Origin of the sequence: Superficieibacter sp. (assembly GCF_032071645.1) — a bacterium.
Lineage (GTDB): Bacteria > Pseudomonadota > Gammaproteobacteria > Enterobacterales > Enterobacteriaceae > Superficieibacter.
Map to the genome: position 1 here is coordinate 1 of NZ_DAMAPU010000007.1, position 57671 is coordinate 57671.

The following is a 57671-nucleotide window of genomic DNA, read 5'->3' on the forward strand; positions in this document are numbered from 1 at the left end:
GTAAGGACACTAACACCTGAAGCTAGCGCGTCTACCAATTCCGCCACCTTCGCATACCATCGACACGTAAAAAGTATCGTTACCACGGAGGCGCATTCTAGATGTTTTCAACTATTCGTCAATAGTTAATTATCGGGGATGAATTGATTGCTGCAAAAAACGCCGATTTATGCGCGGTAAGTCAGGCCCGACGGCGGGCCTGAAGGGGATTACGCTTTTTTCGCCTGACGCGTCATGATCGCGCGGTAAACCTTAAAGCGCCCGGTCTGCGCCAGCACTTCGTGGAAGCCAAAGGTTTCATCCAGCACTTTCGGGTACGGCAGGAAAGCGTTCGCCACAATGCGCAGTTCGCCGCCGCTATTCAGGTGGCGCACCGCACCCCGGATCAGGGTCTGCGCCGCTTCGAAGCTGGTCTGCATACCGTCATGGAACGGCGGGTTGGAGATGATCATATCAAAACGCCCGCTCACTTCAGAAAAGACGTTGCTGGCGAATACCTCGCCTTCCAGCTGGTTGGCGGCAAGCGTGGCACGGCTGGCTTCCACCGCTGGCGCACTGACGTCACACAGGGTCAGACGGACTTTTGGCGAGTGGCTGGCCAATACGGTTGCCAGCACGCCCGCGCCGCAGCCGACGTCCAGCACTTTGCCTTTCGTATGCGGCGTCAGCGTTGAGAGCAGTAACTGGCTGCCGACATCCAGCCCGTCGCGGCTGAACACGCCCGGCAGGGTTTTGATAGTCAGACCGTCCAGCGCGTACTCATTCCAGAACGATTGTGCGTCAAACGTCGGCTGTTTTTCCAGCCGCCCATGATACAGACCGCAACGGCGCGCGCTGTCGATTTTGTTCAGCGGCGCGTAGTCGGCGAGGAGTTGCTCGGCACTGCGCACGCCGCTGCGGTTTTCACCAACGACAAAAATATCGGTACCGATCGGCAGCAGTGACAGCAGGTTCATCAGCTGGAACTGGGCTTCTGGTTTGTTCTTCGGCCAGTAGTAGACCAGCGTATCGCTGTCGGCGACGTCGGCCTGCTCCGCCACCAGGCTAAAACGGACGTTTTCGCCCATCTGACGCTCAAGCGCCTGCCAGTGATGAAGCTGCTGCGTGTGGGCGCGGCTGGCAGCGGTGGTAAAGCGGGCGGGCAGGTCATCCTGCAAATCACCGGCAAACAGAATACGGCTTTGTTCGAAATCATCACTGTGGCGCAGCAAGACTTCACTTGCCGGAGTAAAAGCAGACATGGAAAGTTCCTCTATTATTGCAGGCGGCGATTATAGTTGTTTGTTGGCGCAGTTACGACGAATTTGCTATATTTGCGCCCCTGACAGACAGGAGCGTTCCACGATGACAACTCGACGAGAGTGGCAATTACAGCAGCTCGGCATCACCCGGTGGTCGCTACGTCGCCCCGGAGCGCTACAGGGTGAAATTGCCATTACGCTTCCGCCGCACGTGCGTCTGGTGATGATCGGCAATGATTTGCCCGCCCTGACCGATCCCTTTATTGGCGACATCCTGCGAGCCTTAACGCTCACGCCCGATCAGGTATTACAACTGACGCCGGACCGTGTAGCCATGCTGCCGCAGGACAGCCGCTGCAATAGCTGGCGGCTGGCAACTGATGAACCGGTGACGCTCGACGGTGCGCAGGTCGCGACGTCTTCGCTTGCCGATTTACGCTCAAACCCAACGGCCCGCGCCGCTTTATGGCAACAAATTTGCGCTCATGAACACGATTTCTTCCCTCAGCACGACCGATCTTCCTGACGCCTGGCGTATTGAAAAACGCGCCCATGCGTTTCCGTGGAGCGAAAAAACCTTTGCCAGCAATCAGGGTGAGCGCTATCTCAATTATCAGCTTCGGGTGGCAGAAGAGATGGCGGCTTTTGCCATCACTCAGGTGGTACTCGATGAAGCCACGCTGTTTAATATTGCCGTCGATCCCCGTTTTCAGCGCCGTGGGCTGGGCCGGGCACTGCTGGAGCATCTGATTGACGAACTGGAAAAGCGCGGCGTGCTGACGCTATGGCTGGAAGTGCGCGCGTCCAACGCCGCTGCCATTGCGTTGTATGAACGTTTAGGCTTTAACGAGGCGACTATTCGCCGCAACTATTACCCCACCGCCGACGGGCGCGAAGACGCAATAATTATGGCACTGCCAATTAGCATGTAATGAAAGGTGAAATGATGAAGTGGGACTGGATATTTTTTGATGCTGACGAAACGCTGTTTACCTTTGACTCGTTCGGCGGCTTACAGCGGATGTTTCTCGACTATAGCGTCACGTTTACCGCTGAGGATTTTCAGGACTACCAGGCCATCAACAAACCGCTGTGGGTGGATTACCAGAACGGCGCGATCACCTCAATTCAGCTTCAGCACCAGCGCTTCCAGGACTGGTCGGATCGCCTTAGTGTCCCGGCGGGCGATTTAAATGCGGCGTTTTTAAACGCGATGGCCGAAATCTGCGCTCCGCTGCCGGGCGCACTGTCGCTGCTGAACGCACTCAAAGGCCAGGCGAAGCTGGGCATCATTACCAATGGCTTCACCGCGCTACAGGAAATTCGCCTTGAACGAACCGGCCTTCGCGATTATTTTGAATTGCTGATTGTCTCGGAAGAAGTCGGCGTTGCCAAACCTGACGCGCGTATTTTTGACTATGCGCTGGCGCAGGCGGGCAACCCGGATCGTTCGCGGGTACTGATGGTTGGCGACACCGCCGAATCGGATATTCGCGGCGGCATTAACGCCGGGCTTTCAACCTGCTGGCTGAATGCGCATCATCATGAACTGCCCGCCGATCTCAGACCGACCTGGACCGTCACCTCATTAAGCGAACTGGAGTCCCTCCTGTGTAAACATTGATTGTCTGAACGTTGCTCTTGAGTACAATAGCCGCAATTTTCGTATTTACACTGCGTGGTCTGCTGCCGCGCACTTACACAGAAGATGTTTACTATGACGTTGTCTCCTTATTTGCAAGAGGTGGCGAAGCGCCGTACTTTTGCCATTATCTCTCACCCGGACGCCGGTAAAACGACCATCACTGAAAAAGTGTTGCTGTTCGGACAGGCGATCCAGACCGCCGGTACGGTTAAAGGCCGTGGCTCCAGCCAGCATGCAAAATCCGACTGGATGGAAATGGAAAAGCAGCGTGGGATCTCAATCACCACCTCGGTGATGCAGTTTCCCTATCACGACAGCCTCGTCAACCTGCTGGATACCCCAGGGCACGAAGACTTCTCCGAAGATACCTACCGCACGCTGACGGCGGTGGACTGCTGCCTGATGGTCATCGATGCCGCAAAAGGGGTAGAAGATCGTACCCGTAAGCTGATGGAAGTGACCCGTCTGCGCGATACGCCGATCATCACCTTTATGAACAAACTTGACCGTGACATCCGCGATCCAATGGAACTGCTGGATGAAGTGGAAAGCGAACTGAAAATTGGCTGCGCGCCGATCACCTGGCCGATTGGCTGCGGCAAGCTGTTTAAGGGTGTTTATCATCTTTATAAAGATGAAACCTACCTTTACCAGACCGGTAAAGGTCACACCATTCAGGAAGTGCGCATTGTTAAAGGGCTGAATAACCCGGATCTCGACGCTGCGGTCGGTGAGGATCTGGCCCAGCAACTGCGTGACGAACTGGAACTGGTGCAGGGCGCGTCAAATGAATTTGACCACGAACTGTTCCTCGCAGGCGAAATTACCCCGGTGTTCTTTGGTACGGCGCTCGGTAACTTTGGCGTCGATCATATGCTGGATGGCCTGGTCGAATGGGCACCGACACCGATGCCGCGCAAAACCGATACCCGCGAAGTAGAAGCGCAGGAAGAGAAGTTCACCGGCTTCGTCTTTAAAATTCAGGCCAACATGGACCCGAAACACCGTGACCGCGTGGCGTTTCTGCGCGTGGTTTCCGGTAAATATGAAAAAGGCATGAAGCTGCGCCAGGTACGTATCGGCAAAGATGTGGTGATCTCCGACGCGCTGACCTTTATGGCGGGCGACCGTTCGCACGTTGAAGAAGCGTATCCGGGCGATATCATCGGCCTGCATAACCACGGCACCATTCAGATCGGCGACACCTTTACCCAGGGTGAAATGATGAAGTTCACCGGCATCCCGAACTTCGCGCCGGAACTGTTCCAGCGTATCCGCTTACGCGATCCGCTGAAGCAAAAACAGCTTCTCAAAGGGCTGGTCCAGCTTTCCGAAGAGGGCGCGGTGCAGGTCTTCCGACCTGTTGCCAACAACGATCTGATTGTCGGCGCGGTTGGTGTGCTTCAGTTTGATGTGGTCGTGGCGCGTCTGAAAAGCGAATACAACGTGGAAGCGAAGTATGAATCCGTCAACGTGGCCACCGCCCGCTGGGTGGAAAGCAGCGACGTGAAAAAATTCGAAGAGTTCAAACGCAAAAACGAACTGCACCTGGCGCTCGACGGCGGCGATAACCTGACGTATATCGCTCCGACGATGGTGAACCTGAACATCACTCAGGAGCGTTATCCTGACGTGCAGTTCCGTAAAACCCGCGAACACTAATCGCCATCCCCTGTGGACGCGGCAGCCGCCGCGTCCTGCTACTTTCCCTGCCTAATTAATCCCTTGCGGAAATTTCTTAATTCAACGCTTTTTCGCTTCGATTGTTCTTTTTTTAAGCATCCTGACAAGCGGAATTATCATTGTGATCTATATTTAACAAAGTGATGACAAGTTGACTGGCTGAAAGCTCTGTTCAATGCGTAATTAGCAGGTTAATTAGCCAGTTAATTTGTTAGTCACCATATTAATAACTGAAGAATGGCGTTCGTTGACCACTTCTTCTCCTGCAGCCCGGCTAAGGGAGAGAACAAACACCGATCGCTCATTAGGTGAAATTTCACCGCTACAGCAAAGCGGCGTTGTGGTCGCAAAAGCCCGGATACCGGGCAAACCTACAGGATGAGTTCGATGAATATGAAAAGACTGAAGATTTCTAAATCTCTGCTGGCTGTGATGCTAGGTACTGCGCTGGTAAGCGGCTCTGCTCTGGCAGAAAGCACCACTGCGGAAAAAGCGAAAGCCACCTCTGACAGTGCAGGGCAAAAAATCGATAGCTCTATGAATAAAGTCGGCAATTTCATGGACGACAGCGCGATTACAGCTAAAGTTAAAGCGGCGCTGGTCGATCACGAATCGATTAAGAGCACCGATATCTCTGTGAAAACTGAGAAAAGCGTCGTAACGCTGAGCGGCTTTGTTGAAAGTCAGGCACAGGCTGAAGAAGCGGTGAAAGTGACTAAACAGGTTGAAGGCGTTGCGTCGGTCAGCGATAAGCTGCATGTGCGTGACGGCAAGTCCGAAGGCGTGAAAGGCTATGCGGGCGACACTGCCACCACCAGCGAAATCAAAGCCAAGCTGCTGGCGGACGATATCGTCCCGGCACGTAAGGTAAAAGTTGAAACGACCGATGGTGTCGTCCAGCTTTCCGGTACCGTTGATTCTCAGGCACAGATTACTCGTGCTGAAAGCGTCGCCAAAGCGGTTGATGGTGTTAAAAGCGTTAAGAATGACCTTAAAGCGAAATAATTCGCAGAATACGATCCCCGGATTACCGTCCGGGGGCGTGTAAACTAAAAAGTAACGACATTGCAGTGAGCAGCCTGAGCGCTCACGTTTATACCTTCGTCATTCAACTTGTGTGAACGATGACGGTATAGCGGTCGACAATGACTATGGTAAAGGAGAAACGTATGTTTCGTTGGGGCATTATATTTCTGGTTATCGCGTTAATTGCCGCCGCTCTGGGTTTTGGTGGTCTGGCAGGTACAGCAGCGGGTGCAGCAAAAATCGTCTTTATCGTCGGTATTATTCTGTTCCTGGTCAGCCTGTTTATGGGTCGTCGCCGTCCATAGCGACGTAGTCAGGCAAGGTAAAAATGTAAAGGCCAGTCTTCGGACTGGCTTTTGCAGTTTCAGTCCGCAATAAATTGCGCTACCTTGATCGTATAACTACGAATAAAGTTTTAAACAGGAAAGGAAGGCAGGGGTGGGACAACGAATTCCCGTAACGCTCGGCAATATTGCGCCGTTATCGGTTGAACCCTTTCGTCCTGAACGGCTGGCACTGGTGTGCGAAGGGGGAGGCCAGAGAGGTATTTTCACCGCCGGGGTACTGGACGAATTCATGCGGGCGCAATTCAACCCGTTCGATCTCTTTCTCGGCACCTCCGCCGGGGCGCAAAACCTTTCCGCCTATCTCTGTAATCAGCCTGGCTACGCGCGCAAAGTCATTATGCGCTACACCACCACCCGCGATTTCTTTAACCCGCTGCGCTTTGTGCGCGGAGGGAATCTGATCGACCTTGACTGGCTGGTGGAAGCCACCGCCAGCAAAATGCCGTTAGCGATGGGTTATGCCGCCGAGCAATTTGAACGCGGCAAGACGTTTTACATGTGCGCCTGTCGGCAGGACGATTACACGCCGGGCTACTTTGCGCCGGATGAAAAAAACTGGCTGGATTTGATCCGTGCTTCCAGCGCTATCCCCGGATTTTATCGCAGCGGCGTACTGCTCGACGGCATAAATTATCTCGACGGCGGCGTCAGCGATGCGATCCCGGTACAGGAAGCCGCCCGCAGGGGCGCGACAACCATCGTGGTGATCCGCACCGTGCCTTCGCAGATGTACTACACCCCGCAGTGGTTTAAACGCATGGAGCGCTGGCTGGGGGAAAGCAGCCTGCAACCGCTGCTTAACGTTGTGCAGCACCATGAAACCAGCTATCGCGCCATCCAGCAGTTTATCGAACAGCCGCCGGACGGCCTGCGCATTTTCGAAATCTATCCGCCAAAAGCGCTGAACAGCATGGCGCTGGGCAGTGGTTTACCGGCGTTGCGTGAAGATTACAAAACCGGGCGACTGTGCGGGCGTTATTTTCTTGCCACCGTCGGCAAGCTGCTGGCGGAAAGCCCGCCGCTGCTGCGCCACGGGCCGCGTATCCAGGTGCCTGCAACGGTGGTGGTGCCGCCTGCGCCAGTGGCGAATGATACCCACAGCACGCCAATTGTTGATGCGCCGCAGGCCAACGATGCCAGCTTTAATCATGAGGATCTGGCGTAATGGCGCGCTTTATTGATACCCACTGCCATTTTGATTTTCCCCCCTTCACCGACGATGAAGCCGCCAGCCTGCAACGGGCGGCGCAGGTGGGCGTGGAGAGCATCATCCTCCCGGCTACCGAGTCCGATAATTTTGCCCGCGTCATTGCGCTGGCGGAACGGTTTGACGGCCTGTACGCCGCGCTCGGTCTGCATCCCATTGTCATTGAACGCCATACGCCAGCCTGTCTGGAAAAGCTGGAATCGCGGCTGGCGAAGCCCTCCGACAAACTGGTGGCGATAGGGGAAATTGGGCTGGATCTCTACCGCGACGATCCGCAGTTTGCCCGTCAGGAAGAGATGCTGGACGCGCAGCTGGCGCTGGCAAAGCGCTACGAGCTACCGGTGATCCTCCATTCGCGCCGCACTCACGATAAGCTGGCGATGCATCTGAAGCGCCAAAATTTGCCGCGCACTGGCGTTGTGCACGGTTTTGCTGGCAGTCTGCAACAGGCCCGGCGTTTTATTGCGCTGGGCTATAAAATCGGCGTGGGGGGAACCATTACGTATCCGCGCGCCAGTAAAACCCGCGATGTGATGGCGCAACTGCCGCTGGCATCGCTGCTGCTGGAAACCGACGCCCCGGATATGCCGCTCAACGGTTATCAGGGGCAGCCGAATCGCCCGGAGCGGGTGGCGCAGGTTTTTGCCACGCTGTGCGAACTGCGCCCGGAACCGGCGGAAGTCATTGCAGAAACGATCTACCAGAACACCCGTGCGCTGTTCGCCCGTCTATAAATACAGCGCCGGATAAATCAGATTATCCACTCCCCGCGCGCTGAGCGCATCGGCAAGCCTGGCAATATCCGCAGGCGTTGCGCTGCGCCAGCCTTTTGCCTCGCCGTATACGCCATGGGCGTGAAAAGCATTCAGTCTTACCGGCACCCTGCCCAGCGCGAGAATAAACCCGGCCAGCGAATCGATATGCTCGACATAATCGCTGTGATCGGGGATGGTCAGCAGGCGCAGTTCCACCAGCTTACCGTGCTCTGCCAGCAGGCGGATGCTGTTTTTAATCAGCGTGTTATCGCGTCCCGTAAGCATAATATGACGCTCGCTGCTCCAGGCTTTCAGGTCGAGCATCGCCCCGTCGCATACCGGCAGCAGCTTCCGCCAGCCGGTTTCGCTAAGCATTCCGTTGCTGTCCACCAGGCAGGTCAGGTGCTGCAACTGCGGATCGGCTTTGATAGCGCTGAACAATTCCCGCAGAAACGGCAACTGGAGTGTGGCTTCACCGCCGCTGACGGTAATGCCCTCAATAAACAGCGCAGCCTTACGTACCTGACTGATAACGTCGGCGACGCTTAAGATTTGCGCCATCGGTGTGGCCTGCTGAGGACATAAATGCAGGCAGGTATCGCACTGCTGGCAGGCGGAAGCGTCCCATATCACTTTACCCGCCGTCAGACTCAGCGCCTGATGCGGGCAGCGGGGAACGCATTCTCCGCAATAGTTACAACATCCTATAGTCCACGGATTGTGACAGTTCTTACAGCGCAGATTACAGCCCTGTAGAAACAGGGCCAGGCGGCTGCCAGGCCCGTCCACGCAGGAGAAGGGGATGATCTTACTGACTAAAGCGCATCTGCTGTTCATGGCTTATCACGCGGGGTTGACGTTCCATAATGCGCGTATTGCGCGCCGCTTCTTCTCCGAGCCAGGTGGTGTTGGTCCGCGAGCCTTCGGCACGGTATTTTTCCAGATCGGACAGCCGCACCATATAGCCTGTCACGCGCACCAGATCGTTACCGCACACGTTGGCGGTAAACTCGCGCATCCCCGCCTTAAATGCGCCGAGGCACAGCTGCACCAGCGCCTGCGGATTGTTTTTAATGGTCCGATCGAGGGTCAGAATATCGCTGATCCCCGCAGAGTAATAAGCGTGATGTGGCGCGACGGCCTGCAAATGGCTGATGGGATCGGGTTCATCGCCGTAGGGCAGACGTGCGCCCGGCGTGGTGCCGGTATCGGAGCTGATCCCGGACTGGGCGTGCAGCAGCGCGCGGTTTTTCCAGCCGTAGCTGACCGGAGTATTTTCAACAAACGCCGCCAGCTGTGCGCTGATGCGGTAGCCCAGATTATTCGCCGCTTCATCTTTACCGTAGCGTTCTGCGTCGCACAGCAGATTCACCGCTTCCGCCAGCCCGTAAATGCCAAACATCGGCGCAAAGCGCCGGGGATCGATCAGCCCCTCTTTCACCAGAAAGCTGCTGTCGAAGAAATGTGACTGCGTATAGAGGAATTCACAGCGGGCATTGATAATCGCCATTTGCTGTTCACAGTAGTACGGCAGAACGCGCGAAAAGAAGTCTTCGACCGACTGGCTGCGCTCTGCGACCGCTTTCAGGTTTAGCCTGACCAGGGTACTGCCACCGCCCGCCAGCGGCAGCGAGTTATAGCAACTGACGACGCCGTACTGTCCATTTGTGAAAATTTTATCATTTTCTGGCCCGTTGGCGATGTGCGGCTTACTGCATTCACAAATATTCTGCGCCACCGTCAGCAGCAGATCGTCCGGGGTGATATGCGGATCGTAGATGAACGTCAGGTTGGGCGAAACCTGCTTTAACTCGGCATCTGCGCGCAGAATGGCGCGTGTCACCGGGGTATCCGCCGGGCCAATATTAGCATGGACAAACGCATCCGGCAGGGTGCGATCGAGGTAGCGCCAGAAACGTTTTATTCGAATGTCGATCTGTTCCTGTGTTAGAATTCTAACATATGGCTGTAACAGCGTATCAAGCTGACCCAGGTAGACCGGCATGGAGGTCACCGAGGGAACGTGATGATAAAGAATGGTCAGCAGGGAGAGCGCATCGTCCAGATCCTGCGCGCCTTCCAGCTCCAGCCATTCGGAACCGTTGGCAAGAAACCGGGCGTAATCCGGCAGGACGTAACGCGGCTTATACGGCGCGTGACCCTCGAACATATCGCAGATCACACCCTCGTCCAGCGCGCGCTGCGCTTCGGCGGGGAGCACCGGGGCTGGCAGGGCGTTTTCCGCTTCCAGCGCCAGAAAATGGCGTTTTTGTTCCGGGCTGAGCTGGGGGCTGGTCACAATTTGCTGGCAACGTTGTTGCAGCGTGGTCTCGCATGAGGTGGGCATCGACGGGTCCTTATTATGCCGAACAGATGCTCTATTCTAAGAAGATAACCTGGAAACACTTTTGATCCTGATGCCCCGATAAGGAGAAAGCGCCCATCGAAGTTTGAGCCAGATCTCATTACAGTAATGCAATCTTGCATGAAGTTTTCATTAACTGTGATGTATGTCGATATGTGATGGCGAGTAAATGTTAGAATAGTAACAGACTCGCAAGGTTAAAATTTAACTGGCGATACGCCTGGAGAGTATTATGACTGATTTAAAAGCAAGTAGCCTGCGCGCGCTGAAGCTGATGGACCTCACCACCCTGAATGACGATGACACCGACGAAAAAGTCATTGCTCTGTGCCAACAGGCAAAGACCCCGGTCGGCAACACCGCTGCTGTGTGCATCTATCCGCGTTTCATCCCGATTGCGCGTAAAACCTTAAAAGCGCAGGGTACGCCAGACGTGCGCATTGCGACCGTCACCAACTTTCCGCACGGCAACGACGACATCAACATTGCGCTGGCAGAAACCCGTGCGGCCATCGCCTACGGTGCTGACGAAGTTGACGTGGTTTTCCCGTACCGTGCGCTGATTGCCGGTAACGAAGAGATCGGTTTTGAACTGGTGAAAGCCTGTAAAGAAGCCTGCGCGGCGGCGGACGTACTGCTGAAAGTCATTATCGAAACCGGCGAACTGAAAGAAGAAGCGCTGATCCGCAAAGCGTCTGAAATCTCGATCAAGGCAGGCGCTGATTTTATCAAAACGTCGACCGGTAAAGTGCCGGTGAACGCCACGCCGGAAAGCGCACGCATTATGCTTGAAGTGATCCGCGATATGGGCGTCGAAAAAACCGTGGGTTTCAAACCGGCGGGCGGCGTGCGCAGCGCGGAAGACGCGCAGAAATTCCTCGCTATCGCCGATGAACTGTTTGGTGCTGACTGGGCGGACGCCCGCCACTACCGCTTCGGCGCATCCAGCCTGCTGGCGAGCCTGCTGAAAGCGCTTGGCCACGGCGACGGCAAAAGCGCCAGCAGCTACTAACGTCTGATTTGCCGGGAGGCGACAGCCTGCCCGGCCCACATCCGGGAGGTTATCTTGTTCCTCGCACAAGAAATTATTCGTAAAAAACGTGATGGTCATGCATTAAGCGACGAAGAAATTCGCTTTTTTATCAACGGTATTCGAGATAATACCGTTTCTGAAGGGCAAATCGCTGCGCTGGCGATGACCATCTTTTTCCACGATATGGCGATTGAAGAGCGCGTTTCGCTGACGATGGCGATGCGCGATTCCGGCAGCGTGCTTGACTGGAAGAGCCTGCATCTTAACGGCCCGATTGTGGATAAACACTCCACCGGCGGCGTCGGCGACGTGACCTCGCTCATGCTGGGGCCGATGGTCGCCGCTTGCGGTGGCTACATTCCGATGATTTCCGGGCGCGGCCTCGGTCACACCGGCGGCACGCTCGACAAACTGGAAGCCATTCCCGGTTTTGATATTTTCCCCGATGACGCTCGCTTTCGCGAAATTATTAAAGACGTCGGCGTGGCAATTATCGGCCAAACCAGTTCGCTGGCTCCGGCGGATAAACGCTTCTATGCAACCCGCGACATTACTGCGACCGTGGATTCGATCCCACTGATCACCGCCTCGATCCTCGCCAAAAAACTGGCGGAAGGGCTGGATGCGCTGGTGATGGACGTCAAAGTCGGCAGCGGCGCGTTTATGCCAACCTATGAGCTTTCTGCGGCGCTGGCGGAAGCGATTGTCGGCGTAGCCAATGGCGCAGGCGTGCGCACGACCGCGCTGCTGACCGATATGAACCAGGTGCTGGCCTCCAGCGCCGGTAACGCGGTGGAAGTGCGTGAAGCGGTGCAGTTCCTGACCGGCGAATATCGCAACCCGCGCCTGCTGGACGTCACAATGGCGCTGTGCGTTGAAATGCTGATTTCCGGCCGACTGGCGAAAGATGACGCCGACGCGCGCGCGCAACTGCAAGCCGTGCTCGATAACGGCAAAGCGGCGGAGATTTTTGGTCGCATGGTGGCAGCACAAAAAGGCCCGACCGATTTCGTTGAAAATTACGATAAATACCTGCCGTCCGCGATGCTGAGTAAAGCGGTGTATGCCGATACCGAAGGTTTCATTTCGCAGATGGACACCCGCGCGCTGGGTATGGCGGTGGTTTCAATGGGCGGCGGTCGCCGTCAGGCTTCCGATACCATTGACTATAGCGTTGGCTTTACGGATATGGTGCGTCTGGGCGACAGCGTGGACGGTCAGCGTCCGCTGGCGGTGATCCACGCGAAAGACGAAGCCAGCTGGCAGGACGCTGCAAAAGCGGTCAAAGCGGCAATTATCCTTGACGAAAAAGCGCCGGAAAAAACGCCAGTGGTCTATCGTCGTATCACCGAGTAGCGGTATACTGATCTGATCGCTTTTTTGCAGCGCATGATATATGGAGAACAAGATGAAACGTGCATTTATTATGGTGCTGGACTCCTTTGGTATTGGTGCCACGGAAGACGCCGATCGCTTCGGCGATACCGGTGCCGACACCCTGGGCCACATTGCTGAAGCCTGCGCAAAGGGCGAAGCTGACCACGGTCGCAAAGGCCCGCTGAATCTGCCTAACCTGACGCGTCTCGGTCTGGCGAAAGCCCACGAAGGCTCTACCGGTACTATCCCGGCAGGCATGGACGGAAATGCTGAAGTCATCGGCGCATACGCATGGGCGCATGAGCTTTCTTCCGGTAAAGATACCCCGTCAGGCCACTGGGAAATCGCGGGTGTGCCGGTACTGTTCGACTGGGGCTACTTCAGCGACCACGAAAACAGCTTCCCGCAGGCGCTGCTCGACAAACTGGTTGAGCGTGCGAACCTGCCGGGCTACCTCGGCAACTGCCACTCTTCCGGCACGGTGATCCTCGACGAGCTGGGCGAAGAGCACATGAAAACCGGCAAGCCGATTTTCTATACCTCTGCGGACTCCGTGTTCCAGATTGCCTGTCATGAAGAGACTTACGGTCTCGATAAACTCTACGAGCTGTGTGAAATCGCGCGTGAAGAACTGACCGAAGGCGGCTACAACATTGGTCGCGTTATCGCACGTCCGTTTGTCGGCGACAAGCCGGGCAACTTCCAGCGCACCGGGAACCGTCACGATCTGGCGGTAGAGCCACCGGCGCCAACCATCCTGAAAAAACTGGTGGAAGAGAAGGCGGGCGAAGTGGTTTCGGTAGGTAAAATTGCGGATATCTACGCGCACGTCGGCATCACTAAAAAAGTGAAGGCTACCGGGCTGGACGCGCTGTTTGACGCCACCGTCAAAGAGATGAAAGCGGCGGGCGATAACACTATCGTCTTCACCAACTTTGTTGATTTTGACTCCTCCTGGGGCCACCGTCGCGACGTCGCGGGTTACGCTGCCGGTCTGGAACTGTTCGACCGCCGCCTGCCGGAACTGATGGAACTGGTGGGCGAGGATGATATTCTGATCCTGACCGCCGACCACGGCTGCGACCCGACCTGGCAGGGCACCGATCACACCCGTGAACATATTCCGGTGCTGGTCTATGGCCCGAAAGTCAAACCCGGCTCGCTGGGTCATCGTGAGACCTTTGCTGATATCGGCCAGACGCTGGCGGCTTATTTCGGCACTTCCGATATGGAATATGGCAAAGCCATGTTCTGAAAACTGGCCGGGTGGCACGGCGCTGCCCGGCGCAACAATCAAGAAAAAAGGGAACGAGAGATGGCTACCCCACATATTAATGCAGAAATGGGCGATTTCGCGGACGTCGTGCTGATGCCGGGCGACCCGCTGCGCGCAAAGCACATTGCTGAAACCTTCCTTGAAGACGTGCGTGAAGTTAACAACGTGCGCGGGATGCTGGGCTACACCGGCACCTATAAAGGCCGCAAAATTTCCGTGATGGGTCACGGCATGGGTATCCCATCCTGCTCCATTTACACCAAAGAGCTGATCACCGACTTCGGCGTGAAAAAAATCATCCGCGTTGGCTCCTGTGGTGCGGTGCGTGCGGACGTCAAACTGCGTGACGTAGTGATTGGCATGGGCGCATGTACCGATTCCAAAGTGAACCGCCTGCGTTTTAAAGATCATGACTTCGCGGCAATTGCTGACTTTGGCATGGTGCGCAACGCGGTAGACGCGGCAAAAGCGCTGGGCGTGGATGCGCGCGTAGGCAACATTTTCTCCGCCGACCTGTTTTACACCCCGGACCCGACTATGTTCGACGTGATGGAAAAATACGGCATCCTCGGCGTGGAAATGGAAGCCGCAGGGATCTACGGCGTGGCGGCAGAGTTTGGGGCGAAAGCGCTGACTATCTGCACCGTCTCCGACCATATCCGCACCCACGAGCAGACCACGGCGGCTGAACGTCAGACCACGTTTAACGACATGATCAAAATCGCGCTGGAATCTGTGCTGCTGGGCGACCAGGAATAATCCTTTTCGAAAGGGACCGCCCGGTCCCTTTTTACTGCGAATCTATTCATTTTTACGCTTATTAAAATAAAAAACCTTCTCTTTTCATGAGGTTGTGCTATTAAATCTATTCACGGATCTATTCCACTGTGAGCGCGTTAACATGTGCATACCTCGCACGGCGACGCACACATGCTGGTGAAATTCAGCGTGGCGCAAAAAACGGTGATTTCCCGGCGCTGGGGCTGAATCTACCGCCCTGCATTTGCTGCGGGATGCGAGTATGGACGCCAGCGGCGCAACGGCATTGTATACCCCCAACGATCAGTTTTTTTTTGAAGCCAGACGCTTCGACTGTGTGGGCACTTATGGCCGCAAAGCGGCCTGGCTTTTCGCTATCCCACTGGCAACGGCATTTTGGCGCCACGTTGCCAGTGATAAACGTATCAGCGCGGATTTTCGTGCTATCGCCGGGGAGAGGGTGGAAAAAATCCAGCCGTTACAAGAGAACTTCGCCCGGCTGGGCGAGTCGTTAGCGCACGGCTTCCGCTATCCACGCTGACAGCTCGCGCAGCTCCGTTTCCTGGTCGGGGAAATCCACCCGCAGCGCATCGCACTCCTGTTGCAGCATATCGGCGCGGTATAAACAGCCCTGCAAACGCCCGGCCAGCGCTTCCAGCGGTGCCGGATTCAGGCTGTCGGTAAACACCTGTGCCCGCGTAATATGACCCCGCTCGACGTCGAAATGCAGCTCCACGCCGCCCCAGGTGAAGCGCTCGTCCAGCAAATGTGTAAACGCCGGAGCCTGTCCGAAATTCCATTCCCAGCTACTCTGACGGGCAAACGTTTCGGCAAAGCCTGGCAGATCGGGCGTTTTATCGGGAGAGATTATTTCTGCTTCCGCCCGCTCGCCGTAATAGGCGAAAAAGGCCTCCGTCACCGCCGCGCAAATTTGCGGGTGGGTGATGGAGGGAAGCAGTTCGGTTAGGTTGGCAACGCGCCCGCGCACCGAGGTGATGCCTTTGGCCTGAAGCTTTTTCTTGTCGGGATTCAGATAATTTGCCAGACGGCTGAGATCGGCATTGAGCAGCAGCGTCCCGTGATGAAAACCGCGATCTTTGGTTTCACGGTACGCAGAGCCAGAAACTTTCCGATCGCCCTCCGACGTTTTCACGACCAAATCGTTACGCCCGGACGCCTCTGCCTCCATGCCCAGCGAGTTCAGCGCATTTAGCACGATGGCGGTAGAAACGGTTTTATCATACTCCGGCTTGCCCGCCATAAAAGTAAAACAGGTATTGCCGAGGTCGTGAAACACCGCGCCGCCTCCGCTGCTACGCCGCGCGAGACGCACATTATCTTCTTCCATCCGCCGGGTATTGCACTCTTTCCACGGATTCTGCGCCCGGCCAATCACCACCGTATCCGCGTTGCGCCACAGAAATAAAACCCGCTGCGTGGCGGGCATCTGGCGGAAAATGCACTCTTCTACCGCAAGGTTAAACCAGGGATCGTAAGAGTCGGAAAGGAGAAGGCGTAATGTCGGCATAATAATTCTCTTTTTTAGCTGGCCGGAAGGGAAGTCGTGCAATAACGATGGTAATAACTTTTAATTTTCGGCCTTACGTGGGGAGAAAGGGCAAAGCCATTGAGGATGCGCTGGAATACGTTATTTTCACAGGGTTGATGAACTCTGATGTCGCCAGCGGTGACCTGCTGGATAATGGTTTCAGCACCGAAAATATCCGCACGTCGATAAAAAATATAGCTGGGATGTCTGATAAAAGGATGGTCGCCGCTATCCAGCAGACAGGTTGTATCAGTTTCTGAAAGATCTGTTATTGATGTCAGGTTGACCGCGAGAAAAGTCTCTTTTACTAGCGGTGGGTAGAAGACCGGATCGTTGCAGATAAAGAAAAGGTGCTCTTTCGCACCTGAAAGCAGCAGAATTGTTCCTTTTTGCAGCGGCGTGAAATCCATCACTATTTTAATCCATCGGTTATCCGATCAAGCTCCGAAAGCTCTCGCATCCGGTCTGATAAAGCGCGAACAAGATGTTCAGGCTTGCCCAATGCCCGGAAAACATTTTCCGGGTTTATAGTAAATGAGCCGCCCTGGGGATCTGTCCATTCGGCACACTGTTCGTGCGTATAATCCCTGATCTGCCATTTAGTCATAAAGCCAAATGAATCATAGACATTATCTAAAACGGAGAGATCGGCGTCACTTAGCTCATCAAAAAGCTCGCGGACAGGGGCTGGCGTCTGGAGCCGCAGCTCGTAGTTTTCTGCATCACTGATCCAACGGTTCCAGCCATCGTCACCATGTACGGTGCCATTCATCAGATCAAGCGAACGCGACAGTACCGGACCATGGGGCATGGCTACCATGCGATCGCCACTCAGAGGCTCACCAAAACGGTTCATGGCTTCACGATCGGCAAGATACATTAATTTCATGAGCTTCAGATATGCCATGCGCCCGCCGTCTTTAGACAGCAGGTAAGCGGCTATCTGAGCCACTTTTTCTTCACAGAACATATTGATTTTCCTCATTAGCGATGTGGCATAGCAACACAGGATACCACGCTTCTGTTACTTAAAATTCTATAGCCTGTATTAACGCCGGGCAAACCATTCGTGACTTTAAAAACCAGAGTCGTAAGATTTCATTTTTGCGTTTACAGGAAGTACAAATCCTTTTAAATACTGTGTATATTTACAGCATAATGTGTGTGAGCTGCAAGTACAAATTTTCTACCGCACAGGATGTGGGAAGCCGCTCGCTAATGCAGATTAAAATTTGCAGCTTGATGTTGCCAGACGCGTTGGTTACAAGGTAGCCTCATGCGTCGTTTTTACCCCGGATACACAGGAGCTTTAATGCCAAACATGACCTGGTGCGACTTGCCTGATGATGTGTCTTTATGGCCCGGTCTGCCTCTCTCTCTTAGCGGCGATGAGGTCATGCCGCTGGATTACCATGCAGGCCGTAACGGCTGGCTATTATATGGTCGCAGCCTGGATAAGCAGCGTTTGACCCAGTATCAACGTAAGCTGGGCGCGGCAATGGTGATCGTGAGCGCATGGTGCGTGGAGGATTATCAGGTTATCCGCCTCGCCGGATCGCTGACGCCGCGCGCTACGCGTCTGGCGCATGATGCCGGGCTGGACGTGGCTCCGCTGGGGAAAATCCCGCATCTGCGCACGCCGGGCCTGCTGGTGATGGATATGGACTCCACCGCCATTCAAATCGAATGCATTGATGAAATTGCAAAGCTTGCCGGAACCGGCGAAATGGTGGCCGAAGTGACCGAGCGGGCGATGCGCGGCGAACTCGATTTTACCGCCAGCCTGCGTAGCCGCGTGGCGACCCTTGAAGGCGCGGACGCCAACATTCTGCACCAGGTTCGCGACGGCTTACCGCTGATGCCTGGCCTGACGCAATTAGTGCTGAAGCTTGAAACGCTGGGCTGGAAAGTGGCGATTGCGTCCGGCGGTTTCACCTTCTTCGCTGAATACCTGCGCGAGAAGCTGCGTCTGTCGGCGGTTGTCGCCAATGAGCTGGAAATCCGCGATGGCAAATTCACCGGTCATGTAACGGGCGATATTGTCGACGCACAGTATAAAGCAATGACATTAACGCGGCTGGCGGAAGAGTACGGTATTCCCCCGACGCAAACGCTGGCCATTGGCGACGGTGCCAATGATCTGCCGATGATTAAAACAGCCGGACTGGGCATTGCCTATCATGCTAAACCTAAAGTGAATGAAAAGGCGGAAGTGACTATCCGTCATGCTGACCTGATGGGCGTATTTTGTATCCTGTCCGGCAGCCTGAACCAGAAATAAGAGGTTATCGTGGCGAAAGCTCCCAAACGCGCATTTGTCTGTAATGAATGTGGTGCGGATTATCCGCGCTGGCAGGGGCAGTGCAGCGCCTGTCATGCCTGGAACACCATCACCGAAGTGCGTGTGGCGGCATCGCCCACCGTGGCGCGCAATGAAAAACTGAGCGGCTATGCGGGCAGCGCGGGCGTGTCGAAAGTGCAGAAACTTTCTGACATCAGCCTTGAGGCGCTACCGCGCTTTTCCACCGGTTTTAAAGAGTTTGACCGCGTACTTGGCGGCGGCGTGGTGCCGGGCAGTGCGATCCTGATCGGCGGCAACCCCGGCGCGGGTAAATCAACGCTGCTGCTGCAAACCCTGTGCCGCCTGTCTGAACAAATGAAAACGCTGTACGTCACCGGGGAGGAATCCCTCCAGCAGGTCGCCATGCGCGCGCACCGCCTGGGGCTGCCGACGGCGAACCTGAATATGCTCTCTGAAACCAGCATTGAGCAAATCTGCATGATTGCCGATGAAGAACAGCCGAAGCTGATGGTGATCGACTCCATTCAGGTCATGCACATGGCTGATATTCAGTCATCGCCCGGCAGCGTGGCGCAGGTGCGCGAGACCGCAGCCTATCTGACGCGCTTTGCCAAAACGCGCGGCGTAGCCATCGTCATGGTCGGCCACGTCACTAAAGATGGCTCGCTGGCAGGGCCGAAAGTGCTGGAACACTGTATCGACTGTTCGGTGTTGCTCGATGGCGATGCCGACTCGCGCTTCCGCACCCTGCGCAGCCACAAAAACCGCTTCGGCGCAGTAAACGAACTGGGCGTATTCGCCATGACCGAGCAGGGACTGCGCGAAGTCAGCAACCCGTCGGCTATCTTCCTGAGCCGGGGCGACGAAGTGACTCCCGGCAGTTCCGTTATGGTGGTCTGGGAAGGCACGCGCCCGCTGCTGGTGGAGATCCAGGCGCTTGTCGATCACTCCATGATGGCTAATCCCCGGCGCGTGGCGGTAGGGCTGGAACAAAACCGACTGGCGATCCTGCTGGCGGTGCTCCATCGTCACGGCGGATTGCAAATGTCCGACCAGGATGTGTTTGTCAACGTAGTCGGCGGCGTGAAGGTCACCGAAACCAGCGCGGATCTGGCGCTGCTGCTGGCGATGGTCTCCAGCCTGCGTGACCGCCCGCTGCCGCAGGATCTGGTGGTCTTTGGTGAAGTCGGTCTGGCAGGTGAGATCCGCCCGGTGCCAAGCGGGCAGGAGCGTATCTCTGAAGCAGCAAAACACGGCTTCAAACGCGCCATTGTTCCGGCAGCGAACGTGCCGAAAAAAATCCCGGAAGGGATGCAGGTTTTTGGCGTTAAGAAACTTACCGATGCGCTTAGCGTGTTTGACGACTTATAATCTATATACCCATCTCGGTATTCTTAATCATTCGGGTTGCCTGGAAAAAGCACCTGCACCCTGAAGGATGACGAGTATCAGCAGATATTTCGCTGACCCGGCGCGTGCCGGGCAGTTTGACCCAGCAGGAGGCTCTTGTGTCATCATTCGACTATCTTAAAACCGCCATCCGCCAGAAAGGCTGCACGCTGCAACAGGTGGCGGACGCCAGCGGTATGACCAAGGGGTATTTAAGTCAGCTTCTGAATGCCAAAATCAAAAGCCCCAGCGCCCAGAAGCTGGAGGCGCTGCACCGCTTCCTTGGGCTTGAGTTCCCGCGCCGACAAAAGAGCGTCGGCGTGGTGTTCGGCAAATTCTATCCGCTGCATACCGGACATATTTATCTCATCCAGCGCGCCTGTAGCCAGGTCGACGAGCTGCATATCATCATGGGCTATGATGAAACGCGCGATCGTAAACTGTTTGAAGACAGCGCGATGTCGCAACAGCCGACGGTCCCGGATCGCCTGCGCTGGCTGCTACAAACCTTTAAGTATCAGAAAAATATTCACATTCATTCCTTCAATGAAGAGGGTATGGAGCCGTATCCGCACGGCTGGGATGTGTGGAGTCGCGGTATCAGCGCGTTTATGGAGGAGAAGGGCATTCAGCCTGACTGGATCTACACCTCGGAAGAGGCCGATGCGAAGCAATATCCGCTGCATCTGGGGACCGAAGCGGTGCTCATCGATCCGAAGCGGACGTTCATGAACATCAGCGGTGGGCAGATCCGTGAAAATCCGTTCCGCTACTGGGAATATATTCCCACTGAAGTAAAACCCTTCTTCGTGCGAACCATTGCGGTGCTGGGTGGGGAATCAAGCGGTAAATCGACGCTGGTCAACAAACTGTCTAATATCTTCAACACCACCAGTGCCTGGGAATATGGCCGCGACTACGTCTTTTCGCACCTCGGCGGCGATGAGATGGCGTTGCAATATTCAGACTACGATAAAATCGCGCTGGGTCAGGCGCAGTACATCGACTTTGCGGTCAAATACGCCAATAAAGTCGCTTTTATTGATACCGACTTTGTGACTACCCAGGCCTTCTGTAAAAAATATGAAGGGCGCGAGCATCCATTCGTCCAGGCTATGATTGATGAATACCGCTTTGACCTGGTGATCCTGCTGGAGAATAACACGCCGTGGGTCGCGGACGGCCTGCGCAGCCTCGGCAGCTCGGTCGATCGCAAAGAATTTCAGACCCTGCTGGTGTCCATGCTTCAGGAAAACAATATCGAATTCGTCCATGTTGAAGAGTCGGATTATGACTCCCGCTTCCTGCACTGCGTGGAGCTGGTGAAGCGTCTGATGGGCGAGAGCCAGTAAAAAAATACCCGACGCAGACAGGATGCGTCGGGTATTTACGGCAGTTATTTCACTTCCACTTCCTAATCACCAGACTTATTAATTTAGAATAAATTAATCCGTCATTAAGATTATTTAAAGGCAATAACATAGTTAATTTCGCGTATTACGTTTAAATTACCTGTTCGGAGTAATAAGTGTAGCTCGTTGATGAAGTTAATGGTTTGTGAGTTATTATCACAGGGTTTCTCTTTGTGCTCCACCTATGGAAATAAATTACCTTTAAGGACATTTATATATGAAATATATTTCAGGTAAAATTGATGCACGGAAAAGTGCGATATCATTATGTATTGCGCTCGCATTGCAGGGAAACACGGTCTGGGCAGAAACAATTAACAACGTCAATAACAGTCATTCCATCAGCTGTCCTGAAGATATCAAATCATTAACCAAAGCGCAAAAAGCAAAATTACCCGCCACCTGCCTGAAAGAAGAACCGTCATTCCTGGAGGAAAGCTGGGAATGGGTGGCAGGCGGCGTGGCCGCGGTGGCTGCTGCGGTCGGTATTGTCGTGTCTGACGATGATGACAGCAGCAGCAGCCATAACAACAGTGATACCCCCCTGCCGCCTGATGACGGCAGTGATACCCCGACGCCGCCTGATGACGGCAGTGATACCCCGACACCGCCTGACGACGGCAGCGATACCCCGACGCCGCCTGACGACGGCAGCGATACCCCGACGCCTCCGGCACCGCCTGCTCCGGGAACGGCCAGCTTTACCAACGGCGTGGAATGGAATGAAGCCAGCAGCACGCTGACCATCAAAAATGTGGTCTGGACCTACAGCAAAAACGCAGACGGCACGTATGTGCTGACGGACCCGGCCACGGGCAATACGGCGCTGTTGTCAAAATGGACGAAAAATGCGGATGGCTCGCTGAGCCTGAGCGGTCAGAGCGCCGACGGCAGCCAGAACTGGCTGTATGACAATACCGGCAAACTCACCCGGACGGATGCGGCCAACTGGCATGAAGGCGACGGTCAGCAGATCAATACCAACGGGGGAGAAGCCTCCGGGACCGGTAATGCGGGTCAGGTCATCTCCGGTGACGGCAACAACGCCGAAGTCAATGGGGATACCTCCGCCAGAGAGGGGGGGACCGGCACCGAAACCAAAGGTAACGACAACACCATTAACACCAGAGGTGACACGACGGCTGACGGCGCAGGTTCCACGGGAACCAGAACCGAAGGTGACGGCAATAAAATCATCACCGACGGTGAAACCAAAGGCACCAATGGCGGCACCGGCTCGGAAACCAAAGGTAACGGCAACGAAATTAACAATACCGGCGGCAGCACCGCGGAAGGAGCAGGCTCGACCGGCACCCGGGTGGACGGTGACGACAACACCATCAACAACACCGGCGGCAGTAATGCCAGAGACGGGGCGACCGGCACCGATGTCACGGGCGATGGCAACAAAATTGCGACCGGCGGCGACAGCGTGGTCGACGGTGCCGGGTCAACGGGAACCGCGGTTAATGGCGACAATAACACCCTGGATAATGAAGGAAAGGCCAGTATTACCGGTGGCGGCACCGGGACAACGGTTGACGGCGACAACAACACCCTGAACAACAAGGGCGATACCGCTGTCGCGGAAGGCAGTACCGGACTCGACATCACCGGCAACGGCAACGAAATCAACAACACGGGCTCCATCGCGGCAGAGGGCGAGGGCGCGAAAGGCGTCGCCATTTCCGGTGATGATACGAAGGTCACGCAGGCCGGGGATTTACTGGTCACCAGCGGTGCCACCGGCATTGATATCAGTGGCAACAATAGTACCGTTTCCAATGAAGGTAATATTACGGTTCACGGCAAGGATTCCCATGGGGTCGTGATTTCTGGCGACAATGCGAAATTTTTAAATACTGGCGGTTCAATCAACGTTGATCATTATGGTACGGGTGTTACCGTGGCTGGAGAGGCCGCACAGATTAGCCTGAGCGGTGATGTGAACGTGACAGCCAAACTTGATGAAAATGACAAGTTCGACGTGGCCAGCGGCATATTAGTAACCAGTAATGATGCAAAGATATCCATTGATGGCAACGTAAACATTAATCGTGAAGAAACTTCTTCGACAAAATTGTCCGAAAGTAACCAGACGCTCTATGGCGTTTCTGTGGAGGGTGCCAGGAATACTCTCGATATCAGCGGCGCGATTAATATGACTCAGCCGGGTGATAACGGTAAGTACGGTACGGGCAAATCGACCTGGAATGGCGTCAGCGTGACGGGAAGTGATAACACCGTCAACATTGACGGTGGGATTAATATCGATAATAACGTGCCGACCGCAGGGATTTATAATGGCGCAGTCGCCATAAACGGAGTGTACGTTAGTGGCAGTAATACCGTGAACCTCTCTGGAGCCAGCACGCTGAATACCGTCGGTTCCCGTTTAGATATGGCTCACCTGCTCACCATTACTGACGGTGGCAAAGTGGTCATAACAGATGATGCCACGGTGGATGTGACCGGTGCTTATCTTTATGACGGCGCGATAGATTCGGGAGTTATCACTGTTAATGGCGCGAACTCTTCAGTAGAAAATCATGGCACGCTTACCATGAATACTTCAAATTTCTCGCTGGTGAGCGTGGATGATGGTTCAACGTTCACAAATATGGAGGATGGAGCGGTCACTTATAACAAGACTGACTCCAACAAAAGTGCCTACACTTTTGTGACGCTACTGAGCAACCGTTTTGACATGCTGGCCGATACCGCGCCGGTGGTGAAAAACGGTCTGGCCTTCAACGTGGTGGCGCAGGGCGACAAACGCGCAGAACTGGGCAACAACACCAGGTACGACATGATGGCCCTGCGTCAGACGCTGGCGTTTGGCGGCAACCAGACGCTGTCCATGGAGTACGGGATTGCGCGCATCAACGGCGACAGCACCGGTATTTCTGCCGGGGATAACGGTCTGGCAGGCGGTTACAGCCAGTTCTTCGGTCTGAACCATGCCATGCCGCTGGGTGAAAACGGTCTGTCCTGGAATAACGGTCTGCGTTATGACGTGCACCAGTTCGACAGCAACCGCGCCATCAGCTACGGCGACGTGAGCGAAACGGCGAAATCAGCCACCCGCCAGCAGTACCTGGAGCTGCGCTCTGAAGGCCGCAGGACGTTCACCGTGCAGGAAGGGTTTGAGGTGGCGCCGTATGCGGGCGTGAAACTGCGCCACACCACCGAGGACGGCTATCAGGAGAAAGGCGCAGGCGACTTCAGCCTGAACATGAGCAGCAGCACGGAAACGGCGGTGGACTCGGTGGCGGGGATGCAGCTGAGCTACGCGGGTAAAGATGGCTGGGCAGCAACGGCGACGCTGGAAGGCGGGCCGAACCTGAGCCACATCAGCACCGGTAAAAAAGCCTCGCTGCAGGGAGCCGCAGGCCAGCGCTTTAACGTTGAGGACGGTCAGCAGGGGGGCGGCATCAACAGCAAAGCGCAGGCGGGCGTGAAGTATAACGCCGGTAACACCCGCGCCGGGCTGGAGGCGTACCACTGGAAAGAGGACGGTATCAGCGATAAAGGTCTGATGATGAACTATAACGTCAGCTTCTGATAACAACCGGCGCAGGGCCCTTTCACTGAAAGGGCCTTTTTTTTGCTGGAACAGGGTTTATAGATATTACCATTGACAGTAACGCTATTTATCAGGCGCAGGGACGACAGTATTTATTGCATATAAAACGTCGAATGAAGGCGATCCATGACGAAAGCACCTTTCGGTACCCTGGCTGGAAACGGAAATTGAGACAGGAATATTTTTAGATTTAATTAAACTGAGTTTAAGAAATAGTAAAGCGAATGACCGGAGCCATTCGCTTCAGGCAATTACTTAGCGATACGCTTGTACTTGATACGCTTCGGCTCCAGCGCGTCAGCGCCCAGCGTGCGTTTCTTGTACTCTTCGTATTCGGTAAAGTTACCTTCGAAGAACTCGACTTTACCTTCATCCTGGTAATCCAGAATGTGGGTAGCGATACGGTCGAGGAACCAGCGGTCGTGCGAGATCACCATCGCGCAGCCGGGGAATTCCAGCAGGGCGTTTTCCAGCGCGCGCAGGGTTTCGATATCCAGGTCGTTGGTCGGTTCATCGAGCAGCAGCATGTTGCCACCGACCTGCAACAGCTTCGCCAGATGCAGACGACCGCGCTCACCGCCGGACAGCTCGCCGACGCGTTTGCCCTGATCAACCCCTTTGAAGTTGAAGCGGCCAACGTAGGCGCGGCTCGGCATTTCGGTGTTGCCGATTTTCATAATATCCAGCCCGCCGGACACTTCTTCCCACACGGTTTTGCTGTTATCCATCGCGTCGCGGAACTGATCGACCGATGCCAGCTTGACGGTTTCACCCAGTTCAATGCTGCCCGCGTCCGGCTGCTCCTGGCCTGAGATCATGCGGAAGAGGGTGGATTTACCCGCGCCGTTCGGACCGATAATGCCGACAATCGCGCCTTTCGGTACGGAGAAGCTCAGATCGTCAATCAGCAGGCGATCGCCATAGGATTTACGCAGGTTAGACACTTCAACGACTTTATCGCCCAGACGCGGTCCAGGTGGAATAAACAGTTCGTTGGTTTCGTTACGTTTCTGGTATTCGGTGCTGTTAAGCTCTTCGAAGCGCGCCAGACGGGCTTTGCCCTTCGACTGACGGCCTTTCGCACCCTGACGCACCCACTCCAGCTCTTTCTCAATGGATTTACGGCGCGCTGCTTCCTGCGAGGCTTCCTGCGCCAGACGCTGATCTTTCTGCTCCAGCCAGGAAGAGTAGTTGCCTTCCCACGGAATACCTTCGCCACGGTCCAGTTCCAGGATCCAGCCCGCCACGTTATCGAGGAAATAACGGTCGTGGGTAATGGCGACCACGGTGCCTTCGAAATCGTGCAGGAAGCGTTCCAGCCACGCCACGGATTCGGCATCCAGGTGGTTGGTCGGTTCGTCGAGCAGCAGCATGTCCGGTTTTTCCAGCAGCAGGCGGCACAGCGCCACGCGGCGGCGTTCCCCCCCGGAAAGCTTCTCTACTTTTGCGTCCCAGTCCGGCAGGCGCAGGGCGTCAGCGGCGCGTTCAAGCTGGACGTTCAGGTTATGGCCGTCGTGCGCCTGAATGATCTCTTCCAGCTTGCCCTGTTCAGCGGCGAGCTTGTCGAAATCGGCGTCTGGCTCGGCATACAGCGCGTAGACTTCATCCAGACGTTTCAGCGCGCCGACCACGTCGGCCACCGCTTCCTCGATGGATTCACGGACGGTGTGTTCCGGGTTCAGCTTCGGTTCCTGCGGCAGATAGCCGATTTTAAGACCGGGCTGCGGACGAGCTTCACCTTCGATATCAGTATCGATACCCGCCATGATGCGCAGCAGGGTGGACTTACCGGCACCGTTCAGGCCCAGTACGCCGATTTTTGCCCCAGGGAAGAAGCTCAGAGAGATGTTTTTCAAAATATGACGTTTCGGCGGAACCACTTTGCCGACACGATGCATGGTATAAACGAATTGAGCCACGTTGGACTTCGCCTCTTTTATGGTAATGAGTTCAGAGCCGAAGTGTAGCCGTTTTCCGCAGTGAATCCCAGCGGACCGGATCCGCAGCGTTAACGTAAAAAAATGCCCGGAACGTGGCGCGATATGCAATGTCTGATTAGCATAAAGTGATTACGCGGCACGATGCTGCCTGAAATGCACCTTTAAAAGAGGAAGAGCTTGTGGAGAAAGCTAAACATGTGGCCTGGCGTCTTCTGGCGGTTAGTGCTTGCCTGCTAACCGTCAGTTACCAGGTCCACGCTGACTCACTGGATGAGCAGCGCAATCGCTATGCTCAAATTAAACAGGCATGGGATAACCACCAGATGGATACGGTGAGTCAACTGATGCCCACGTTGCAGAGCTATCCGCTGTATCCCTACCTTGAATACCGCCAGATCACCGACGATTTGCAGAATCAGACCGCGATTGCGGTGACTAATTTCGTGCGTGCTAATCCGACGCTGCCCACTGCCCGCTCGCTGCAATCGCGTTTTGTGAACGAGCTGGCGCGCCGCGAAGACTGGCGCGGGCTGCTGGCGTTCAGCCCGGATAAACCGGGCTCCACGGAAGCCCAGTGTAATTACTACTACGCGAAGTGGAATACCGGTCAGGCGCAGGAAGCCTGGGACGGAGCTAAAGAGTTATGGTTAACCGGCAAAAGCCAGCCGAACGCCTGCGATAAACTGTTCGGAGCCTGGCGCGCTTCCGGCAATCAGGACCCGCGTGCGTATCTGGAGCGGATCCGTCTGGCGATGAAAGCAGGCAACACCGGGCTGGTGACAGTGTTAGCCGGGCAAATGCCCGCTGATTATCAGACGATCTCCACGGCGATTATCTCGCTGGCTAATGCCCCGGACAGCGTGCTGACTTTCGCCCGGATGACCGGCGCGACCGATTTTACCCGCCAGATGGCCGCCGTGGCGTTTGCCAGCGTCGCACGTCAGGACGCGGAAAACGCCCGTCTGATGATCCCTTCACTGGTGCAGGCACAGGAACTGAATGAAGACCAGACCCAGGAACTGCGCGATATCGTCGCGTGGCGGCTGATGGGTAATGACGTGACTGAAGAACAGGCCCGCTGGCGTGATGATGCGATCATGCGCTCGCAGTCCATCTCCATTGTCGAACGCCGTGTGCGGATGGCGCTGGGCACCGGCGACCGCAAGGGGCTAAATACCTGGCTGTCGCGTTTGCCGATGGAAGCCAAAGAGAAAGACGAGTGGCGCTACTGGCAGGCGGATTTGCTGATGGAGCGCGGACGGGAAAGCGAAGCCAAAGAGATCCTCCACGCCCTGATGCAGCAGCGCGGCTTTTATCCGATGGTCGCCGCGCGTCGTCTTGGTGAAGACTATCAGTTTCAGATCGACAAAGCGTCGGGCAGCGTTGCGCCTGCGCTGGTGGACGGCGCGGAAATGGCGCGGGTGCGCGAGCTGATGTACTGGGGGCTGGATAACACCGCTCGCAGCGAGTGGGCTAATCTGGTCAGCAGCCGGACGAAAACGGAGCAGGCGCAGCTTGCGCGCTATGCCTTTGATCGCCAGTGGTGGGATTTGAGCGTACAGGCGACGATTGCCGGTAAGCTGTGGGATCAGCTCGAAGAGCGTTTCCCGCTGGCGTGGAAAGACGTTTTTGCACGCTACACCAGCGGCAAAAATATTCCGCAAAGTTATGCGATGGCGATTGCCCGTCAGGAGAGCGCGTGGAACCCGAAAGTTCGCTCACCGGTTGGCGCATCCGGCCTGATGCAAATCATGCCCGCCACTGCCACCCACACGGTGAAAATGTTCTCCATTCCGGGCTATACCAGTCAGGGACAGTTACTCGATCCTGATACCAATATCAATATCGGGACCCGCTATCTGGAATATGTCTATCAGCAGTTTGGCAATAACCGCATCTTTGCGTCCGCTGCCTACAACGCCGGGCCGGGCCGCGTGCGCACCTGGCTTGGCAACAGTGCCGGGCGTATCGATGCGGTGGCGTTCGTAGAGAGTATTCCGTTCTCTGAAACGCGCGGCTATGTGAAAAACGTGCTGGCCTACGATGCCTACTACCGCTACTTCATGGGACAGAAACCGGAGATCCTTGAGGATGCGGAATGGCAACGTCGTTACTGATCCGCACGAGTTGTGATATGCTTGTACTCGTTTAAGAGTACAACAGCAGGATGACGCCGGTCCCGGCGTCATCACTTCACAGGGGCGGCGTAACATGAATCAGCAATCACCATACTCATCGGCGCTGGCCGGGCAGCGTCAACAGGAGTGGCTTCGTTTTGTCGAGCTGCTGACCCAGTCCTGCGCGCAGGATCTGCAACTTCCGCTGCTGCAACTGATGCTCACCCCGGACGAACGCGAGGCGCTCGGTACGCGGGTAAGAATTATTGAGGAATTGCTGCGCGGCGAAATGAGCCAGCGCGAGCTGAAAAACGAGCTGGGTGCGGGGATCGCCACCATCACCCGGGGTTCAAACAGCCTGAAATCTGCGCCGGTTGAGCTACGCCAGTGGCTGGAAACGGTGCTGCTAAAACCTCAGTCATAAATCGCATTATGAAAAGGACTGAGCGCCAGAATCACCGCCTGATGATACACGCTGCTGCGGGTGAGTTTACCGGCGGTGAAAATGCCTATCGCGCCTTCTTTGCGGCCAATTTCATCAATCCCCGTATAGCGTGACATCACCGGCCCCAGCGCTTCGCCCGCCTGCACCTTATCGAGGATCGCCGCTGGCAACGGCAGGGTGGCGGAACGCGCTTCACCACGCCGCGCGTCTTTTTCGATCACTACCCAGCTAAAGGTGCTGCCCTCGTCGATGCCTGCTTCAATCGCCACCCAAAAATCGGCGTCCGGGCACTGTTGCCGGGCGTGCTGCACGCGGTTTCGCGCACCCGCGCGCGTTTCTTCGCTGCCAAACGGCTGCTCCGGCACGCCGCTGTCGACGGAAACGGACGCAATATGACACGTGCCTTCACCGAAGATCTCGCTAAATGCCTGGTAAATTGCCTGAATTTTGGCGGGATTAGTGGTAGCTACGACAACATTGTGCATAATCATCATTAACTCTCATTCAAATATCATCGCAGTATAACGGATAAACAACATGTTACAGGTATACCTTGTTCGCCACGGTGAGACGCAGTGGAACGCCGAGCGACGTATTCAGGGTCAGTCAGACAGTCCGCTCACTGAGAAGGGCGAGCAGCAGGCCCGTCAGGTGGGAGAGCGTGCTAAAGCGCTCGGCATCACCCACATCATTTCCAGCGATTTAGGCCGTACTCAGCAAACCGCCGCCATTATTGCCGAAGCCTGCGGCTGCGACATTACGCTGGATGCGCGTTTGCGCGAGCTGGATATGGGCGTGCTGGAAGAGCGGCATATTGATTCGCTGACCAGCGAGGAAGAAGCCTGGCGTCGCCAGCTGGTTAACGGCACGGCGGACGGACGTATTCCCGATGGCGAGTCAATGCAGGATCTCAGCGACCGTATGCACGCGGCGCTGGCAGAGTGTCTGGAATTACCGGAGGGAAGCCGTCCGCTGGTAGTGAGCCACGGCATGGCGCTGGGCTGCCTGGTCAGTACCATCCTCGGCCTGCCTGCCTGGGCGGAGCGTCGTCTGCGTTTGCGTAACTGCTCGATCTCGCGGATTGATTATCAGCAAAGCCCGTGGCTGGCGTCTGGCTGGGTGGTTGAAACGGCAGGCGACGTCTCGCATCTTGACGCACCTGCTCTGGACGAATTACAGCGTTAGCGGCGGATCGGAATCAGGTATTCGCAGCGAATTTGAATCGGCGGTTCCTGATTCCGGGCTTCATCCTGCGGGAAGAAGCGCTCAATATCCTGACCTTTACGGCGGGTAAGGTTGAGCATTGGCATACAGGTGCCGTAAACCGTCAGAATAAACTCCTGTAAACCGGTTCCTGGCCCTTCGTAGGTAAACTGAACGTACTCGCCGCCTTCCAGCTTCACCGGGTGGCTTTCCGGCAGGTGAGCGCTCATCATATCCGTTGTCAGCGCGGTGGTGTAAAACACCTCCTGCTCGTCATCTTTTTCGAGACTCGGGCGTGGCTCATGCAAACCGTACAGTACGCGCGGCAGCTTCGGTGAATTACCGAGGAAATCGCGCCAGAAATGCACCCGCATCTGGTTACGGAAATCGGAAATTTCTTCCAGTTTACAGGTATAGCTCTGCGTCACCCCGATCAGTTCAAGCGGTTGCAGGGTCATGAATTCATACTGCGGCATACTGAATTCTGCGAGGCGCAGCGGCGGGCGCATTCCGTACGAATTCCAGTCCGGCGTGCGGCGATAGAGCGCTGGCGTCAGGTTAAACTGTTTTTTAAACGCGCGGGTAAAAGTCTGCTGCGAGTCGAAACGGTATTGAAGCGCAATGTCCAGAATCGGGCGCGCGGTCAGACGCAGGGCAACGGCGGATTTGGAGAGGCGGCGCGCACGGATATAGGCACCAATGGCATGGCCCGTCACATCTTTAAACATCCTTTGCAGATGCCACTTGGAATAGCCCGCTTTTGCCGCCACATTATCCAGTGACAGGGGCTGATCAAGATGACTTTCCAGCCAGGTAAGTAGATCGCGAATGATCCCAGCCTGATCCATATAATGTCCTCATCCATTTACGCAGGTGCCTGATACTAAGGTAGCGGATAATAGCATTTTTTGACGTTTTAGCATTCAGTGTTTTTTTTGCTGATAAGTGCGGTTGAGACTCACCGGAAAAGATGATCTTTGTAATCCTGTGATCTATAAACAGTTTCTTTAAAAAAGTTGAATAATCACGCAGTTAAATCTTTGGAAACGGTAACAATATGAAATACAAGAGTTTAGTTCTGTCACTGCTGTTAACCTCTGCCGCGCAGATCGCTCATGCTGAGGAGATCGGTTCTGTCGATACGGTTTTCAAAATGTTTGGCCCGGATCACAAAATCGTGGTGGAAGCCTTTGACGATCCCGATATCAACAACGTCACCTGCTATATCAGCCGCGCCAAAACCGGCGGCATCAAAGGCGGCCTGGGGCTGGCGGAAGATACCTCCGACGCCGCGATTTCCTGTCAGCAGGTTGGCCCGATTGAACTAAGCGACAAAATTAAAGACGCTAAAGGTAAGGGCAGCGTGGTATTCCAGAAGCGGACTTCGCTGGTATTTAAGAAATTGCAGGTGGTACGATTCTACGACGCCAAACGTAACACCCTGGCCTACCTCGCGTATTCCGATAAAGTCGTGGAGGGATCGCCAAAAAACGCGCTTAGCGCAGTACCTATTATGCCGTGGAGTCGATAAACAGGGATAGCCTATGCAGCCACCGTTAATCTGGTTAGTGGAAGATGAAGTCAGCATTGCGGAAACGCTCATTTATACCCTGCAACAGGAAGGCTTCGCGGTAGAAGCCTTTGAACGTGGCCTGCCCGCGCTGGAGCGGGCGCGGCGGCAACTGCCGGATCTGGCGATCCTCGATATCGGCCTGCCGGACATCAGCGGGTTTGAACTGTGCCGCCAGCTTCAGGCGAACTATCCTTCCCTGCCGATCCTGTTTCTCACCGCCCGTAATGATGAAATTGATAAGCTGCTTGGGCTGGAAATGGGCGCGGATGACTACATTGCGAAACCATTTTCACCGCGTGAAGTGTGCGCCCGCGTGCGGGTAGTGCTGCGGCGGCTGCATAAAAGCAGCGAACCGTCGGCGCTACAGCGCATTGGTCAGTTTGAGCTGAATGAAGCGGGGGCGCAAATCTGCTGGTGCGGGCAAACGCTGCCGCTGACCCGCTACGAATATTTATTGCTGAAAACCCTGCTAAAGTCCCCCGGCCAGGTTTTTTCCCGCCAGCAACTGATGGACAAAGTGTGGGTCGATGCGCAGGAAAGTTTCGATCGCACGGTCGATACCCACATTAAAACCCTGCGCGGCAAGCTGCGGGCGGTGAACCCGGAGATGTCTCCCATCAACACTCACCGTGGGCTGGGCTACAGTCTGGGGCTGCACTGATGCGCATGGGAATGCGGCTTTTATTGGGCTACTTCCTGATTGTGGCCGTCGCGGGCTGGTTTGTGTTTGCCATTTTCGTGCAGGAAGTGAAGCCTGGCGTGCGTCGCGCCATGGAAGGCACGCTCATCGACACCGCCACGCTGATGGCGGAAGTGGCGAAAGACGATCTGCTTTCCGGCCACGTTCAGGACGGCAGGCTGGCAAAAGCCTTTAATGAACTGCGCTTTCAGCCGATTAACGCCAGCATCAGTGGGATCAATAAAGTTCGCAACGAGTATCACATTTACCTGACCGATCGGCAGGGCAAAGTGATTTTTGACTCCGCCGGGCTCGCTGTGGGGCAGGATTACTCCCGCTGGAATGACGTCTGGCTGACCCTGCGCGGTCAATACGGCGCGCGTAGTACTCTTGCCGATCCTGATCGTCCTGAAAGCTCGGTGATGTACGTTGCCGCGCCGGTGATCGCTAACGGGCATATCCTCGGCGTGCTGAGCGTCGGCAAAGCGAATAATACCATGACGCCAGTCATCAAACGCAGCGAGCGCCGCATCCTGTGGGCTGGCGGCGCGTTGCTGGGGATTGCGCTATTGATCGGCGGTATGATGGTCTGGTGGATCAACCACTCTATCGGCAAACTGGTGCGCTACGCGGATTCCGTCAGCGGAGACCAGCCGATCCCGCTGCCAGACGTCGGCAGCAGTGAACTGCGCAGGCTGGCGAGCGCGCTGGAGAGTATGCGCATTAAGCTCGAAGGAAAGAACTACATCGAGCACTACGTTTACGCCCTGACGCATGAACTGAAAAGTCCGCTGGCCGCCATTCGCGGGGCGGCTGAAATTCTGCGCGAAGGCCCGCCCGCGGAGGTGGTCGCGCGTTTTACCGGCAATATTCTGGCGCAAAATGCGCGGATGCAGGCGCTGGTGGAAAAACTGCTGCTCCAGGCGCGGGTCGAAAGCCGCCTGGAGATCGTGCTTGCTCCGGTGGCGGTCAGCGATCTCTTTGCCCGGCTGGACGCCTCGCGCACGGTCCAGCTAAGTCAGAAAAACCTCGAACTGCGGGTGGATCACAACGATTTGCAGGTGGCTGGCGAGGAAGAACTGCTGGAAGAAGCGCTGGGTAACCTGCTGGATAACGCCATCGATTTTACCCCGCCGGGCGGCGTGATTTCCCTGACTGCGACGGCGGTGCAGGACAGTGTGCTGATCCGCGTCACCGATAACGGCAGCGGCATTCCTGACTACGCCATTGAGCGCATTTTTGAGCGTTTCTATTCCCTGCCGCGTGAAAACGGACAGAAAAGCAGCGGCCTCGGGCTGGCATTCGTGCGTGAAGTCGCGCGTCTGCATCGCGGAACCGTCCAGTTGAAGAATGCTTCCCCGAACGGAGTAGAAGCCACGCTGACACTTCACCGTCGCTTCACATAGCTTCAAACTGTCCACACATAGCCGTTCTACGCTCTGCGCACTATCAGAGGAGAACGCTATGTTGAAATCACCCATTTTTATTAAAGTCCTGACTCTGCTCGGCTGCATGGTCCTGCTATTGATCCCGCTGATGCTGCTGCATAACGTTATCAGCGAGCGTGCCAGTTACCGTGACGATGTCGAAGCCTCGCTGCGCCAAAGCACCAGCGGCTCGCAGAAGGTGGTCGGGCCGCTGATTGCGATCCCGGTAACTGAGATGTACACCGTTATCCGCCAGAACGATGACGGCACGCAGCAGAAAGTTAACGAGAAACGCACCAATCTGTATTACTGGCTGCCGGAATCGCTGGTGGTCAAAGGCAATCAGGAGATCGAAACGCGGCAGATCGGCATTTATGACGGTAAGGTCTGGCACGGCGATTTCTCCCTTAAAGCCGAATTCGATCCGGCCCGGCTGAGTGAGATTACCCGGGCAGGCAGCATTGCGGGCGATCCCTTTATCGTCCTGAGCGTGGGCGATGCGCGCGGTATTGGCCGGGTGGCACCGGCAAAAGTGAACGGGGAGGCGTTTAATGTGGAACCCGGCCCCGGTATGTTGCTCAATGATGAGCAGGGGCTGCATATCCCGTTGCCCTCCCGCACCCTTGATGAAAAGCTGAGCGTTGAACTTTCCTTAAGCCTGACGGGAACCGGCGAACTGGCGCTGGTCCCGGTAGGGCGCAACAGCGAACTGTCACTGGTCGGCAACTGGCCGCATCCGGGCTTCATGGGCGATTTTCTGCCGGAGAAGCGTGAAGTCACGCAGAGCGGTTTTCAGGCGCACTGGCAAAGCTCGTGGTTTGCCAATAACCTCGACAGTCGATTTACGCAGGGTATGAGCGAACGCTGGCGCGCGCTGCCCGCATTTAGCGTGAATATCGCCACGCCTTCCGATCAATACCAGCTCACCGACCGGGCGACCAAATATGCCATTCTGCTGATCGGCCTGACCTTTATGGCGTTCTTTGTATTTGAAACCCTGACGTCGCTGCGCCTGCACCCGATGCAGTATCTGCTGGTGGGTTTGTCTCTGGTGATGTTCTACCTGATTTTACTGGCGCTTTCGGAACGCATTGGTTTTACCGCTGCCTGGATCAGCGCCAGTTTTGCCGGGGCCATCGTCATGCTCATTTATTTACAAGCAGTCCTTAAAGGCTGGCGTAACAGTCTGGCGTTTACCGGCTCTCTGCTGGCGCTGGACGGCGTGATGTGGCTGCTGCTGAGATCGGAAGATAATGCGCTGCTGCTGGGGAGCGGCGTACTGTTTGTCGCGTTGAGTGCAATGATGCTGCTGACCAAAAACGTTGACTGGCACACCTGCGCCCGCAGACCGAAGAAAGAGGTAAAACCTGATGTGGACGAAGAGGCGTTAAGGATCTGGAAATAAAAAAAGCGGCGCATTGCGCCGCTTTTTTTTGGGGGTTATTCCTGCAGGTCGCCACAGAAACGATAACCTTCACCATGAATGGTCGCGATGATTTCCGGCGTGTCCGGCGTGGATTCGAAGTGCTTACGAATACGGCGAATCGTCACATCTACGGTGCGGTCGTGCGGCTTCAGTTCACGTCCGGTCATTTTCTTCAGCAGTTCAGCACGCGACTGAATTTTGCCCGGATTTTCACAGAAGTGAAGCATGGCGCGGAATTCGCTGCGCGGCAGCTTGTACTGGTCGCCATTAGGGCTTACCAGCGAGCGGCTGTTAATATCCAGCTCCCAGCCGTTGAATTTGTAGCTTTCTACGCTGCGACGCTCTTCGCTCACCGTACCCAGATTCATGGTGCGCGACAGCAGGTTACGGGCGCGGATCGTCAGCTCACGGGGGTTAAACGGTTTGGTGATGTAGTCATCAGCGCCGATTTCCAGACCGAGAATTTTGTCCACTTCGTTATCACGACCGGTCAGGAACATCAGGGCTACGTTCGCCTGCTCGCGCAGTTCACGCGCCAGCAGCAGGCCGTTTTTACCCGGCAAGTTAATGTCCATAATCACCAGGTTGATGTCATACTCAGAAAGAATTTGATGCATCTCTGCGCCATCGGTCGCTTCGAAAACATCATAACCTTCCGCTTCGAAAATACTCTTCAACGTGTTGCGGGTTACCAACTCGTCTTCAACGATAAGAATGTGCGGGATCTGCATGGTTCGCTACCTAAATTGCCAACTAAATCGAAACAGGAAGTACAAAAGTCCCTGACCTGGCTGATGCATGTCGAAAATTAACATGCGCAGCATAACAAGACTAAAGTACGTAATTGCGTTTTTGATGCACCATCCACTTATCCCTCAGGCTGCTTCTGCGCTGGCTGCGTCTATGCGCTGGTCATCGCTCCAGGGGGCGTAAAGCTTTGCCGCCTGAATGTAACTTGAACGACTCGTGTGAATCCATCAACATCAACAACATCATTAGCTTGGTCTGGGTACTTTCCCTCTGATACCCGACAGTGTCAAAACGGCTGCCATCCTAACCATTTTAACAGCGACATAACAGGGCAGGAGACAGCTGATACCCAATAAAACTACGCTTCGTTGACATATATCAAGTTCAATTGTAGCACGTTAACATTTTGATGAAATTCATGCAGCCAAATGCTAGCGTTAATCACAATCTTTCAACAACTCAACAAGTTGCTCATGATAACTTATAAGTTTGATGAATTTATGGTGCCCAATACATACAAAATATAAATATTAATAGTAAACATGGGGATAAGCATGTTCTGTTAACATACTACATCCATCGGACACATTAAAACAGTGTAGCGTCTTTTAACTATGCGTAAACGCGACGAGAGTGATGCTTGTTGCAATTTTGTAAATTCGTGAAGCGAAATAAGTCTGCGCAAAGCTGTCCATATCGCAAACTGATCAATAAGAGAGTTACATGCATTTAACAATCGTACTGGTCGCACCGGCAAGGCCAGAGAACGTTGGCGCTGCGGCGCGGGCGATGAAAACCATGGGTTTTACTGAGCTGCGCATTGTAGACAGCGACGCCCATCTGCAACCCGCTGCCCGCTGGGTCGCCCACGGTTCCGCAGATATTCTGGATAATATAAGCACTTACCCGACGCTTGAGGCGGCGCTGCACGATGTGGATTTCACCGTTGCCACCACCGCGCGCAGTCGGGCGAAGTTTCATTACTACGCCACGCCCGCAGAGCTGACGCCCCTGCTGGAAGAAAAAGCGGGCTGGCTGACGCGCGCCGCGCTGGTGTTTGGTCGTGAAGATTCCGGGTTAAGTAATGAAGAGCTGGCGCTGGCGGATATCCTCACCGGGGTGCCGATGGTAGCGGATTATCCCTCGCTGAATCTCGGTCAGGCGGTAATGGTCTTCTGCTATCAATTAGCGCCGTTAATACAACAACGCGCCATTCAGCCCGCCGTCAGTGATGAAAATCAGCTCCAGGCGCTACGCGTGCGCGTTTCTGCGCTGCTGCAAAAGCTGGACGTAGCAGATGATGAAAAATTAGCCGACTGGCTCCAGCAACGGATTGGCCTCCTGCAACAGCGCGATACGGCAATGCTGCATCGTTTACTCCATGATATCGAAAAAAAGCTCGATAAATAAAGTTCTGTAATAAGTGTTATTTCCAGTTAAATGTTCTGTTTCCCGAAGTGCAGATCGCGCGGATAAGTTGAAAATCATCCGTCCTGTGGTGATATACACAGCACGGATGAAATGTGACCAATTTAAAAATTCGTTGACTTAAGCGGGCAGATACTTTAACCAATAAGGTAGACACGACAGACAGATAAATAATACAGAGCACACAACATCATGATCCGCATCAGCACAACCATCATTACCACCATCACAATTACCACAGGTAACGGTGCGGGCTGACGCGTACAGGAAAAACAGAAAAAAGCCCGCACCTGAACAGTGCGGGCTTTTTTTTCGGGGAAAAATCAAGGGGTCACAATCATGCGAGTGTTGAAGTTTGGTGGTACATCCGTGGCAAATGCAGAACGATTTCTGCGGGTTGCCGATATTCTTGAGAGCAATGCCAGGCAGGGGCAGGTGGCAACCGTCCTTTCTGCCCCGGCAAAAATCACTAACCACCTGGTGGCGATGATTGAGAAAACCATTGGTGGACAGGATGCCCTCACCAATATCAGCGATGCCGAACGTATTTTCGCCGAACTGCTTCACGGTCTTGCCGACGTCCAGCCAGGCTTTCCTCTCGCCCGGCTGAAAACCTTCGTTGAACAGGAATTTGCGCAGATTAAGCACGTGCTGCACGGCATCAGCCTGCTTCACCAGTGTCCGGACAGCGTCAATGCGGCGCTCATCTGCCGGGGTGAAAAACTCTCTATTGCGATCATGGCGGGCCTGCTACAGGCACGCGGTCACCAGGTCACGGTGATCGATCCGGTCGAAAAACTGCTGGCGGTCGGGCACTACCTCGAATCCACCGTCGATATTACCGAATCCACGCGCCGCATCGCCGCCAGCCACATCCCGGCTGACCATATGATCCTGATGGCGGGCTTTACCGCCGGAAATGAAAAGGGCGAGCTGGTGGTGCTGGGCCGTAACGGTTCAGACTATTCAGCGGCGGTGCTGGCCGCCTGCCTGCGCGCTGACTGTTGTGAGATCTGGACCGACGTTGACGGCGTTTACACCTGCGACCCACGTCAGGTACCGGACGCGCGGCTGCTGAAATCCATGTCCTACCAGGAAGCCATGGAGCTGTCCTACTTTGGCGCGAAAGTTCTCCATCCGCGCACCATCGCGCCGATTGCCCAGTTCCAGATCCCCTGTCTGATTAAAAACACCGGTAATCCGCAGGCACCGGGAACGTTGATCGGGGCCAGCAGTGACGAAGACGGCCTGCCGGTAAAAGGCATTTCGAATCTGAATAATATGGCGATGTTTAACGTCTCCGGCCCGGGCATGAAAGGCATGGTCGGGATGGCGGCGCGTGTATTTGCCACCATGTCCCGTGCCGGGATCTCGGTCGTGCTGATTACCCAGTCTTCCTCCGAATACAGCATCAGCTTCTGCGTACCGCAGGCCGACTGCGCGCGGGCGCAGCGGGCGATGGGCGATGAATTCTATCTGGAACTGAAAGAAGGGCTGCTGGAGCCGCTGGCGATTATGGAACGGCTGGCGATCATTTCAGTGGTTGGCGACGGAATGCGCACTCTGCGCGGTATCTCCGCGAAGTTCTTTGCGGCGCTGGCCCGTGCCAATATCAATATTGTGGCGATCGCCCAGGGCTCTTCTGAACGCTCCATTTCGGTGGTGGTGAACAATGACGATGCCACGACCGGCGTGCGCGTAACGCACCAGATGCTGTTCAATACCGACCAGGTTATTGAGGTGTTCCTCATTGGCGTAGGCGGCGTAGGCGGTGCGCTGCTGGAGCAAATCAAACGCCAGCAGGCGTGGCTGAAGAGCAAACATATCGATCTGCGCGTGTGTGGAGTGGCGAATTCAAAAGCGCTGCTGACCAACGTCCACGGCCTGAATCTCGAAAACTGGCACAGCGAACTGGCAGAGGCAAAAGAGCCGTTCAATCTGGGCCGCCTGATCCGCCTGGTGAAAGAGTACCATTTGCTGAATCCGGTGATTGTCGATTGTACCTCCAGCCAGGCGGTTGCCGATCAGTACGCCGACTTCCTGCGCGAAGGCTTCCATGTGGTCACGCCGAACAAAAAGGCCAATACCTCATCGATGGATTACTACCACCAGTTACGCCACGCGGCGGGGCATTCCCGACGTAAATTCCTCTACGATACTAACGTTGGCGCGGGTCTGCCGGTCATCGAAAACCTGCAAAACCTGCTCAATGCTGGCGACGAGCTACAGCATTTTTCCGGCATTCTTTCCGGTTCGCTGTCATTTATTTTTGGCAAGCTGGATGAAGGCATGAGCCTGTCGGAAGCCACCCGCGTGGCGCGTGATATGGGCTATACCGAGCCGGACCCGCGTGACGATCTTTCCGGGATGGACGTCGCACGTAAATTGCTGATCCTCGCACGTGAAACCGGGCGCAGCCTGGAACTGAGCGACATCGTCATTGAATCCGTCCTGCCGCAGAGCTTTGACGCCAGCGGCGACACCGACGATTTTATGGCGCGTCTGCCGCAGCTTGACGACAGCTTTGCCTCCCGCGTGGCAAAAGCGCGTGATGAAGGCAACGTTCTGCGTTATGTTGGCAATATCGAAGAAGACGGCGTGTGCCGGGTGAAAATCGCCGAAGTAGACGGTAACGATCCGCTGTATAAAGTGAAAAACGGCGAGAACGCGCTGGCTTTCTACAGCCATTATTACCAGCCGCTGCCGCTGGTGCTGCGCGGCTACGGCGCGGGCAACGACGTCACGGCAGCCGGTGTTTTTGCCGATCTGCTGCGCACCCTGTCATGGAAGTTAGGAGTTTAACATGGTTAAAGTTTATGCCCCGGCTTCCAGCGCCAATATGAGCGTCGGGTTTGACGTGCTGGGGGCGGCGGTCACGCCCGTTGACGGTTCGCTGCTGGGCGATACCGTTTCGGTGGAAGCCGCAGAGCGCTTCAGCGTCAATAATATCGGCCGTTTCGCCAGCAAGCTGCCCGCAGAGCCGCGGGAAAACATCGTCTGGCAGTGCTGGGAACGGTTCTGCCAGGAGATCGGTAAAACCGTGCCGGTGACCATGACGCTGGAAAAAAATATGCCGATTGGCTCCGGGTTGGGTTCCAGCGCCTGTTCGGTGGTGGCGGCACTGGTCGCCATGAACGAACACTGTGGCAAACCGCTGAATGAAACCCGGATGCTGGCGCTGATGGGCGAACTGGAAGGCCGTATTTCCGGCAGCGTTCACTATGATAACGTCGCGCCCTGTTATCTCGGCGGGATGCAACTGATGATCGAAGAAAACGGCATTATCAGCCAGCAGGTGCCAGGCTTTGATGAGTGGCTGTGGGTGCTGGCCTATCCGGGCATTGTGGTGTCAACCGCCGAAGCGCGCGCGATCCTCCCTGCGCAGTATCGCCGCCAGGACTGCATCGCGCACGGTCGTCATCTGGCCGGATTCATTCACGCCTGTTATTCCCGCCAGCCATTGCTGGCGGCGAAACTGATGAAAGATGTGATTGCAGAGCCGTACCGCGCCAGATTGCTGCCGGGCTTCAACGAAGCGCGTCAGGCGGTGGCGGAAATTGGCGCGCTGTCCTGCGGTATTTCCGGCTCCGGCCCGACGCTGTTCGCGCTGTGTGACAAACCGGACACCGCGCAGCGCGTGGCGGACTGGCTCGGTAAATACTATCTGCAAAATCAGGAAGGCTTTGTTCATATTTGCCAGCTGGACACGGCAGGCGCACGAGTAGTGGGATAACTAATGAAACTCTATAACCTAAAAGATCATAACGAACAGGTCAGCTTTGCGCAGGCCATCACGCAAGGGCTGGGCAAACATCAGGGGCTGTTCTTTCCGCACGATCTGCCAGAGTTCAGCCTGACCGAAATCGATGACATGCTGGCGCAGGATTTTGTCAGCCGCAGTGCCAAAATCCTCAATGCCTTTATTGGTGATGAAATCCCTCAGGAACAGCTTGAAGAGCGCGTGCGTGCGGCGTTCGCTTTCCCGGCCCCGGTTAAACCGGTAACGGAAGACGTGGGCTGCCTGGAACTGTTTCACGGCCCGACGCTGGCGTTTAAAGACTTCGGCGGGCGCTTTATGGCGCAGATGCTGACGCACATCAGCGGCGACAAGCCGGTAACGATCCTGACCGCGACCTCAGGGGATACCGGGGCCGCCGTGGCGCACGCCTTTTACGGTCTGCCGAACGTGCGGGTGGTGATCCTCTATCCGCGCGGCAAAATCAGCCCGTTACAGGAAAAACTGTTCTGCACCCTCGGTGGCAACATTGAAACCGTGGCGATTGACGGCGATTTCGATGCCTGCCAGGCGCTGGTTAAGCAGGCGTTTGACGATGAAGAACTGAAGCTGGCGCTGGGGCTTAACTCCGCCAACTCGATTAACATCAGCCGTCTGCTGGCGCAGATTTGCTATTACTTTGAGGCGGTGGCGCAACTGCCGCAGGAAGCGCGTAATCAACTGGTGATTTCGGTGCCGAGCGGTAACTTCGGCGATCTGACGGCGGGGTTGCTGGCGAAGTCTCTCGGCCTGCCGGTGAAACGGTTCATTGCCGCGACCAACGCTAACGACACCGTGCCGCGTTTTCTTCACGGTGGCAAATGGGAGCCGAATGCGACCCGGGCGACGCTGTCCAACGCGATGGATGTCAGCCAGCCAAACAACTGGCCGCGCGTGGAAGAAATCTTCCGCCGTAAAATCTGGCGTCTGAACGAACTGGGCTACGCGGCCGTCGACGATGACACCACCAAAGCCACGATGCGTGAGTTACAGGGGCTGGGCTATATTTCCGAGCCGCACGCGGCGATTGCTTACCGCGCCCTGCGTGACCAGCTCAAACCGGGCGAATACGGTTTATTCCTTGGCACTGCGCATCCGGCGAAGTTTAAAGAGAGCGTGGAAGAGATCCTCAGCGAAGCCCTGCCGCTGCCCAAAGCGCTGGCAGATCGCGCCGATCTGCCGCTGTTGTCGCATAGCCTGCCAGCCGATTTTTCCGCGCTGCGTCAGTTGATGATGCGCCACGCGTAATAAGATAATTTTCAGCCGGGGGAAACCCCGGTTTTTTTACGCCTGAATACGGAGAAAATAAGGAGAGAAATAGCAGGGAAAATGGAGGAATTCCCAATAAATGCGGGTACTTAGATATTAGGATTGCGGAGAATAACAACCGGTGTTCACATTGCGTAAGCTACTTGCATCGGCCCATAACGGGCAATGATGAAACAGGAGTCACCTATGTTGAAACCTCTCTTTCTTGCACTTTCGATGATGCTGGTCACTCCGCTCGCTGTGCAGGCGGCTGAAATTACCCTGATCCCGGCGGTAAAACTGCAAATTGGTGATCGTGACGATCGCGGTCAGTACTGGGACGGCGGACACTGGCGCGACCACGGCTGGTGGCAGAAGCACTATGACTGGCGCGAAAATCACTGGCAGCCGCGCGATGGTCACCAGAATCGTCGTGACGACCGCCGCCCGGAGCCCGACCGTGGGCCGGGACCGGAAATGCGCCATCGTTAATGATGTTTTACTGCTCGTGACGTTTAAACACCAGCTCGCCCTCACCGGACGCTGACGCATCGTAGAAATAGCCTTCGCTATTAAACTGTGTGAGCTGTTCCGGTTTGGTCAGGCGATGCTCAATGATATAGCGGCTCATCAGGCCGCGCGCTTTTTTCGCATAGAAGCTGATCACCTTAAACTTGCCGTTTTTCTCATCAAGGAACACCGGCTTGACGATCTGCGCGTGCAGGCTTTTGCTTTTTACCGATTTAAAATATTCGTCCGACGCCAGGTTTATCACCACGTCGTCACCCTGCGCCTTTAACGCCTGATTCAGGTGTTCAGTAATTATCTCACCCCAGAACTGATAAAGATCCTTCCCGCGCGCGTTCTCCAGGCGAATACCCATCTCCAGCCGGTATGGCTGCATCAGATCCAGCGGACGCAGCACGCCGTACAATCCTGAAAGCATCCGCAAATGCTGCTGGGCGAAGTCAAAATCCGCCTCGCTGAACGTTTCCGCCTGCAAGCCGGTATACACATCGCCCTTAAAGGCGAGAATGGCCTGGCGGGCGTTGTCCGGGGTGAAATCGGGCTGCCAGTCGTGAAAGCGGGTAGCGTTCAGATCGGCGAGTTTGTCGCTGATGCTCATTAGCTTACCGATTTGCGGTGCCGACAGTTTCCGCGCTTCTTTGATCAGCTGCTGCGAATGATCCAGCAGCTCAGGCAGGGTATAGCGCGTGGTCGCCAGCGGAGTTTGGTAATCCAGCGTTTTTGCAGGAGAGATCAGAATCAGCATAGTTAATCCTTGCGGCAAATGTTGCCCGCACTGTAGCAAAAAAATGCGCCGAAGTGGGCGATGGCTGCGATTGACGCACTAAAGTTTTGGCACATCATCCCACGCGCCGGGCATAAGCTGGAGGTCGGGATAGCGCCGGGGATCGAACACCGGACGCACGCCGAGCTTGCGCTGGCGCAAATAGTCGCTGGCAATCAACTGCACCACCGGCGACAGCAGCAAAATCGCGGTCAGATTGGTCATCGCCATCAGCGCTACCGTGATATTCGCCAGTTGCCACACCACCGGAAAGCCGATCAGCGAACCCGCAATGATCATCAGCAGCGTAACGATCCGCAGCATCCAGCGGGTAAAGCGGGTATCAAATCGCAGGAAAATCAGGTTATTTTCGGCGTAGATATAATTTCCGACGATGGAGGTAAAGGCAAACAGCGCCACCGCCACCGCCACCACACCCGCGCCAGCCTCGCCAATCAGCATCACCATCGCATGTTGAACGCGCTGAATCCCCTCCAGCGAGGCGTCAACGGAATGGTGTCCGGCAAGCAGCACAATCAGCGCGCTACAGGTGGAAATAATAAATGTATCGCTGAAAACGCCGATCATCTGCACGATCCCCTGCGCCGCCGGATGCGGAGGCCAGGAAGCGGCAGCCGCAGCGGCATTGGGAGTAGAGCCTAATCCCGCCTCATTGGAAAACATTCCGCGCTGAAAGCCATTGGTCAGCGCCTGACTCAGCGTATAACCCGCCGCGCCTGACGCCGCTTCTTGCCAGCCAAAGGCGCTTTTGACGATAGCGGCCACCGTGCCGGGAAGCGCCGTAATATGCCAGGCGCTGATCAGCAGGCTGGTGAGCACCCACAGGACCACCATCAGCGGCACCAGCCATTGCATCAGCCTGGCGATGCCTCGCAGCCCGCGAATGATTGTGAGAAAAACCAGCGCGGCCAGCACTATACCGGTCATCAGCGCGGGTGCGGAGAACGCATAGCTCATGGCATGGGCAACGGAATTGGCCTGAATGGTGTTAAATACCAGGCCGTAGGAGAGCAGCAGAAAAAGTGAAAACAGCACGCCCATCCAGCGCATTCCCAGGCCGTGCGCCATGTACCACGCCGGGCCGCCGCGAAATTGCCCGTGTGCATCGCGTTCTTTATAGAGCTGCGAAAGTGAGCATTCGGCAAAACAGATCGCCATACCCATTAGCCCTGATATCCACATCCAGAAAACGGCCCCCGGACCGCCTGCGGTAATGGCCAGCGAGATGCCCACCAGATTGCCGCTGCCTGCGCGAGCGGCAAGACTGGTGCACAGCGCCTGGAAAGACGTGAGTCCTCCCGGCTGGGGCGTCACGCTATTTTTCAGACTCTTGCCAAAATGCCGGAGATAGCGAAGCTGGATAAATCCTGTGCGCCAGGTAAACCAGATACCCGCACCTGCCAGCAGGTAAATCATCACAGAATTCCAGATGATATCGCTCATAAACCGTAGAAAATCAGGCATTAAACGTCCTCTTGTTTATGCCGGTGCGCTCGTGTAAGCGCTACCACTTTTTTAAAAAACTGTTACCGCGCGGGTAATGAATTCGCGGAGTTTACCATACACTGTCTGCGGTTGCGCTGAGGGTGGGGCGTGATATTATCAGGGCAGACCGGTTACATCCCCCTAACAAGCTGTTTAAAGAGAAACACTATTATGACGGATAAATTGACCTCTCTGCGTCAGTACACCACCGTAGTGGCTGATACCGGAGATATCGCGGCAATGAAGCTGTATCAGCCGCAGGATGCCACAACTAACCCTTCTCTGATCCTTGGCGCAGCACAAATTCCCGAATACCGTAAACTGATCGACGACGCCGTGACCTGGGCGCGTAGCCAGAGCAGCGATCGCGCGCAGCAGATTGTTGATGCAAGCGACAAACTGGCGGTTAACATTGGTCTGGAAATTCTCAAACTGGTGCCGGGCCGCATCTCTACCGAAGTGGACGCGCGTCTTTCCTACGACACCGAAGCGTCTATCGTTAAAGCGAAACGCCTGATTAAGCTCTATAACGACGCAGGCATCAGCAACGATCGTATTCTGATCAAGCTGGCTTCAACCTGGCAGGGCATTCGTGCCGCTGAGCAGCTGGAAAAAGAAGGCATCAACTGTAACCTGACGCTGCTGTTCTCGTTTGCCCAGGCGCGTGCCTGTGCGGAAGCGGGCGTTTACCTGATCTCCCCGTTCGTGGGCCGTATTCTTGACTGGTACAAATCCAATACTGACAAGAAAGAGTACGCACCTGCTGAAGATCCGGGCGTGGTTTCCGTTACTGAAATCTACGAATACTACAAACAGCACGGCTATGAAACCGTGGTCATGGGCGCAAGCTTCCGTAACCTCGGCGAAATCCTTGAGCTGGCGGGCTGCGACCGTCTGACCATCGCACCTGCGCTGCTGAAAGAGCTGGCAGAAAGCGAAGGGACTATCGAGCGTAAGCTGTCGTTCAGCGGTGAAGTGAAAGCGCGCCCGGAACGCATCACCGAAGCGGAATTCCTGTGGCAGCATAACCAGGACCCGATGGCGGTTGATAAACTGGCGGACGGCATCCGCAAGTTTGCCGTTGACCAGGAAAAACTGGAAAAAATGATCGGCGATCTGCTGTAATCAACGAGGCCGGTAGCAATACCGGCCTTTTTTATTCCCTTCTTGTGGCGTCTGTTCCTCGCAGGTTGTCCCCCGTCAGTAGAGCTTCTGCGCAATTCCCCGTATTATTCCGCTAAACGGTACTGATTAACGGAAAAACCATGAATACATTACGCATTGGCCTCGTTTCTGTCTCCGATCGCGCCTCCAGCGGCGTCTATCAGGATAAAGGCATTCCCGCGCTGGAAGCCTGGCTGGAGAAAGCCTTAACCACGCCTTTTGAAATCGAAACGCGCCTGATCCCGGATGAGCAAAACATCATTGAGCAGACGCTCTGTGAGCTGGTGGATGAAATGAGCTGTCACCTGGTGCTGACTACCGGCGGCACCGGTCCGGCGCGTCGTGACGTCACGCCGGACGCGACGCTGGCAATTGCCGACCGTGAAATGCCAGGCTTTGGCGAACAAATGCGGCAAATCAGCCTGCAATTCGTGCCGACCGCCATTCTTTCACGTCAGGTAGGGGTGATCCGCAAACAGGCGCTGATCCTCAATTTACCCGGCCAGCCGAAGTCCATTCAGGAGACGCTGGAAGGCGTGAAAGATGCCAGCGGTAAGGCGCTGGTACCGGGGATTTTCGCAAGTGTACCGTATTGTGTACAGCTACTGGACGGGCCCTATATCGAAACCGATCCGCTGGTGGTAGCAGCCTTTCGCCCTAAAAGTGCGATACGCGAAATAATCTCCTGAATATCGCCGTTTTCTGGCATGAGTTAATCGGTTGGTGGAGTGGCGTTTTATTTACGATATAGTAATTTTTAATTTACACTCGCGTAATCCCACGCTGCCTGATAATGCCCGGTTTCCTATGCCAAACAACACACGCCCTCTGAATCGCCAGGATTATAAAACGCTGACGCTTGCCGCCCTCGGCGGGGCGCTGGAGTTTTATGATTTTATTATTTTCGTGTTCTTCGCCGCTGTCATGGCGGATCTGTTCTTTCCCGCTGACATTCCTGAATGGCTACGTCAGGTTCAGACCTTCGGCATTTTCGCTGCCGGTTATCTGGCGCGACCGCTGGGCGGGATCGTAATGGCGCATTTTGGCGACCTGGTCGGGCGCAAAAAGATGTTTACCCTTAGCATCCTGCTGATGGCGCTGCCAACGCTGGCGATGGGGCTGCTGCCGACGTATGCCTCTGCGGGGTTAGCCGCGCCGCTGTTGCTGCTTTTCATGCGTATTTTGCAAGGCGCGGCGATCGGCGGAGAAGTGCCGGGGGCGTGGGTGTTTGTCGCCGAGCATGTCCCGGCGCGGCGGACGGGCATCGCCTGCGGCACGCTGACTGCCGGGCTGACGGTAGGTATCCTGCTTGGTTCGGTGGTGGCGACCATTATTAATACCACGATGAGTGCGCAGACGCTCCACGATGTTGGCTGGCGGATACCGTTCCTGTTAGGCGGAGCGTTTGGGCTGATCGCTATGTATCTGCGCCGCTGGTTGCAGGAGACGCCGGTATTTCTGGAAATGCAGCAGCGCAAAGTGCTGGCGCAGGAACTGCCGGTGAAATCGGTGATTCTGCGGCATAAAAAGGCGGTGGCGATCTCAATGCTGCTGACCTGGCTACTTTCCGCCGGTATCGTGGTAGTGATCCTGATGTCCCCGGTCTGGCTGCAAAAGCAGTACGGCTTTGCGCCTGCGCTGACGTTACAGGCGAACAGTATTGCCACCATTATGCTGTGTTTCGGCTGCCTGATTGCCGGGCTGGCGATTGACCGCTTCGGCGCGAGCAAAACCTTTATTATCGGCAGCCTGCTGCTGGCGGCTTCAAGCTGGATGTTTTATCACCTCTCCGGTGCGCACCCGGAACAGTTGTTTATCCTGTACGGGCTGGTGGGGCTGTGCGTCGGCGTGGTGGGCGCGGTGCCTTGCGTGATGGTCAGAGCGTTTCCGCCTGCGGTACGTTTTACCGGCATCTCGTTTTCCTACAACGTCGCGTACGCTATTTTCGGCGGACTTACGCCGGTGGCCGTGACGATGCTGATGGGCGTCTCACCGATGGCTCCGGCCTGGTATATTCTGGGATTGTCGCTGGTGGGTTTTGCGCTGGGGATCGTATTGCGTGAGGGAAGCGGGGAGAAAACGTTATAACGGTCGGCGGTCTGAATCGTGTCGGCGGGTCGCCACAGGCTGACCCGCCGCAGAATCGATCAGTGCTTTTCACCAATCGGCAGTACGGTACGGCCAAACTGTTCGTTCAGCACTTCACCCATTGCCAGATAAATCGCGCTCGCGCCACAAACCAGACCAATCCAGCCTGCAATGTGGATCACGCCTTCATTACCGCCAATGTGGCCCACAGCCAGCAGAGCAAACAGTACGGTCAGGCTTAAAAAGACGAACGACAGCATTTTTGCGCCCTTCAACGTGCCGAAGAACATAAACAGGGTAAACACGCCCCACAGCCCGAGGTATGCGCCGAGGAATTGCGCGTTCGGCGCATCGGCCAGGCCCATTTTCGGCATCAGCAGAATGGCAACCAGCGTCAGCCAGAAGGAACCGTAAGAGGTAAATGCGGTTAAACCGAAGGTATTGCCTTTTTTAAACTCCAGCAGGCCCGCGAAAATTTGTGCGATACCGCCGTAAAAAATCCCCATTGCCAGAATAATGCCGTCGAAGGGGAAAATGCCCGCATTGTGCAGGTTCAGCAGAATTGTCGTCATGCCAAAACCCATTAAGCCCAGCGGAGCCGGATTAGCCAACTTAGTGTTGCCCATAATTCCTCAAGTTCATTAATTCATAGTGAAATGTATATGCCCAGGACCCCGACGTAACGGGAGGGCGCAGCATAATAAGCGGGCATATAGGGGCTGTCTATGATCTACCAGGGGTAAAATGCAAATATTTACCCCTGTGGGAAAGGAAGGAATTACGGCTGTCGGACGGCGACGATTCTGCGCAGGCAGGCAATGTGCAATACGGCCGGAATGGTGACGCGGTAGGCCGTGCCGCTGACGGCTTTAACACTGTTCAACGCAGCGCCTACCGGTCCGCCCAGCCCCGCGCCGCGTATCAGGCCATGTCCAATCACGCTCATTGCCGCGTGGGTGCGCAAAATGCGGTTAAGCTGCCCGGAAAGCAGATGCGCGACGCCGTCGGCAAGTTTTTTATCCTTTATTAGCGCAGGCAGCAACTCTTCCAGCTCGGCGACCCTGATTTTAACGGCGGCAAAAAATTCCGCTTTCTGTTCGTCATTCATCTTTTCCCACGCGTTACGCAGAAAATGTTCCAGCAGGCGCTGTTCAATCTCAAAGGTGGACTGCTTTTTATCGGCTTTCAGTTTCAGGCGATGGCCGACATCCAGCAGAATGGCGCGGTAAAGTTTTCCGTGGCCGCGCAGTTTGTTGGCGATGCTGTCACCGCCGAAATGCTGTAACTCTCCGGCAATGAGTTGCCAGCTATGACGATGGCGTTCGGGATGGCCCTCCATCGAAAGAAAAAGCTCATTGCGCAGCAGCACGCTGGAAAGGCGCGGCTTGCCTTTCTCATTGTGGGTTAATAAACGGGCAAGCCGGGCTAATTGTTCTTCATTGCAATGCTCAAGAAAACTCAGATCGCTATCCTGCAAATACGTGACGTTCATTGTGACGACTATCCGCTTAAAATGTGTTTAGAAAATGAACCGTTAATAATTATTTATCGCCGATGAGGGCTACCGGCTTTTTTAGCGGCTTCAGACAAAGCCTTTTATTTTAACTGCCGGGGTAAAGCGCCGATGAGCAGACAATGCTTTCGGATTATTTCAAAAGTTATATGAGTATGTTTGGGCTTTTGCCTACGAAATATAAAGGTATGGGTCGCAATGAAGGCCGCCGGGAGACGGCGTTTTGGACAGCATCGCCGCCGCCAGGCAAATTTTTTTTTCACCTTCCCCCTTGATGCGAGGCGCGGCGACCCCATCTTGTACTCAACCGCAGTGAGTGAGCCTGAAAAAAAACGATTTAAGGTAGTTGAAACCGCACGTTTCGCCCTTATTACAGGTTCACAACCACATGATGACCGAATTTTTAGTGGAGACGTTTAGATGGGTAAAATTATTGGTATCGACCTGGGTACTACCAACTCTTGCATAGCGATTATGGATGGCACTACTGCACGTGTGCTGGAGAACGCCGAGGGCGATCGCACCACGCCTTCTATCATTGCATATACTCAGGATGGTGAAACTCTGGTTGGTCAGCCGGCTAAGCGTCAGGCAGTGACAAACCCGCAAAACACCCTGTTTGCGATTAAACGCCTGATCGGCCGCCGCTTCCAGGACGAAGAAGTGCAGCGTGATGTTTCTATCATGCCGTACAAAATCATTGCTGCCGACAACGGCGACGCATGGCTTGACGTAAAAGGCCAGAAAATGGCACCGCCGCAGATTTCTGCCGAAGTGCTGAAAAAAATGAAGAAAACGGCGGAAGATTACCTCGGTGAAACGGTAACTGAAGCCGTTATCACTGTACCGGCTTACTTTAACGATGCGCAGCGTCAGGCGACTAAAGACGCTGGCCGTATCGCCGGTCTGGAAGTCAAACGTATCATCAACGAACCGACCGCTGCGGCACTGGCCTACGGTCTGGATAAAGAAGTCGGCAACCGGACTATCGCGGTTTACGACCTCGGCGGCGGTACTTTCGATATCTCTATTATCGAAATCGACGACGTTGACGGCGAAAAAACCTTCGAAGTTCTGGCAACCAACGGTGATACTCACCTCGGTGGTGAAGACTTCGACAGCCGCATGATCAACTACCTGGTTGAAGAGTTTAAGAAAGATCAGGGCATCGACCTGCGTAACGACCCGCTGGCAATGCAGCGCCTGAAAGAAGCGGCAGAAAAAGCGAAAATCGAGTTGTCTTCTGCCCAGCAGACCGACGTCAACCTGCCGTACATCACCGCAGACGCGACCGGTCCGAAGCACATGAACATCAAAGTGACGCGTGCGAAACTGGAAAGCCTGGTTGAAGATCTGGTTAACCGTTCTATCGACCCGCTGAAAGTGGCGTTGCAGGATGCTGGCCTGTCCGTATCCGACGTGCAGGACGTGATCCTGGTCGGCGGTCAGACCCGTATGCCGATGGTGCAGAAAAAAGTTGCCGAGTTCTTTGGCAAAGAGCCGCGTAAAGACGTTAACCCGGACGAAGCCGTGGCTATCGGTGCTGCCGTTCAGGGTGGTGTACTGACCGGCGAAGTTAAAGACGTTCTGCTGCTGGACGTTACTCCGCTGTCGCTGGGTATCGAAACCATGGGCGGCGTGATGACTGCGCTTATCAGCAAAAACACGACCATCCCGACTAAACACAGCCAGGTGTTCTCTACCGCTGAAGACAACCAGTCTGCGGTCACCATCCATGTGTTGCAGGGTGAACGTAAACGCGCCTCTGATAACAAAGATCTGGGTCAGTTTAACCTGGATGGTATTCAGCCTGCGCCGCGCGGTATGCCGCAAATCGAAGTCACCTTCGACATCGATGCTGACGGTATCCTGCACGTGTCTGCAAAAGACAAAAACAGCGGTAAAGAGCAGAAGATCACCATCAAGGCTTCTTCTGGTCTGAACGAAGATGAAATCCAGAAAATGGTGCGCGAAGCCGAAGCGAACGCGGAATCTGACCGTAAGTTCGAAGAACTGGTACAGACCCGCAACCAGGGCGATCATCTGCTGCACAGCACCCGTAAGCAGGTTGAAGAAGCGGGCGAGCAGTTACCGGCTGATGACAAATCGGCAATTGAGTCTGCACTGACCGCGCTGGAAACCTCGCTGAAAGGCGAAGACAAAGCGGATATCGAAGCCAAAATGCAGGCGCTGGCACAGGTTTCCCAGAAGCTGATGGAAATCGCCCAGCAGCAGCACGCTCAGCAGCAGGCGGGTGGCGCTGATGCTTCCGCAAACAATGCGCAGGACGACGATGTGGTCGACGCAGAGTTTGAAGAAGTAAAAGACAAAAAATAATCGCCCTTTGAATGGGTTATACGCAAAATCATTCAGGTTGGCTCGTGGCGTAGCCAACGGGCAGCCTGAAGAATGACGTGTATAGAGATTGCCACGGGCGAAGAGGTAAGCCTCTCCGCCCGTGCTCGCATGTTAGGGGCTGAAAAAGAAAATGGCGAAACAAGACTATTACGAGATTTTGGGCGTTTCCAAAACAGCGGAAGAGCGCGAAATCAAAAAGGCGTACAAACGCCTGGCAATGAAATATCACCCGGACCGCAACCAGGGTGATAAAGACGCCGAAGCCAAATTTAAAGAAATTAAAGAGGCGTATGAAATCCTGACCGACGCACAGAAACGTGCGGCTTACGATCAGTACGGTCATGCTGCGTTTGAACAGGGCGGCATGGGCGGTGGCGGCGGCTTTGGCGGCGGCGGTGCGGACTTCAGCGATATCTTCGGCGACGTGTTTGGTGACATTTTTGGCGGCGGTCGTGGTCGCCAGCGCGCAGCGCGCGGCGCTGACTTACGCTACAACATGGAACTGACGCTGGAAGAAGCGGTGCGTGGCGTCACCAAAGAAATTCGTATTCCGACGCTGGAAGAGTGTGACGTTTGCCACGGCAGCGGCGCAAAACCCGGCACCCAGCCACAAACCTGTCCAACCTGTCACGGCTCCGGCCAGGTACAGATGCGTCAGGGTTTCTTTGCGGTACAGCAGGCCTGTCCGCACTGTCAGGGACGCGGTACGCTGATTAAAGATCCGTGCCATAAATGCCACGGTCACGGGCGCGTTGAGAAGAGCAAAACCCTGTCGGTTAAAATCCCGGCAGGCGTGGACACCGGCGATCGCATTCGTCTGTCTGGCGAAGGTGAAGCGGGCGAGCACGGCGCACCGGCAGGCGATCTGTACGTTCAGGTGCAGGTAAAACAGCATCCTATCTTCGAACGTGAAGGCAATAACCTGTACTGCGAAGTGCCGATTAACTTCGCGATGGCGGCGCTGGGCGGTGAAATTGAAGTGCCGACGCTCGACGGTCGCGTGATGCTGAAAGTGCCGGGCGAGACCCAGACCGGTAAACTGTTCCGTATGCGCGGGAGAGGCGTGAAGTCCGTGCGCGGTGGCGCGCAGGGCGACCTGCTATGCCGCGTTGTGGTTGAAACGCCGGTGGGCCTGAACGACAAGCAGAAGCAACTCCTCAAAGATTTGCAGGACAGCTTTGGCGGTCCGACCGGGGAAAATAACAGCCCGCGTTCGAAAAGCTTCTTTGACGGCGTGAAGAAATTCTTCGATGATTTAACCCGTTAATATCATTGATGTTAATAAAAAACCCGGAACAATTTCCGGGTTTTTTTTATCTTTGCCGCCAGACTTTCCTTTCTCCTGTCAGCCACTTACACCCGCCACAGCGACTTGCTACAGCGACCTCAACGGACATTGTTGATGGTTATCTTTTAAGTTTTATTAAAAATCATTTTTGGTTTAGCTAAATATATATGTTGGATTAGACGGGTGATTTTGTATATTTATTGTATATAGGATAATCCTCATCATCATTCTGATAATTTATTTCTATTTTTATAAACTGTTATTTGCTTTCTTTTCAGTATTATCTATATTGCATTTTTTCATTAATAGAGGCTGGCAATGAATGGGAGGAAAAAGTGCCAATAAGAACTTTGATTATAATTTAATCAAAGTGCTTGATGCTGTTATATCGGCCGGCAGCGCCAGCAAAGCCTCCAAACGATTATCCGTAACGCCAGCGGCGGTTTCTCTTGCCCTGACCCGTTTACAGAGCTTCTACGAGGAAGAGCTTTTCGTCAGGGGTAAAGACGGCCTGATCCCCACGGCCAAAGCGCTGGAAATCCATAACGCTTTCCGTCAGGCGATGGAACTGGTTAGCGGCACGTTTATCCCGGAAAAGAAAAACGGTCAGGGGCGTAAAATCACCATTCTCGGCAGTGAGATTGCTGAAAATTATTATCTGTCTCAGCTTTATGACGATGATATTTTTGAGCGATTTTCACTGCATCATTTTTCTGCCAGAAATATGGATAAAAAAGAAATACATGAGCGATTGATTGTCGGCGATTGCGATCTCATTATTAATCCTGATCCAGTGGTTGATCCGAACGCAGAATATCGGGTGATTGATAGCTTCAAATCCTTTGTATGTATTTGCAGCACCGACCACATCTACAGTGAGCTTTCGCAGTTAACGCTGCATAATTTTTATTCCGCACGTCACGCCGTGTATCAGTCGGGCGTTTTTTCGCCGATGATGATCAATGACAGCGATTTACATCCTGAAGATGCCGATTATAAAGGCGTTCGTGAAAAAGGTTACCGCAGTGACTCTATTAGCGGCATTATCAGTATCATTGAGCGTACCTCATTGATTGCCCTGATACCGCTTAAGCTGGCGCTTTTTTATAAGAATCAGCGTCGCTACGCCATTAAAATGCTCCAGCCACCGCCGGAACTAAGCTTCAAACCTCTGAATATTTATGCCTCCTGGCATAAAAAAAGCGCAAAACGATCGGAAATTGAAGAACTGGTTACTATGCTCCAAACGCTTTCCTCATTCCGCCGCCAGTCAGATCGCCTGTAGAGGTCATCACAAGAAATGGTTTTCGATGAGAGATTATGACTACTGATTTTCGTCTGGTTGCTTTAGATTCCTGGTCACTCACATTGATACAGGAGTTTAAAATGTCGATTCCAAACCACTTAGAAACATCGGAAGTTGTACTGCTGGAAATGGAGATACTGTTAACCATCGTTGCCACAGGGGCCTGGGGCGGTTTTGTCAGTTATCTTCTCAAAGCTAAGAAAAAAATTTCCCATGGCACCAACAAAAGCGTAATGAGTTGCCTGACCCAGATCGTTATTTCATGTTTTACCAGTTTTTTGTTAAGTGCTTTAGCTATTGAGAAAGAGCTTAGCTTTAATATGGTTTTATTGGCCGCAGGACTGGGAGGCGTTTTTGCTGCGCCAATCCTGAAACTTTTTGGCGACAAAGTAAGAAAAATCCTCGAGGATAATAAAATTATCAAATAGTTCTATAAGGCTCATCCTTGAGCCTTATTATTATTCTGATGGGATACGGCAAAAACGTTACGCTACCCTGTTTTTAATCCAGCCATAAACAAACTCTTCGTTTTGCGATCTATCTTCAGTGATGTTGAGATAGTAGGCTCCCTGGCTACAATTCAGCGCTTCGACCAGCACATGCATTCCTTCATTTCCGCGCCAGTTCAGATAAGCCTCTAACGCCGCAATGGTTTTGGCACCAATTTTGCCATCCACCACGATATCGCAGTAATTTTTCTGTTCGCGATTCAGCACGTTCAACCAGCGTTGTAACCATGTGCATGGCAGCCGTGGACCAATATTAACGGCGGCGTCGCAGAGTTCAAATGCAATCGGCCAGGACAGCTCGGAAATACGATCGAACCCCGGTTTCAGCCAGTAGTTCTTTTCCAGAATGTCATAGGCTTCCATCCGCGTCATGTCACGCATCTCACCGGTATAACCCTGCGCCCTGGCGGTAGCTTCCGTAATTCCCCAGTTTGTTTCGCCGCCGAGATCTTTCGGATTGTTCGTGTAGCCACCTTCGGTCATTAAAATACCATCAATTACTGGATTCATTCCCTGTTCCTTCCCTGTTAACGAGCATTTAAATAAAAGGCAACGGCAAGCAGTGCCGCAGCTGTCGCGGTAAGCATCGCTCTCACTGGCATTGTTGCACGCGATAACCAGCGACTTTTTGTTTGTCTGGTGACGGCCTTTACCGGGATCTGGTTATTTACCTGAATACCTTTGCGCGGAACTGTAATAAGAAAATCACTCACACCCAGTGATTTCAGATCGCGACGAATGAGATAAAGTATCTGAGTTAAATTGGCATCATTGACAAAATTCCCACGGCTTCCCCATAGCGCCGTTGTGAGTTGCTGGCGTTCAATTACCTCCATTTCTGCATTTTCGATGATAAAGCTAAGGCACCGCGCACGCATCGCTGTCATTTTGATGACCAGTGAGTTTGAGACGCTTCTTAACTCGTGATTCCGTTCGTTAAAGATGCAGTTGTTATTGATGATATAGGTTTTCATTATGTCGTCCTTTAGAGATTTACGTCCTGTTTGGTGTGGGCTAATACTAATTTATGAGAAACAGCTTATTCCATTGGCTGTCGATGATTTTCGCTGTCTGAACGCCAAAAACTTTGCCTGCATCACGAAAAACAACCCTTTTTAAACCGTATTTAACTGACTGTTTAGTGAGATTTAATACCCATTTTAATTTCCGCTTATCTTGTGTTTTTATTGCGGTGATTACTGGCGTGATGCGGGTTTGTTTATCACTAATTGCTCGATATATAGGTATTTTGAGTATCATCTGATGATGTGATGCTTTGTGATTAGCGCTTTTTACGCTGCCGTTGGATTATGGCTACCGCAGAACGAACTGCGACAACATTTAAATTAAAAGGAAATTAATCATGGCTCAGAGCAAACTTATTAAGGGCGATACCCTGACCGAAACCAGCAACGCTGCTGACGGTTTTAACCCGGCAACAGAAGACAGCAAATTTAGCTACACTTCTGCCCGCGTTGCTAAGCCGGTCTACAACCAGTACAAAGCTGATGCTTCTAAACCGAAAGTGTTTGGCTACTTCACTGACTGGTCCCAGTACGATTCTCGCCTGCAGGGCGACGATGTTCCTGCTAACCGTGGTCGCGGTTACGATCTGATGAACGTCTCTCCGACTGCCTACGACAAAATCGTTGTCGGCTTCGTGGGCATCGTTGGCTTCCATAAAG

General features: G+C 54.6%; 53 protein-coding genes, 2 pseudogenes and 1 other annotated feature (1 of these 56 running past the window's edge). Of the genes and pseudogenes, 39 read left to right on the top strand and 16 right to left on the bottom strand.

Annotation, left to right across the window (positions count from 1 at the left end; all coding sequences use genetic code 11):
* Nucleotides 1-209: 209 nt before the first annotated feature.
* Nucleotides 210-1241, bottom strand: coding sequence for a 16S rRNA (guanine(1207)-N(2))-methyltransferase RsmC (gene rsmC, locus RT197_RS14115; protein ID WP_312951652.1), 1032 nt, complete (start codon nucleotides 1239-1241; stop codon nucleotides 210-212).
* A gap of 103 nt (nucleotides 1242-1344) precedes the next feature.
* On the opposite strand from rsmC, the gene RT197_RS14120 reads away from it, so the two are divergent.
* The 8 genes from RT197_RS14120 to RT197_RS14155 all read left to right on the top strand — a co-directional run bounded on the left by RT197_RS14120 (nucleotide 1345) and on the right by RT197_RS14155 (nucleotide 7883).
* Nucleotides 1345-1767 (top strand): DNA polymerase III subunit psi, encoded by a 423-nt coding sequence (locus RT197_RS14120; RefSeq protein WP_312951653.1) that lies wholly within the window; start codon nucleotides 1345-1347, stop codon nucleotides 1765-1767.
* A complete protein-coding gene (gene rimI, locus RT197_RS14125) occupies nucleotides 1727-2173 on the top strand; it encodes a ribosomal protein S18-alanine N-acetyltransferase (protein ID WP_312951655.1) in 447 nt (148 codons plus the stop codon). Before RT197_RS14120 ends, rimI begins: the two co-directional genes overlap by 41 nt.
* Before the next feature lie 14 nt (nucleotides 2174-2187).
* Entirely contained in the window at nucleotides 2188-2865 is a 678-nt protein-coding gene (yjjG, locus tag RT197_RS14130; RefSeq protein ID WP_312951946.1) for a pyrimidine 5'-nucleotidase, read from the top strand.
* A gap of 93 nt (nucleotides 2866-2958) precedes the next feature.
* Nucleotides 2959-4548 carry a peptide chain release factor 3 gene (gene prfC / locus RT197_RS14135; RefSeq protein WP_312951656.1) on the top strand — a complete coding sequence of 530 codons (1590 nt, stop codon included), beginning with the start codon at nucleotides 2959-2961 and terminating at the stop codon, nucleotides 4546-4548.
* Between the two features lie 408 nt (nucleotides 4549-4956).
* Nucleotides 4957-5574 (top strand): molecular chaperone OsmY, encoded by a 618-nt coding sequence (gene osmY / locus RT197_RS14140; protein WP_312951658.1) that lies wholly within the window; start codon nucleotides 4957-4959, stop codon nucleotides 5572-5574.
* Between the two features lie 164 nt (nucleotides 5575-5738).
* Nucleotides 5739-5900 carry a DUF1328 domain-containing protein gene (locus tag RT197_RS14145; RefSeq protein ID WP_007373037.1) on the top strand — a complete coding sequence of 54 codons (162 nt, stop codon included), beginning with the start codon at nucleotides 5739-5741 and terminating at the stop codon, nucleotides 5898-5900.
* A gap of 133 nt (nucleotides 5901-6033) precedes the next feature.
* On the top strand, nucleotides 6034-7107 hold the full coding sequence (locus RT197_RS14150) for a patatin family protein (RefSeq protein ID WP_312951660.1): 1074 nt from the start codon (nucleotides 6034-6036) through the stop codon (nucleotides 7105-7107).
* Nucleotides 7107-7883: a TatD family hydrolase gene (locus RT197_RS14155; protein WP_312951662.1), complete on the top strand. Its 777-nt coding sequence runs from the start codon at nucleotides 7107-7109 to the stop codon at nucleotides 7881-7883. Before RT197_RS14150 ends, RT197_RS14155 begins: the two co-directional genes overlap by 1 nt.
* Here RT197_RS14155 and RT197_RS14160 read toward each other — a convergent pair.
* Together RT197_RS14160 and RT197_RS14165 are read right to left on the bottom strand one after the other, a co-directional pair.
* Nucleotides 7878-8741: a YjjW family glycine radical enzyme activase gene (locus tag RT197_RS14160; RefSeq protein ID WP_312951663.1), complete on the bottom strand. Its 864-nt coding sequence runs from the start codon at nucleotides 8739-8741 to the stop codon at nucleotides 7878-7880. The genes RT197_RS14155 and RT197_RS14160 overlap by 6 nt on opposite strands.
* Nucleotides 8713-10251: a YjjI family glycine radical enzyme gene (locus tag RT197_RS14165; RefSeq protein WP_312951665.1), complete on the bottom strand. Its 1539-nt coding sequence runs from the start codon at nucleotides 10249-10251 to the stop codon at nucleotides 8713-8715. Before RT197_RS14165 ends, RT197_RS14160 begins: the two co-directional genes overlap by 29 nt.
* Before the next feature lie 250 nt (nucleotides 10252-10501).
* Here RT197_RS14165 and deoC point away from each other — a divergent pair, with 250 nt between their 5' ends.
* The 5 genes from deoC to RT197_RS14190 all read left to right on the top strand — a co-directional run bounded on the left by deoC (nucleotide 10502) and on the right by RT197_RS14190 (nucleotide 15255).
* On the top strand, nucleotides 10502-11281 hold the full coding sequence (gene deoC, locus RT197_RS14170) for a deoxyribose-phosphate aldolase (protein ID WP_312951666.1): 780 nt from the start codon (nucleotides 10502-10504) through the stop codon (nucleotides 11279-11281).
* A 54-nt stretch (nucleotides 11282-11335) separates the two neighbouring features.
* Nucleotides 11336-12658 carry a thymidine phosphorylase gene (deoA, locus tag RT197_RS14175; protein ID WP_312951667.1) on the top strand — a complete coding sequence of 441 codons (1323 nt, stop codon included), beginning with the start codon at nucleotides 11336-11338 and terminating at the stop codon, nucleotides 12656-12658.
* A gap of 52 nt (nucleotides 12659-12710) precedes the next feature.
* On the top strand, nucleotides 12711-13934 hold the full coding sequence (gene deoB / locus RT197_RS14180; protein WP_312951669.1) for a phosphopentomutase: 1224 nt from the start codon (nucleotides 12711-12713) through the stop codon (nucleotides 13932-13934).
* 60 nt (nucleotides 13935-13994) lie between these two features.
* The gene (deoD, locus tag RT197_RS14185; protein WP_312951670.1) at nucleotides 13995-14714 is read left to right on the top strand and encodes a purine-nucleoside phosphorylase; all 720 of its coding nucleotides are present in this window, start codon (nucleotides 13995-13997) and stop codon (nucleotides 14712-14714) included.
* A 262-nt stretch (nucleotides 14715-14976) separates the two neighbouring features.
* Nucleotides 14977-15255: a hypothetical protein gene (locus tag RT197_RS14190; RefSeq protein ID WP_312951672.1), complete on the top strand. Its 279-nt coding sequence runs from the start codon at nucleotides 14977-14979 to the stop codon at nucleotides 15253-15255.
* On the opposite strand, the gene lplA is transcribed toward RT197_RS14190, so the two are convergent.
* Genes lplA through RT197_RS14205 form a run of 3 tightly spaced genes read right to left on the bottom strand, consistent with a single transcriptional unit; the run spans nucleotide 15226 to nucleotide 17233 of the window.
* Nucleotides 15226-16242 (bottom strand): lipoate--protein ligase LplA, encoded by a 1017-nt coding sequence (gene lplA / locus RT197_RS14195; RefSeq protein ID WP_312951674.1) that lies wholly within the window; start codon nucleotides 16240-16242, stop codon nucleotides 15226-15228. The two genes, RT197_RS14190 and lplA, sit on opposite strands and share 30 nt — an antisense overlap.
* Before the next feature lie 14 nt (nucleotides 16243-16256).
* On the bottom strand, nucleotides 16257-16676 hold the full coding sequence (locus RT197_RS14200; protein ID WP_312951676.1) for a hypothetical protein: 420 nt from the start codon (nucleotides 16674-16676) through the stop codon (nucleotides 16257-16259).
* Complete coding sequence (locus RT197_RS14205; protein ID WP_312951677.1) at nucleotides 16676-17233, bottom strand: Panacea domain-containing protein; 558 nt, start codon at nucleotides 17231-17233, stop codon at nucleotides 16676-16678. The genes RT197_RS14200 and RT197_RS14205 overlap by 1 nt, the downstream gene beginning before the upstream one ends.
* Before the next feature lie 342 nt (nucleotides 17234-17575).
* Between RT197_RS14205 and serB the strand changes: the two genes are divergently transcribed.
* The 4 genes and pseudogenes from serB to RT197_RS22010 all read left to right on the top strand — a co-directional run.
* The gene (gene serB / locus RT197_RS14210) at nucleotides 17576-18544 is read left to right on the top strand and encodes a phosphoserine phosphatase (RefSeq protein WP_312951678.1); all 969 of its coding nucleotides are present in this window, start codon (nucleotides 17576-17578) and stop codon (nucleotides 18542-18544) included.
* Between the two features lie 9 nt (nucleotides 18545-18553).
* Nucleotides 18554-19936: a DNA repair protein RadA gene (radA, locus tag RT197_RS14215; protein WP_312951680.1), complete on the top strand. Its 1383-nt coding sequence runs from the start codon at nucleotides 18554-18556 to the stop codon at nucleotides 19934-19936.
* Nucleotides 19937-20073: 137 nt separating this feature from the next.
* Complete coding sequence (gene nadR, locus RT197_RS14220; protein WP_312951682.1) at nucleotides 20074-21306, top strand: multifunctional transcriptional regulator/nicotinamide-nucleotide adenylyltransferase/ribosylnicotinamide kinase NadR; 1233 nt, start codon at nucleotides 20074-20076, stop codon at nucleotides 21304-21306.
* A 2746-nt stretch (nucleotides 21307-24052) separates the two neighbouring features.
* Nucleotides 24053-24931: pseudogene (locus tag RT197_RS22010) on the top strand (autotransporter outer membrane beta-barrel domain-containing protein); the annotation flags it as partial.
* A 272-nt stretch (nucleotides 24932-25203) separates the two neighbouring features.
* On the opposite strand, the gene ettA reads toward RT197_RS22010, so the two are convergent.
* Entirely contained in the window at nucleotides 25204-26871 is a 1668-nt protein-coding gene (gene ettA / locus RT197_RS14230; RefSeq protein ID WP_312951685.1) for an energy-dependent translational throttle protein EttA, read from the bottom strand.
* A gap of 200 nt (nucleotides 26872-27071) precedes the next feature.
* Between ettA and sltY the strand changes: the two genes are divergently transcribed.
* A complete protein-coding gene (sltY, locus tag RT197_RS14235) occupies nucleotides 27072-29009 on the top strand; it encodes a murein transglycosylase (RefSeq protein ID WP_312951686.1) in 1938 nt (645 codons plus the stop codon).
* A 94-nt stretch (nucleotides 29010-29103) separates the two neighbouring features.
* Nucleotides 29104-29433: a trp operon repressor gene (gene trpR / locus RT197_RS14240; protein ID WP_312951688.1), complete on the top strand. Its 330-nt coding sequence runs from the start codon at nucleotides 29104-29106 to the stop codon at nucleotides 29431-29433.
* On the opposite strand, the gene yjjX is transcribed toward trpR, so the two are convergent.
* Nucleotides 29424-29939 (bottom strand): inosine/xanthosine triphosphatase, encoded by a 516-nt coding sequence (yjjX, locus tag RT197_RS14245; protein ID WP_312951947.1) that lies wholly within the window; start codon nucleotides 29937-29939, stop codon nucleotides 29424-29426. The genes trpR and yjjX overlap by 10 nt on opposite strands.
* Before the next feature lie 52 nt (nucleotides 29940-29991).
* Here yjjX and gpmB point away from each other — a divergent pair, with 52 nt between their 5' ends.
* Entirely contained in the window at nucleotides 29992-30639 is a 648-nt protein-coding gene (gene gpmB, locus RT197_RS14250) for a 2,3-diphosphoglycerate-dependent phosphoglycerate mutase GpmB (RefSeq protein ID WP_312951689.1), read from the top strand.
* On the opposite strand, the gene robA is transcribed toward gpmB, so the two are convergent.
* Nucleotides 30636-31505: an MDR efflux pump AcrAB transcriptional activator RobA gene (gene robA / locus RT197_RS14255; protein ID WP_312951691.1), complete on the bottom strand. Its 870-nt coding sequence runs from the start codon at nucleotides 31503-31505 to the stop codon at nucleotides 30636-30638. The two genes, gpmB and robA, sit on opposite strands and share 4 nt — an antisense overlap.
* Before the next feature lie 209 nt (nucleotides 31506-31714).
* On the opposite strand from robA, the gene creA reads away from it, so the two are divergent.
* Genes creA through creD form a run of 4 tightly spaced genes read left to right on the top strand, consistent with a single transcriptional unit; the run spans nucleotide 31715 to nucleotide 35741 of the window.
* Entirely contained in the window at nucleotides 31715-32188 is a 474-nt protein-coding gene (gene creA / locus RT197_RS14260) for a protein CreA (RefSeq protein WP_312951692.1), read from the top strand.
* 13 nt (nucleotides 32189-32201) lie between these two features.
* Nucleotides 32202-32891 (top strand): two-component system response regulator CreB, encoded by a 690-nt coding sequence (creB, locus tag RT197_RS14265; protein WP_312951694.1) that lies wholly within the window; start codon nucleotides 32202-32204, stop codon nucleotides 32889-32891.
* The gene (gene creC / locus RT197_RS14270; protein ID WP_312951696.1) at nucleotides 32891-34315 is read left to right on the top strand and encodes a two-component system sensor histidine kinase CreC; all 1425 of its coding nucleotides are present in this window, start codon (nucleotides 32891-32893) and stop codon (nucleotides 34313-34315) included. Before creB ends, creC begins: the two co-directional genes overlap by 1 nt.
* Nucleotides 34316-34373: 58 nt before the next feature.
* Complete coding sequence (creD, locus tag RT197_RS14275) at nucleotides 34374-35741, top strand: cell envelope integrity protein CreD (RefSeq protein WP_312951697.1); 1368 nt, start codon at nucleotides 34374-34376, stop codon at nucleotides 35739-35741.
* 35 nt (nucleotides 35742-35776) lie between these two features.
* On the opposite strand, the gene arcA is transcribed toward creD, so the two are convergent.
* On the bottom strand, nucleotides 35777-36493 hold the full coding sequence (arcA, locus tag RT197_RS14280; protein ID WP_176918392.1) for a two-component system response regulator ArcA: 717 nt from the start codon (nucleotides 36491-36493) through the stop codon (nucleotides 35777-35779).
* Nucleotides 36494-36735: 242 nt separating this feature from the next.
* Here arcA and RT197_RS14285 point away from each other — a divergent pair.
* From RT197_RS14285 to RT197_RS14315, 7 genes and pseudogenes are all read left to right on the top strand, one after another.
* A pseudogene (locus RT197_RS14285) lies at nucleotides 36736-36839 on the top strand (hypothetical protein); the annotation flags it as partial.
* A 396-nt stretch (nucleotides 36840-37235) separates the two neighbouring features.
* The gene (locus RT197_RS14290; RefSeq protein WP_312951701.1) at nucleotides 37236-37922 is read left to right on the top strand and encodes a tRNA/rRNA methyltransferase; all 687 of its coding nucleotides are present in this window, start codon (nucleotides 37236-37238) and stop codon (nucleotides 37920-37922) included.
* A 210-nt stretch (nucleotides 37923-38132) separates the two neighbouring features.
* A complete protein-coding gene (gene thrL, locus RT197_RS14295; RefSeq protein WP_312951948.1) occupies nucleotides 38133-38198 on the top strand; it encodes a thr operon leader peptide in 66 nt (21 codons plus the stop codon).
* Nucleotides 38134-38254 (top strand) — a sequence feature (Thr leader region). Its footprint overlaps the gene before it by 65 nt.
* Nucleotides 38255-38279: 25 nt before the next feature.
* A complete protein-coding gene (gene thrA, locus RT197_RS14300) occupies nucleotides 38280-40742 on the top strand; it encodes a bifunctional aspartate kinase/homoserine dehydrogenase I (RefSeq protein WP_312951703.1) in 2463 nt (820 codons plus the stop codon).
* A gap of 1 nt (nucleotide 40743) precedes the next feature.
* Complete coding sequence (gene thrB, locus RT197_RS14305) at nucleotides 40744-41673, top strand: homoserine kinase (RefSeq protein WP_312951705.1); 930 nt, start codon at nucleotides 40744-40746, stop codon at nucleotides 41671-41673.
* A 3-nt stretch (nucleotides 41674-41676) separates the two neighbouring features.
* Nucleotides 41677-42963, top strand: coding sequence for a threonine synthase (thrC, locus tag RT197_RS14310; protein ID WP_312951706.1), 1287 nt, complete (start codon nucleotides 41677-41679; stop codon nucleotides 42961-42963).
* 207 nt (nucleotides 42964-43170) lie between these two features.
* Nucleotides 43171-43455: a DUF2502 domain-containing protein gene (locus RT197_RS14315; RefSeq protein WP_312951707.1), complete on the top strand. Its 285-nt coding sequence runs from the start codon at nucleotides 43171-43173 to the stop codon at nucleotides 43453-43455.
* A 7-nt stretch (nucleotides 43456-43462) separates the two neighbouring features.
* Here RT197_RS14315 and yaaA read toward each other — a convergent pair whose 3' ends face one another.
* Entirely contained in the window at nucleotides 43463-44236 is a 774-nt protein-coding gene (gene yaaA / locus RT197_RS14320) for a peroxide stress protein YaaA (protein WP_312951709.1), read from the bottom strand.
* 78 nt (nucleotides 44237-44314) lie between these two features.
* Nucleotides 44315-45739 carry a sodium:alanine symporter family protein gene (locus tag RT197_RS14325; RefSeq protein WP_312951711.1) on the bottom strand — a complete coding sequence of 475 codons (1425 nt, stop codon included), beginning with the start codon at nucleotides 45737-45739 and terminating at the stop codon, nucleotides 44315-44317.
* 192 nt (nucleotides 45740-45931) lie between these two features.
* On the opposite strand from RT197_RS14325, the gene tal reads away from it, so the two are divergent.
* The 3 genes from tal to RT197_RS14340 all read left to right on the top strand — a co-directional run bounded on the left by tal (nucleotide 45932) and on the right by RT197_RS14340 (nucleotide 49012).
* The gene (gene tal / locus RT197_RS14330; protein WP_312951712.1) at nucleotides 45932-46885 is read left to right on the top strand and encodes a transaldolase; all 954 of its coding nucleotides are present in this window, start codon (nucleotides 45932-45934) and stop codon (nucleotides 46883-46885) included.
* A 140-nt stretch (nucleotides 46886-47025) separates the two neighbouring features.
* Nucleotides 47026-47613, top strand: a complete 588-nt coding sequence (gene mog / locus RT197_RS14335) for a molybdopterin adenylyltransferase (RefSeq protein ID WP_312951714.1) — start codon at nucleotides 47026-47028, stop codon at nucleotides 47611-47613.
* A 118-nt stretch (nucleotides 47614-47731) separates the two neighbouring features.
* Nucleotides 47732-49012, top strand: coding sequence for an MFS transporter (locus RT197_RS14340; protein ID WP_312951716.1), 1281 nt, complete (start codon nucleotides 47732-47734; stop codon nucleotides 49010-49012).
* A gap of 59 nt (nucleotides 49013-49071) precedes the next feature.
* On the opposite strand, the gene satP is transcribed toward RT197_RS14340, so the two are convergent.
* Together satP and msyB are read right to left on the bottom strand one after the other, a co-directional pair.
* Nucleotides 49072-49638: an acetate uptake transporter gene (gene satP, locus RT197_RS14345; RefSeq protein ID WP_312951718.1), complete on the bottom strand. Its 567-nt coding sequence runs from the start codon at nucleotides 49636-49638 to the stop codon at nucleotides 49072-49074.
* Between the two features lie 152 nt (nucleotides 49639-49790).
* The gene (gene msyB / locus RT197_RS14350) at nucleotides 49791-50504 is read right to left on the bottom strand and encodes an acidic protein MsyB (RefSeq protein WP_312951720.1); all 714 of its coding nucleotides are present in this window, start codon (nucleotides 50502-50504) and stop codon (nucleotides 49791-49793) included.
* A 441-nt stretch (nucleotides 50505-50945) separates the two neighbouring features.
* Between msyB and dnaK the strand changes: the two genes are divergently transcribed.
* The 4 genes from dnaK to RT197_RS14370 all read left to right on the top strand — a co-directional run bounded on the left by dnaK (nucleotide 50946) and on the right by RT197_RS14370 (nucleotide 55905).
* Nucleotides 50946-52862, top strand: coding sequence for a molecular chaperone DnaK (dnaK, locus tag RT197_RS14355; RefSeq protein ID WP_312951722.1), 1917 nt, complete (start codon nucleotides 50946-50948; stop codon nucleotides 52860-52862).
* A gap of 151 nt (nucleotides 52863-53013) precedes the next feature.
* Nucleotides 53014-54150 carry a molecular chaperone DnaJ gene (gene dnaJ / locus RT197_RS14360; protein ID WP_312951723.1) on the top strand — a complete coding sequence of 379 codons (1137 nt, stop codon included), beginning with the start codon at nucleotides 53014-53016 and terminating at the stop codon, nucleotides 54148-54150.
* Between the two features lie 343 nt (nucleotides 54151-54493).
* Nucleotides 54494-55456: a LysR family transcriptional regulator gene (locus RT197_RS14365; RefSeq protein WP_312951724.1), complete on the top strand. Its 963-nt coding sequence runs from the start codon at nucleotides 54494-54496 to the stop codon at nucleotides 55454-55456.
* 101 nt (nucleotides 55457-55557) lie between these two features.
* Nucleotides 55558-55905, top strand: coding sequence for a phage holin family protein (locus tag RT197_RS14370; protein ID WP_312951950.1), 348 nt, complete (start codon nucleotides 55558-55560; stop codon nucleotides 55903-55905).
* A gap of 57 nt (nucleotides 55906-55962) precedes the next feature.
* On the opposite strand, the gene RT197_RS14375 is transcribed toward RT197_RS14370, so the two are convergent.
* Complete coding sequence (locus RT197_RS14375; RefSeq protein ID WP_312951726.1) at nucleotides 55963-56496, bottom strand: glycoside hydrolase family 108 protein; 534 nt, start codon at nucleotides 56494-56496, stop codon at nucleotides 55963-55965.
* 17 nt (nucleotides 56497-56513) lie between these two features.
* Nucleotides 56514-56960, bottom strand: coding sequence for a transcriptional regulator (locus RT197_RS14380; protein ID WP_312951727.1), 447 nt, complete (start codon nucleotides 56958-56960; stop codon nucleotides 56514-56516).
* 389 nt (nucleotides 56961-57349) lie between these two features.
* Between RT197_RS14380 and RT197_RS14385 the strand changes: the two genes are divergently transcribed.
* A protein-coding gene (locus RT197_RS14385) for a glycosyl hydrolase family 18 protein (RefSeq protein WP_312951728.1) crosses the window boundary here: on the top strand, nucleotides 57350-57671 show its start. The gene runs 1778 nt beyond the window's last position; 322 of the gene's 2100 nt are visible here — the first part of the coding sequence; its start codon is at nucleotides 57350-57352; the stop codon falls past the right edge of the window.

Bases quoted from the DNA above. Each gene is read 5' to 3' on its own strand.
- rsmC (WP_312951652.1), bottom strand. From the start codon at position 1,241: ATGTCTGCTTTTACTCCGGCAAGTGAAGTCTTGCTGCGCCACAGTGAT.
- RT197_RS14120 (WP_312951653.1), top strand. From the start codon at position 1,345: ATGACAACTCGACGAGAGTGGCAATTACAGCAGCTCGGCATCACCCGG.
- rimI (WP_312951655.1), top strand. From the start codon at position 1,727: ATGAACACGATTTCTTCCCTCAGCACGACCGATCTTCCTGACGCCTGG.
- yjjG (WP_312951946.1), top strand. From the start codon at position 2,188: ATGAAGTGGGACTGGATATTTTTTGATGCTGACGAAACGCTGTTTACC.
- prfC (WP_312951656.1), top strand. From the start codon at position 2,959: ATGACGTTGTCTCCTTATTTGCAAGAGGTGGCGAAGCGCCGTACTTTT.
- osmY (WP_312951658.1), top strand. From the start codon at position 4,957: ATGAATATGAAAAGACTGAAGATTTCTAAATCTCTGCTGGCTGTGATG.
- RT197_RS14145 (WP_007373037.1), top strand. From the start codon at position 5,739: ATGTTTCGTTGGGGCATTATATTTCTGGTTATCGCGTTAATTGCCGCC.
- RT197_RS14155 (WP_312951662.1), top strand. From the start codon at position 7,107: ATGGCGCGCTTTATTGATACCCACTGCCATTTTGATTTTCCCCCCTTC.
- RT197_RS14160 (WP_312951663.1), bottom strand. From the start codon at position 8,741: ATGAACAGCAGATGCGCTTTAGTCAGTAAGATCATCCCCTTCTCCTGC.
- RT197_RS14165 (WP_312951665.1), bottom strand. From the start codon at position 10,251: ATGCCCACCTCATGCGAGACCACGCTGCAACAACGTTGCCAGCAAATT.
- deoC (WP_312951666.1), top strand. From the start codon at position 10,502: ATGACTGATTTAAAAGCAAGTAGCCTGCGCGCGCTGAAGCTGATGGAC.
- deoB (WP_312951669.1), top strand. From the start codon at position 12,711: ATGAAACGTGCATTTATTATGGTGCTGGACTCCTTTGGTATTGGTGCC.
- deoD (WP_312951670.1), top strand. From the start codon at position 13,995: ATGGCTACCCCACATATTAATGCAGAAATGGGCGATTTCGCGGACGTC.
- RT197_RS14190 (WP_312951672.1), top strand. From the start codon at position 14,977: ATGGACGCCAGCGGCGCAACGGCATTGTATACCCCCAACGATCAGTTT.
- lplA (WP_312951674.1), bottom strand. From the start codon at position 16,242: ATGCCGACATTACGCCTTCTCCTTTCCGACTCTTACGATCCCTGGTTT.
- RT197_RS14205 (WP_312951677.1), bottom strand. From the start codon at position 17,233: ATGTTCTGTGAAGAAAAAGTGGCTCAGATAGCCGCTTACCTGCTGTCT.
- serB (WP_312951678.1), top strand. From the start codon at position 17,576: ATGCCAAACATGACCTGGTGCGACTTGCCTGATGATGTGTCTTTATGG.
- trpR (WP_312951688.1), top strand. From the start codon at position 29,104: ATGAATCAGCAATCACCATACTCATCGGCGCTGGCCGGGCAGCGTCAA.
- yjjX (WP_312951947.1), bottom strand. From the start codon at position 29,939: ATGCACAATGTTGTCGTAGCTACCACTAATCCCGCCAAAATTCAGGCA.
- gpmB (WP_312951689.1), top strand. From the start codon at position 29,992: ATGTTACAGGTATACCTTGTTCGCCACGGTGAGACGCAGTGGAACGCC.
- robA (WP_312951691.1), bottom strand. From the start codon at position 31,505: ATGGATCAGGCTGGGATCATTCGCGATCTACTTACCTGGCTGGAAAGT.
- creA (WP_312951692.1), top strand. From the start codon at position 31,715: ATGAAATACAAGAGTTTAGTTCTGTCACTGCTGTTAACCTCTGCCGCG.
- creB (WP_312951694.1), top strand. From the start codon at position 32,202: ATGCAGCCACCGTTAATCTGGTTAGTGGAAGATGAAGTCAGCATTGCG.
- creC (WP_312951696.1), top strand. From the start codon at position 32,891: ATGCGCATGGGAATGCGGCTTTTATTGGGCTACTTCCTGATTGTGGCC.
- creD (WP_312951697.1), top strand. From the start codon at position 34,374: ATGTTGAAATCACCCATTTTTATTAAAGTCCTGACTCTGCTCGGCTGC.
- arcA (WP_176918392.1), bottom strand. From the start codon at position 36,493: ATGCAGATCCCGCACATTCTTATCGTTGAAGACGAGTTGGTAACCCGC.
- RT197_RS14290 (WP_312951701.1), top strand. From the start codon at position 37,236: ATGCATTTAACAATCGTACTGGTCGCACCGGCAAGGCCAGAGAACGTT.
- thrA (WP_312951703.1), top strand. From the start codon at position 38,280: ATGCGAGTGTTGAAGTTTGGTGGTACATCCGTGGCAAATGCAGAACGA.
- thrB (WP_312951705.1), top strand. From the start codon at position 40,744: ATGGTTAAAGTTTATGCCCCGGCTTCCAGCGCCAATATGAGCGTCGGG.
- thrC (WP_312951706.1), top strand. From the start codon at position 41,677: ATGAAACTCTATAACCTAAAAGATCATAACGAACAGGTCAGCTTTGCG.
- RT197_RS14315 (WP_312951707.1), top strand. From the start codon at position 43,171: ATGTTGAAACCTCTCTTTCTTGCACTTTCGATGATGCTGGTCACTCCG.
- yaaA (WP_312951709.1), bottom strand. From the start codon at position 44,236: ATGCTGATTCTGATCTCTCCTGCAAAAACGCTGGATTACCAAACTCCG.
- RT197_RS14325 (WP_312951711.1), bottom strand. From the start codon at position 45,739: ATGCCTGATTTTCTACGGTTTATGAGCGATATCATCTGGAATTCTGTG.
- tal (WP_312951712.1), top strand. From the start codon at position 45,932: ATGACGGATAAATTGACCTCTCTGCGTCAGTACACCACCGTAGTGGCT.
- mog (WP_312951714.1), top strand. From the start codon at position 47,026: ATGAATACATTACGCATTGGCCTCGTTTCTGTCTCCGATCGCGCCTCC.
- RT197_RS14340 (WP_312951716.1), top strand. From the start codon at position 47,732: ATGCCAAACAACACACGCCCTCTGAATCGCCAGGATTATAAAACGCTG.
- satP (WP_312951718.1), bottom strand. From the start codon at position 49,638: ATGGGCAACACTAAGTTGGCTAATCCGGCTCCGCTGGGCTTAATGGGT.
- msyB (WP_312951720.1), bottom strand. From the start codon at position 50,504: ATGAACGTCACGTATTTGCAGGATAGCGATCTGAGTTTTCTTGAGCAT.
- dnaK (WP_312951722.1), top strand. From the start codon at position 50,946: ATGGGTAAAATTATTGGTATCGACCTGGGTACTACCAACTCTTGCATA.
- dnaJ (WP_312951723.1), top strand. From the start codon at position 53,014: ATGGCGAAACAAGACTATTACGAGATTTTGGGCGTTTCCAAAACAGCG.
- RT197_RS14365 (WP_312951724.1), top strand. From the start codon at position 54,494: ATGGGAGGAAAAAGTGCCAATAAGAACTTTGATTATAATTTAATCAAA.
- RT197_RS14370 (WP_312951950.1), top strand. From the start codon at position 55,558: ATGTCGATTCCAAACCACTTAGAAACATCGGAAGTTGTACTGCTGGAA.
- RT197_RS14375 (WP_312951726.1), bottom strand. From the start codon at position 56,496: ATGAATCCAGTAATTGATGGTATTTTAATGACCGAAGGTGGCTACACG.
- RT197_RS14380 (WP_312951727.1), bottom strand. From the start codon at position 56,960: ATGAAAACCTATATCATCAATAACAACTGCATCTTTAACGAACGGAAT.